The following is a 47,599-nucleotide window of genomic DNA, read 5'->3' on the forward strand; positions in this document are numbered from 1 at the left end:
CACCCACGGCGGCAGCATCGCGTGCAGCACCGTGCTGCCCGCGGTGTACGGGTACACGTCGCACAGCACGTCCACGCCCTCGGCCCGGGCCCGCTCCAGCCGGGGCAGGGTGCGCAGTGTGGCACCCCAGGCGTGCCGGCCCGCGGTCTTGTGGTGGGAGACCTGGAGCGCGGCGCCGGAACGCGCCGCGATCTCCAGCGCCTCCTCCAGAGCCGTTTCCACCTGCGCCATCTCGTCGCGCAGATGGGTGACATAGGGCTTTCCGTGGCGGGCGGCGACCGAGGCCAGGGCGACGATCTCGTCAGTGGCCGCGTAGGTGCCGGGCGGGTAGATCAGACCGGTGGACAGTCCCGCCGCGCCCTGAGTCAGCGCCCGATCGAGCAGCGCGCACATGGCGTCCAGTTCGTCGGGCCGGGGCGCCCGGTCCGCGAAGCCCATCACCCCGGCGCGTAGCGTGCCGTGCCCGACCAGCGAGGCGATGTGGTTGTGCCGCAGCGCCGGGTCCTGTCCGGCGGCGAACGCGTCGAAGTCCTCCGCGGGACGGACGGGACCGATCCCGAACGTCACCCGCAGATGGTCCGCCAGCGCGGGCAGCCGCTTGGGCAGCGACGGGAACAGACTGGTCCCGCAGTTGCCGCAGATCTCCGTGGTGACGCCCTGGAGCAGCGGGGCCAGGAGCAGTTCCGGGGCGGGTCCCGGCCATCGGTCGAGCGGCGCGGCCAGGGCGTCGGAATGGGTGTGCACGTCGATGAAGCCGGGGGCGACGACCCGGCCGGACACGTCCAGGACCTCGGCCGCCGCGGCCGGGACGCCCGGCGCGAGCACGGCGATCCGCCCGTCCGCCACTGCGACATCCGCCTCCCGGGCGGGCGCGCCGGAGCCGTCGACGAGCAGTCCGCCCCGCAGCAGCAGATCCAGGGGGCGGCCCATCACAGCACCGTCGACAGGAAGGCGCGGGTGCGCGCGTGGCGCGGGGCGGTGAACAGGAGGTCCGGGCTGCCGGACTCGACAACGGCACCGCGGTCCATGAACAGAACCCGGTCGGCGACCTCGCGCGCGAAGCCCATCTCGTGCGTGACCACGACCATGGTCATGCCCCGGCGGGCCAGGTCGCGCATGACGCCCAGCACTTCGCCGACGAGTTCGGGGTCGAGGGCGGAGGTCGGCTCGTCGAACAGCATCAGGGCGGGCTCCATGGCCAGCGCACGGGCGATCGCCACCCGCTGCTGCTGGCCACCCGACAACTGGGCCGGATAGTGGTCCGCCCGGTCCGCGAGGCCGACCTCGGTCAGCAGTTCCCGTGCCCGCTTCGCGGCCTGGGCGCGCGGGCGCCTCTGCACGGCGACCGGCGCCTCCATCACGTTCTGCAACGCCGTGCGGTGCGGGAAGAGGTGGAAGCGCTGGAACACCATGCCGATGCGCTCGCGCTGGCGCCGCACGTCGCGCGGGCGCCGCTCGCGCAGGACCCGGCCGGACGGGCCGTGCTGCTCGTAACCGATCAGTTCGCCGTCCATCCACACCCGTCCGGCGTCGATGCCTTCGAGATGGTTGAAGCAGCGCAGCAGTGTCGACTTGCCGGAGCCGGAGGGGCCGATCACGCACAGCACCTCACCGCTGCGGACGTCGAGGTCGATGCCCTTCAGCACCTCGGTGTCACCGAAGCTCTTGCGGACCCCTCGGGCCCGCAGGACCACGTCGCTCATGCTGTCGCTCCCTTCCCGGTGGTGCGTCCGGGCCGCAGATCGGCGAAGATCCTGCGTCGCAGTGACGGGGCGGACCCCGGGCTGTAGCGGCGTTCGACCGCGTGTTGTCCGATGCTGGCGAGCGTGGTGAGCGCCAGGTACCAGAAGGAGGCCACCAGCAGCAGCGCCACCACCTCGAAGTTGGCGAGGTAGAGGTGCTGGGAGACGGTCATCAGGTCGGAGCCCGCGATGACCGACACCAGCGAGGTCGTCTTGAGCATGGAGATGAACTGGTTGCCGAAAGGCGGGACGATGACCCGCATCGCCTGCGGCAGGACGACCCGGAACAGGATCTGGCGGTTCGACATCCCGAGGGAGGCTCCCGCCTCGCGCTGTCCGGGGTCCACGCTCCCGATGCCTGCCCGGACGATCTCGGCCATGTAGGCGCCCTCGTTGATGGAGAGCCCGAGCAGGGCCGCCACGAAACCGGTGATGACCTGGTTCGACTGCCAGCTGATCAGCTTCGGCCCGTCGAACGGCACACCGATGCTGATCACCGGGAACAGCAGGGCCAGGTTGAACCAGAAGATGAGCTGGACCAGCAACGGGGTGCCCCGGAAGAACCAGGTGTACGCACCGGCCGTGAACCGCAGCACCGGGCTGTCGGAGAGCTGCATCACCGCCACGACCACGCCGATGACGACGCCGACGGCCATCGAGACAAGGGTGAGCTGGACCGTCACCCACAGACCGCGGAGGATCACCGCGTCGAACTGGTACTGGGCGACGATGTCCCAGTGCAGATGGGGGTTGACGATGACGGTGTACGCCATCCACACCGCGAACAGCGCGGCGGCCAGCACCGCCAGCCAGCGCCCCGGCCGGGGGCGGCGGCTGAGCCGTAGGGCGAGTTCGTCGTCGGGCGCGGCCGCGTCGTCCACGGGCGCGGCGGATGTCTTCTGGTACGTCATGTCCGGTCTCACTGCCCGTCGTTGACCGTGGCCTCGGTGACGGCGCTGTCGCCGACGTCCCAGGTGTCGAGGATCTTGCGGTACTCACCGCTGTCGATGAGCTCCTGGAGTGCCGTGCGGACCGCGTCGCGCAGTCCGGTCTGGCTCTTGGAGACCGCGATGCCCCACGGAGCGGTGCCGTACTGCTTCGGCAGCACCTCGTACGCTCCGCTCTTCTTCTCGGAGAACATCCTGGCGACGGGGTAGTCGACGATCGTCGCGACGGCGCGTCCGCTGTCCAGTTGCAGCAGCCCGGTCGGGGCGTCCTCGCTCTGCGAGATCCGCATCTTCTCCTCGCACTCGGCATTCTGCTCCTCGCCGATGCGGAGGTTGGAGCTGCCCTTGGCGAGGACGACGTTCTTGCCGCACAGGTCCGCGAGCGAGGCGATGCCCTGCGGATTGCCCTTCTTCGTCATGATGACGCCGCCGGTGCGGAAGTAGTCGACGAAGTCGACCGCCCGCCGCCGCTGGGCGCTGTCCGTCATGGACGACATGACCAGGTCGAAGCGGCCGGACTCGAGTCCGGGTATCAGCCCGTCGAACGCGGCGTTGGTGAGTTCCACCCGGAGTTTCAGCCGGCCCGCGATGGCCTCTGCCAGAGCGGGGTCGACACCGGTGAGCTCGGTGGTTCCCGGCTTGTACATCTCCATCGGCGGGTATCCCACCGCGGTGGCCACCGTGAGCACCCCCTTCTTCCGGTACGGCTCGGGGAGCATCTCGGCGGCCGACCGGGAGTCGGAAGCCCTGGAGGAACTGCTGGACGGGGCATCGCCCCGGCCGGAACGCCCGCAGGCGGTGGCCGCGAGGGCGACCACGGCCAGGGCTGCAAGACAGCGCAAGGAAAGGGGACGCTTCATCTGATTTCTCCCTCAACGGGGTGGCGGTGCGCCGATGCTGGCAGCCGGGCCCCTGGGAATGGAAGATGATGAAGCCATTCATGCCTGACCATCGAAATCCGTACGGGTCCCTGCGGCCTTCGCCCTCGAGAGACGACGTACCCCCGCCCCGAGCCCGTCGGCCACCACCACGCGCGGCCGTGCGCCACCGGCCCGCAGTCGGCTCTCCGCACGTGCACGGCGACCGGTACGCCCTGGTCGATCTGCCCGGCGCGGGCAGGACGGTCGTACTGAGCGCCCTGCGCCCGGTCGTGCTCGAACGGCATCGCCCGCGCGGGTACCTCATGCCGCACGCCGGAGTCGTCTCGCCCCGCGGCTACACCGTCCTCCTCGACACCGACCCTCCCCGCCTCAAGCCCCGAGCCGACGACGGGCCCCTTTCTCGTACAGGGTGAGCCCGGACGATCCCGAGGTCTTCGAGCTGCTCGTCGTCGCCGAACGCTTCTACGTCGCCTGGACGTTGGAGCTCAACTGGATCTGCGAGGACCGACAGGGGACGACGCTGATCGACCTTGCGGGACACCCCTTCCGCACGATGGCCAGGCCGTCCCGCGGCACGGAATGGAGCGTGCGCTGATGCCGCCCACCCGCAGTCCGTCCGGCGCCACCGCACCCGACGACGGCATCCGGTTCGCCACCCGCGTGCTCGGACTGACACACATCAGCGTGCGACTGCTGCCCAGCTCCGAGGTCGGCCCCGAGCCACTGGACATCCCCTGCTCCGGCCACAACGTGTATGTCGATCTGCTGGCCGACGGTACGGTCCCCGTGGTCCCGCGCGCACTGCGCGCCGAGGTCGTCTCCCGCGAGGAGTTCCGGCCCGACGGAGTGGTGGTCGCTCCCCTGCCCGGCCCCTCCCTCTCCTTCGCCGAGGACCTGGCCGACGCCCGACGCCGCGGCCTGGAGAACTACCAGCCGATGCTGATGCCGGACCACGAGATCCTCTCGGACGAGACACCGCCCGTCGTCCGGACTGCCGTCGGCGACACGGGACGCCCGCTCAATCCGAGCTCCGCGCTGCCGCTGACCGTACCCGTGGGCGAGACCCGGCGGGTGGTCGTCGCCCCGCACACGGAGGACCGACGCCTGCTCACCTGGCGCCTCACGGCCGAGGTGACTTACGCCGGCAGCCACGCCGAGCCCGCTTGGACCCTGAAGACCACCGCCGAGACCACTATGCGGGTGTTCGCCCCGAACGATCCCGAGGGGCGCTTCATCCCCGCCCACGACGCCTCCGACCACTGGGCCCCGGTGGACCGGCGAGGCCGCCGAACTCACACCTGTGCCCGCACCCGCGGCCCAGTCGCCACAAGAGCTCACGTTCCGCACTCTCGGGCCAGCTCGCGCGGGTCGCCACCCTGACGCCGCCCGTGGCGGCTGCCTGGCGCTGCCGGTGCCTGCGCACCAGGGGCTGCCACCGCTGCCGCACTGCGTCATCGATCTTCGCGGCGACGGCGGCGCGAGCGTGCTTGCGGGCACCGCGCCGGTGCTTTGCGTGGCGAAGGCCGCTCGCCGAGATTCGTCGGGCAGGATGTCGAACACGTGCCACCGGCTCCGTCCCAGGGGCAACAGCGGCCACCACCGGCCGCACGGCGGAAGATGGAGAAACCAACATGGCGATTCAGCGGATGGACAACGTCGGCATCGTCGTCGAGGACATGGAGGCCGCCATCGCGTTCTTCGTGGAACTCGGTATGGAGCTGGAGGGCAGGACGGAGATCGAGGGGCTCGTCGCCGACCAGTGCACCGGGCTCGACGGCGTCCGTTGTGACATCGCGATGCTCCGGACTCCGGACGGTCACAGCCGGCTTGAGCTGGCGAAGTACCGCAGCCCCGCAGCACTCGGCGCCGGGCCGCGCGACAGGCCGCACAACATTCTGGGCACGCACCGCGTCATGTTCGCCGTCGACGACATCGAGGACACCGTTGCCCGCCTGGGCACTCACGGCGCCGAACTGGTCGGCGAGTTGGCACAGTACGAGGACACCTACCGCCTCTGTTATGTCCGCGGCCCCGAGGGCATCATCGTCGGACTGGCCGAGCAGCTCAACTGAAGGGTGACGGGAACGCGGTGCGCCCACAAGCCCTCCTGCCACCACCCGGGACGACCAAACCGCCGTGTCCCCAACCTCGTTGGCGCACTCTCAAGGTGCGCTGGCACCCCATCCAAAGCGGCCCGTGGAGCCCCGGTGACCGTTTTCAAGGACCTGGCGCCGGCCGCCGCCACGATCATGGGGATCAGTGACGCAGGGAGCCGCCGCCCGGTGGTGAAGCCGGCAGTGCAAAGGCACGAGGTGGCGGGCCGGGTCACACCCGGCCCGCCGCCTCGTCCCACAGGCCAGGCGCAGGGCAGACTGGCGGCCCTGCCTTCACGTGCCAGCGGCCGTTCGCCCGCGCGGTCGGGAAGCCCCCACGCGACACGCCCCTGAGGACGGCGGCTTCGTCGCTCACATGTCGGTGAGCTCTGCTCGCTGCGAGGGTGAGGGCTCTGTCGGGCCCGTCAGCAGTTGTTGGTCCAGCGGTGACTGGCGATGTTGTTGTTCATCGTCTGCCCCTGGCCGGCCTTGCCGTCCCACAGGAAGTAGATGCCCGTGAGGTTGTCGAGGTAGTAGCCGTTGGGCAGGCAGTTCCTGGAACCTCCCCAGGAGGGGCTGTAGAACAGGTCGACGTCCTCGTAGGCGCCGGCGTAGCCGCGGTTCTCGAGAGAGCTCGCCCGGTTTCTCATGCTGATGCCGGAGCAGGTGCCCCAGTCGGCGTCGTCCAGCTGCCAGCGGCACTGGGCTCCGCCACGAGCGAAGCCGTCCCACGCGTACAGGTAGCCGTCGGCAGCAGCGGCCACGGCGCCCTTCGGAGCCGCCGACGACGGCTCGGGCTGTGCGGAGGCGGTGGGTGCGGTCGCGGCCATGGCCGCGAGCGTGAGGGTGGTCAAGGCAATGCTGATCTTCTTCATGGTGTCCTGTTCCCTGGTCGGTTGCCATGCCGGTCCGTCACGAGGTACGGACAGCGGCTCGGGCGTGCGGAAGCGCTTCGTTCTCCAACCTGAGCCTGTGTCGCACCTCATCTGCATACTGGTGGCGCAGCTGCTTGTCGTACTGCGTGTCGAGACGGTGAACGGTGCGGGAGAGACCGGAACTCGCCGCGCAGCGTGCCTCGGTGACCGCTGCGCGTATTTCGCTCTTCCGGCTGATCTGGCGATCCGGGTTCAAGAATGCGCCACGAGCCTCCTGCGGGGTCTTGTAGGGGAGTCCACGAGCGCGCATGCACGCGGACCAGTCCTTGACCGAGCTCGCGAACTCGGCGTTGCCGGTGGTCATGCTGCTACGCAGCGTTCTGAGAGCATCCGTGACGGTCAGCACCCGGAACCATGTCTCGAGGTCCCCGTAGAGCTTCTTCTGGGCATCTGCGGCGCACCCGCCGTCCACACGGCTGACCGTCGTGCCGTTCGGGGATCGGACCGAGACGCGCTTCCCGGTCCTTTCTCCGTGGAGTGCGTCCAGCGCGCGCTGTCGCTCCGCCGGTGTCAGACCGGCGAAGTAGTTCCGGTTCGGGTCGGAGGCGCGCACCTCGGCTCGCCGAGCGAGGATGTCGCTTCCGTATCCATGCCTGGATGCCCACTCCACGTCATCGACGACGTAGGGGAAATCCCGGTCGTCGGGCACTGGCTGCCGGGGCACCACCCAGGTTCTGAAGCCCTTGCCCGCCATGCAGGAACGGGTCAGCGTCTCTTCGGCCTCGTGCAGCAGGTCCTTCTCTTCCTCGCTGAGTGCGTGAGGTCGCTGCGGCAAGGTCTGGGACCGTGTGTGCGTGAGGCCCATCACTCCGACTGTTGTCACGATGACCGCTACTGCGACGGCGGCTTTGTGGCGACGGCGCACTGGGTATCCTCCCCTGCGGTTCACAGCGCAACGAGTCGTACTGGCCGGCGGTTGGCCTATGTGATTGCTCGGCCGTTACAGCCTGCGTCGATCAGGTCCGTCATCGCGAGGTCTCGCGCCACTATTCGAGCAGGTTCGAATCGAACGGCAGCGGGACTGACGACCGGACAGTCGGGCCGGCGCCTGATGCTGCTGCCGGCCGCGCTGACGACCGGTCAACGATCACCGGGGCTGTGGTTCCTGACGACAGCCATGCGTCACCACAACATTTCCCTCCAGCTTCCTCACTTGATTCGGCGGGACCGTTCAGACCGAGACGGGATCCGAGAAGGTTCCCCGGGCCATGGATCAACGCAGCCCTGTTCCTCCTTGGCCAAGGGCGGTAAGGGCGCTCCCCCGCCTCGGCGACAGCACGGCGGCGCTCCGGGGCCCGACTCCCCTATGCCTCGCACACGCATCCTCTCGATGATGCGGTCCCCGCGGCGCTCCGGCATGCGCAGGTAGCCGACGGGCGCGGGCGCATGGCCGCCTGCTCACATGCCGTCGGCCGGAACGGCGGCGTGAGGCCGCGGGGAGGTCACCGGGTGCCCGGGGAGTACGCGCGAAAAGTTTTCGGCGCCCCGTGACATCCTTCCGGCCGGTCCGCTCCGTCGGTGTGGTCAGAGACGAAAGGAGGGCATGTGTTGCGCACCGGGGATCTGGAAGAGTTCCGTGGTTTCGCCGAGGAGCGGTTGCCGCATCTGCGACGCACCGCATACCTGATGTGCGGGGACTGGCACCACGCCGAGGACATCACACAGACGGCGTTGACCAAGCTCTATACCGTGTGGGGACGACGGCGACGGATACAGAACCTGGAGGCGTACGCCCACCGCGTGCTCACCCGGGCCTGCATCGACCATTCACGGCGGCGCTGGCGGCGGGAGTACCCCGCCCGGGATCTTCCCGACCATGCCGTGCCCGCCGCGGACCCGGCGCTCGAACTCCGGGTACGGGCGGCACTGGACGACCTGCCAGCACGCCAGCGTGCCGTGGTGGTCCTGCGCTACTGGGCCGACCTCGACATCGCCGCGACGGCCGCGGCCATGGGCTGCTCCGTCGGCACCGTGAAGAGCCACACGGCTCGGGCACTGGCCCGTCTGCGGGCCCTCCTGGGCGACGACCACCGTCCCGACGCGCTCGGGACGCTCGCCCGGTCCACCCACCACACCCAAGAGAAGGTCACTCTGCCATGAGCAATCAGGATGTCAGGAACCTGCTGCAGGCCGGGATCGGCGAGGAGCCACCCGTACGGACCACCGTGGACTCCGTGGTCGCGGCCGGACGGCGCACCAAGACCCGGCGGCGTCTCGCGCTCACCGGCGCGGGCGTCACCTCCGCGGCGGTGGTCGCCGTACTGGCCCTGGCCGCGCCTGGTGCCGGTCCCGCCGCGAACGTGTCCGCCGCCGACCCGCTCCTCGGCCCGCTGGTGCCGGCCGGTATGGGCACCGACGAGGCTCGCTCGTTGCGGCCCGACAGCTTCGGCCCCGGGGTCGAGCACGCGACACGCTGGAGCAGCAAGCGGCTTGCCGACACCCTCGCCACACTGCTCCCCGAGGGTCGGACGACCACTCATGACGGTGACATCAAGGGCCGGACCTTCCGCGTGACATGGGACAACGGCGGCCAGAAGGTCACGTTCATCGGCAGCGTGGGGTACACGGCCAAGGAGTCCCACGTGCCGTTCTGCGCGAAGATCCCGCTGCCGAAGATCACGCACAGGGACGGGACGACGCCGCAGGACGTCATGCCGAGGGAGCACTGCGAGACGGTCGAACTCGCCGATGGCGCACGGGCGGAGTCGCTGACCATGAGGTTCCCCGCCGACGGCCGTGAGTCCCAGTACGTACGGGTGGAACGCAAGGACGGACGGACCGTGGCCCTTCAGCAGTGGACGGATCGGCCGACGAAGCAGGTGCCGCTGGACACCGACGCGCTGCTGGACATCGTGAACAGCCCGTCCTGGCGGTTCTGACCGCATCGTGACGTGCGCCGCCCGCTGAAACCTGGGGCGGCGCGATCGTTGCAGCACGTCGTCGTTCACGGTCCGGCCGGGGGCCGCGCGGTCGAGGACCTCCACCGACACGCAGTCGGTCACGCCGCGGCCCCCGGCCGGCCTGGACCGCCAGGCAGAAGTTTCCCAGACCTCATCCACCCGTGCCCGAGTTCCCCATCCGAAGGACCACCCACGTGCCACCCACCCACGACGTGCTCCCCGCGGGCCATGACTTCGCCGCGTACGCCCGCACTCACTGGCCCCGGCTGGTCGCGACCGCTCGGCTGCTCACCGACGACCCCGGCGCGGCGGAGGAACTGGTGCGCACCACGCTGGTGCGGATGTGCGCGCGATGGCGCCGCGTCCCACGCGACGACGTGGACTTCCACGTGCTGCGTTGTCTGCTGCGGGGATACCTGCGTCCCTGGCGGCGCGGGCGGCGGACCGCGCGGCGGCGGGCCGTTCTGGTACTGCGCATCCGGGAGGGGCTGGCGGACGCGGAGATCGCCCAGGTGCTGGGCTGCTCGCCGGGCACGGTGCGTGCCCAGGCCCGGCACGGACTGCGGGCGGCCGGCCCGGACTCCGGCACCGCCACCGAGCAACTGCGCGAGGCGTACGCCCGTGCAGTCGGTGAGCTCGTCCCCTCCCCGGCGCCACTGGACGACCTCCAGGCACAGGGCCGCGCCAGTGGGCGACGCCGTATCGCCGTGGCTTCGGCCGCCTGCGCGGCACTGCTCACACCCGTCGCCCTCCTCTGCATCGATCGGCTCGAGGGTGGCGGTACGCGGGCAGGAGCGTCCGATGCCGGAGCCCGTGCCGGTTCGGCGACGAGCCCGGTCCGTGTCGTCGCACTGGGCGAGCGGGTGACCATCGGGCCCGGACTGCAGGTGTGGCTGTCGGCCGACGACGGGCACTGGTCGGCGCCCGTGGCCGCGGCAGGGGGCGGCATCCACCACGCGCTCGACGAACCGGGCGTCTCCATGCGGGTGGACACCGTGAGACAAGGCTTCTTCCTGTCAGGTCTCTTCCGCGGCCTCCATGGCGATCCGAGCCGCGTCGAGGTCAGAACCCGCGGCGGCAGCCTCACCGCGAAGGTGATCGTCCTGGCGGGCAGCCCGGGGTGGGGCCTTTGGTACACGAGCGCACCGCTGCCGGTGAAAGACATGACCCTTTCCATGGGCATGGGCGGGCTGAGCGTCACGGTGTACGACGCCTCGGGCAAGGCCGTGGCAGGCTCGAAGAGCACGCGGGGGCGGACATGAACCGGACGGAGACGCAGAAGTCCCGGCCGCGGGAAACGGCGCCGCAGGCCGGGAAGGTGGCTGGCGATCGTGGGCGCGCTCCGCTACGGACCCGGCTCCGGCGCACCCGGACTCGGCGGCTTCGCCGGCTGTGCTACGCGTTCCTCGCGCTGATCGCCGTGCTGTGCGCGGCGGCCGTCGTGGCGTACCACCTGACGCCCATTCCACAGCCGCACCCCGAGACCGTGGCCCAGAGCACCGTCTTCCTCGACGCGGACGGGGCCTATCTGGGCCGGCGCGGACCGGCCGACCGGCAGGACGTCCCCTTGTCCGCGGTCCCCCGGCATGTGCAGGACGCGGTGATCGCCGCGGAGAACCGCTCCTTCCGCACCGACAGCGGGGTCTCACCGCGGGCCGTCGCACGGGCTGCGCTCGCGACGATGACCGGCGGTGCCCCGCAGGGCGGCTCCACCATCACCCAGCAGTACGTGAAGAACGCGCTGCTGACCCCGGAGCACTCGTTGTCCCGCAAGGCCCGCGAGGCGCTCATCGCGATCAAGCTGGACCGCACCCGCGGCAAGGACGAGATCCTCCAGGGCTACCTCAACACCGTGTACTTCGGGCGGGGCGCCGCCGGCATCCAGTCCGCCGCGCGCAACTACTTCGGCGTGGACGCCAAGAACCTGACCCTCGCGCAGGGCGCCGCACTGGCGTCCATCATCAACATCCCGTCGTACTACGAGAAGGCGGGTTCGGATCCGAAGGTGACCGCGAAGCTCAAGCGCCGCTGGGAGTGGGTGCTCGACGCGATGGCCGCGAGCGGGAGCATCACGAAACGGCTGCGTGCCCAGGCCCGGTTCCCGGCGTTCCGGTTCTATCCGCCGGGCAGGACGGACGGCCAGCGGCAGTACCTGATCGACGTCGCCGCCAAGGAGGCCGCCGACCGGCTCGGCATCACCGAGGACCAGCTCGCGAGCGGCGGCTACAGCGTGAGGACCACCTTCGACCTGGCGCTGCAGGACATCACTGCCCAACTGGTTGAGAACCCCCCTACACGCAAGGGCGTCCGGGTGCACACCGCCGTCGTCGGCATGGTGCCCGGCGACGGAGCGGTACGGCTGCTGTACGGAGGCTCCGACTACGCACGCCGGCCGTTCAACGACGCCGTGAGCGGAGCCGTGGAGGCGGGGACCGCCCTGGAGCCGTTCAGTGGAATGAAGGCGGCGGAGCCGCTGCGCACACTGCTCAAGTCCGCGGCGCCGACTCCGGTGAGCCTGGCGTCCGCCTACGCGACGCTGGCCGCGGACGGCAGATACGCCGCTCCGTACACCGTCGCGCTCATCACCCGAGCAGGCCGCACCGTCTACCAGGCGCGTCCCAGCGCGCGGCGCGTGCTGGACGGGCACGCCGACCCGGCGAACCCACCGACCGGTGACTTCTTCACCGGCGGGGCGGGCGGTGGAACCACACGCCGGACCTTGTGGACCACCGGGTACGACGGCCGGCTCGCCCTGACAGTGGCGCTGTTCGCCGACCGGACAGGCGGCAGGAACGGCACGACGGTGCCCGCCCAACTGCCGAACCAGCCGTCCCCGGCCGACTTCACACGAAGTGTCGCCGATGGAATCCGGGGGGCAGCGACGGAGGACAACATCGAACGTGCCCCGCAGGGCAGCACCGAGCAGACTCCCCTGCCGCCCGCCGCACCACCGGCCGTGCAGTCGAGTCGCCGATGAGGGGAACGGGCGCAGGTGAACCACCGCGCCCGATCGCCTCTCGCGTGCGTCGTCAGAGGGCCAGGACGCGGGCGGCGTTCTCTTTGAGGATCAGGGGGTGGACCTCCGGTTCGATGTCGAGGGTGGCGAAGTCCGCCAGCCAGCGGTCGGGCGTGATGACGGGAAAGTCGGAGCCGAACAGCACCTTGTGCCGGAGGAAGGAACCGGCGGCCTTCACGAGCTGCGGCGGGAAGTACTTCGGCGACCACCCTGACAGGTCGATGTACACATTGGCCTTGTGCGTGGCGACGGAGATCGCTTCGTCCTGCCAGGGCACCGACGGGTGCGCCAAAACGATCGTCAGGCCGGGGAAGTCGGCGGCGACGTCGTCCAGGAGCATCGGGTCGGACCAGCGCAGCTTGATACCGCGCCCACCGGGCAGGCCCGCGCCGATCCCGGTCTGCCCGGTGTGGAACAGGGCGGGGACGCCCAGTTCCTGGATCGCCTCGTAGAGCGGGTAGTGCTGCCGGGCGTTGGGGGCGAACGCCTGGAGGCTCGGGTGGAACTTGAAGCCGCGGACGCCGTGGTCGAGGACGAGCGAGCGGGCCCGGGCGGCGGCGTCCGGCCGGTGCGGGTCGATGGAGCCGAACGGGATGAGGACATCGCGGTGGGCGGCCGCCGCCTCGGCGATCTCCTCGCTGGACAGGGCGGGATGGCCAAGGCCCGTGGTGGCGTCCACCGTGAAGATCACGGCGGCCATGCGGCGCTCACGGTAGTACGCGGCCAGGCGCTCCACAGTCGGCGTGCGGTCCTGGCCGGACTTGAAGTAGGCGGCCGAGGCGTCCATCAGCTCCGCGTCGAGCGCGAGATGGCCGTGGGCGTCCTGCTCCACGTGGACGTGGAAGTCGATGGCGATCGATTCGGCGGGGTTCATCCGTGTACTCACAGGTGGTCGGTCCGGTTCTTGGCGTCGAGGAGGAGGGAGAGGAGGGCATCGCGTTCCGCCACGAGGTCGGCCTTCGCGGTCCCGGCCAGTTCGTCGCTGACGCCTTCGGCGATCGCGCGCGTCAGCTCGGGCGTGAGGCGCGGTGAGCCGAGGTCGGCCCACCACTCCTCCATGGGTGGGCCGAGGTGCTCCAGCACGTGCGCGATGCCGCCCTCACCGCCCGAGAGGTGTTGGTTGAGGAAGGGCCCGAGCAGCGCCCAGCGCAGGCCGGGACCGTGGGAGATGGCCGCGTCGATGTCGGCGACGCTCGCCGCGCCGCGCTCGACGAGGGAGTACGCCTCCCGCCACAGCGCGGCCTGGAGCCGGTTCGCGACATGGCCGGGCAGTTCCCGGCGCAGCCGGATCGGATGGCGGCCCAGGCCGCGGTAGAAGCCCATGGCCGCTTCGACGGCAGCCTCGCCGGTCCGCTCGCCCGGCACGACCTCGACCAGCGGGATGAGGTGGGGCGGGTTGAACGGATGCCCCACGAGGACCCGTTCGGGATGGGCTGCGCAGGCCTGCTGGATCCGCGACGGCAGCAGGCCGGAGGAACTGCTGGCCAGGATCGTCGCCGGCGGGGACGCGGCGTCGAGGACGGCGAAGACGTCGTCCTTCAGCTCGAGACGCTCCGGGCCGTTCTCCTGGACGAAGCCGGCGTCCGCGACGGCCTCGGCGAGGTCCGGGGTGAACGACAGCCGGCCCTGGTCGGCGGTGACGGCCGCCCGGAGCCGCTCCTCCGCGGCGGGTGCGGGATCGGTCGCGACGACCTCGTGCCCGTGGGTCAGGAAGAGCGTGGTCCAGGAAGCCCCGATGACCCCGGTGCCGACGACGGCGACCCTCACGACGCGCTCCCTTGACCGGTGCCGGCGGGCCGCCCTGCGGCGTACGCGACGAAGGGGGCCAGGGAACGGGGATCGGCGAGGACGTCGGTGCTGACGACAGACTCGGGACGCGCGCCGAGGAGGATCCGCTTGACCGGCACCTCCAGCTTCTTGCCGGTGCGGTTGCGCGGGACGGCGGGCACCCGCTCGATGACGTCCGGCACGTGCCGCGGCGACAGCGCCGACCGCAGCGCGCGGACGATCCTCGTACGGACGGCGTCGTCCAGCTGCACGGGGCCCGCGACGAAGAGCAGCAGCTCCCCGTTGCCGCCCTCCGGGTCCTCGATGTGAACGACGAGACTGTCCTCGATCTCGGGCAGGTCCTCGACGACGGCATAGAACTCGGCGGTGCCGAGCCGGACCCCGCCCCGGTTGAGGGTGGCGTCGGAGCGTCCGGCGACGACGCAGTGGCCCTCGGGCGCGAACCGCACCCAGTCGCCGTGCCGCCACACGCCCGGGTACTCCTCGAAGTACGCGGCCCGGTAGCGGGAACCGTCGGCGTCGCCCCAGAAGCCGACGGGCATCGACGGCATGGGCTCGGTGATCACCAGCTCGCCCAGCTCGCCGACGACCCGCCGGCCCTCGCTGTCGTAGGCGTACGCGGCGACCCCGAGGCAGGGGCCGGAGATCTCTCCGGCACGGACGGTCTGGAGCGGGCTGCCCTGGAGGATGCCGGTACAGACGTCGGTACCGCCGCAGCCGACGTTCAGGAGCACCCGGTCCCCGAACTGCTCGGCCACCCAGCGGAAACCGTCGGCGGCGAGCGGGCTGCCCGCCGCGCCGAGCTGCCGCAGCCGCGACAGGTCGAACTCCTCGGCCGGCCGGATCCCGGCTTTGCGACAGGCCATGAGATAGCCGGGGCTCGCGCCCATCAGCGTCGCCCCCGTCTCCTCCGCGATCCGCCACTGCTCCCGCAGGTCGGGGTGGACCGGATTGCCGTCGATCATGACGATTGACGCGCGGACGAGCAGCGCCGAGACCAGGCTGTTCCACAGCATCCAGGCGGTCGTGCTGAACCAGAGCATCCGGTCACCCGGCTTCAGGTCCCAGCTCAGCGCGTGGTTCTTCAGGTGCTCCAGGAGGATCCCGCCGTGCCGGTGGACGATCGCCTTGGGGATGCCGGTGGTGCCGGAGGAGAAGAGCACGAACAGCGGATGGTCGAACGGCACGGGTTCGAAGGCCGGCTCGGCCGGCTCGGACAGCAGCTCCGTCCAGGCCAGCGCGTCGGGGAGTGCGTTCGGTCCGTACGGGACGTGGACGACCCGCTCCACGGTGGACAGCCGGGACACGATCTCCGCCACCTCGGTGCGGCGGTCGATGTCGCGGTCCCCGTAGCGGTAGCCGGCGACGGTCAGCAGCACCTTCGGTTCAAGCTGGGCGAACCGGTCCACCACGCTGCGCGGGCCGAACTCCGGCGCGCAGGCCGCCCAGACCGCGCCGATGCTCGCGGTGGCGAGGAAGGCCACCAGCGTCTCCGGGATGTTCGGCAGGTAGGCGACGACCCGGTCGCCCTTGCGGACGCCGAGGCGTAGCAGCCCGGCACGGGCCCGGGCGACCTGGTCGCGGAGTTCGCCGAAGGTCAGCTCGACCGGCGCCCGGGTCTGGGAGCGGGCGACCAGCGCGACGGCGTCGAGGTCCTCCTCGCGGCCGAGAGCGTGCTCGGCGTAGTTGAGTGTCGCGCCAGGGAACCACTCGGTGTCCGGCATCGACCTGCGGCCCAGGACCGCCGTGGGCGGGGTGTGCGGGCGGACGTCGAAGAAGGCCCAGACCGAGGACCAGAAGCCCTCCAGATCGGTGACGGACCACTGCCACAGGCTGTCGTAGTCCGGGAAGCTCAGCTGTCGCTCCGACTCCAGCCAGCGGAGGTAGCGGCCGATCTCCGACTCGTCCCTGACCGTCGGGCCGGGGGTGCTGAGGATCTCGCTCATCGGTCGCCCTTTCCGTGCGAGTCCTGTCCGGCGGCGATCTTCGCGGCGCGGCCCTCGAGGAACGCGCGCATCCGCTCTTGGGCGTCGCGGCTGCCGGCCGCGACGGCCGACATGAGGGATTCGAGCAGCAGGCCGCCGGCGGGCGAGGCCTCGGCGATCCGTGGGAGTGCCTGGAGGACGGCGAAGTTGGTCAGCGGGGCGTTGGCCGCGATCCGTTCCGCGATTTCCAGGGCCCTGGCGCGCGCCCCGCCCTCCTCGGTCAGGTAATGCGAGAGGCCGACGGCCTGGCCCTCGGCGGCGTCGAGTACGCGGCCGGTGAGCATCATGTCCGCCATCCGGTGTGCGCCGATCAGCCGGGGGATCCGGACCGAGCCGCCACCGCCTACGAAGAGTCCACGCTGTCCTTCGGGCAGCGCGTAGAAGGTGGACGGCTCGGCCACGCGGATGTGCGCGCAGGCCGCCAGCTCCAGACCGCCGCCGATCACGGCGCCCCTGAGCGCGGCCACCACGGGGACGCGCCCGCCCTCGATGGTGTCGAAGACGCGGTGCCACATGAGCGAGTGCTCCAGCGCCTCCTCGGCGCAGCGCTCGGTCAGCTCGCCGAGGTCGAGCCCGGCAGAGAAGTGATCACCCTCGGCGTCCAGGACGACGGCGCGGACGTCCGCGCCCGGCTTGCGGAAGAACTCCTCGACGCCGAGCACGGTGGCGTCGTCGAGGGCGTTGCGCTTGGCCGGGCGACGGAGCGTCAGGACCGCCACTCCGTCCACCCGGTCGATGGAAAGCGAGCTCAAGGGAAGGCTCCTCAACTGTCAGGAATCTGCATTACGTCAATTGCGCTGTCATGCGCTGGGGGGATGAGCGAACGCGTAGTGCCCGAGCCCCGGCGGCGCCGTCGGCGGCCGCCCAAGCAGGGAGTGGTGCTCTCCCACGAACTGATCGTCGACACGGCGCTACGGGGCTGGTCGGGCAGGACGGTGCGGAGGCGACGCTCACCGTCCGCCGGCTCGGCACCGCGCTGGGTGCCGATCCCGGCGCGGTCTACCGCTGCTTCCGCAGCACCGCCGATCCCACCCGCCCATCGCCGCCACCGGGCACCTGCTCGCCGCCGACGGCTTGGGGCGACGGGTGGGATCAGTCGGCGGCGTGGACCAGTTCGCCGCCGACGTACGTCCGCAGCACCCGGGCCGCGGCGATCTCCTCGGGCGGGCCGGTGAGGATGTCGCGGTCGAGGACGACCAGATCGGCCAACTGCCCGGGGGCGAGCACGCCGGCGTCGTCGTGGCCGTTCACGAACGCCGACCCGGCCGTGTAGACGGCGATCGCGGAGGCGAGGTCGAGCCGCTGCTCGGGCAGCAGGACCCGGCCGTCGTCGGCGTCGGGCCGGCGCCGGTTGACGGCCACGTGCAGGCCGGCCAGCGGGTCCGGGCTGCTCACCGGCCAGTCGCTGCCCGCCGCCAGAGTGGCGCCCGCCCGCTGGAGAGCGCCGAACGGGTACTGCCGGGCGGCGCGCTCCGGACCGAGGAACGGGATGGTCAGCTCGTCCATCTGCGGCTCGTGGGCTGCCCACAGCGGCTGGATGTTGGCGACGGCGCCGAGCCGGGCGAAGCGCGGCACGTCGTCCGGGTGGACCACCTGGAGGTGCGCGAGGTGGTGGCGAGTGTCGCGCCATCCGTTGGCGGCGCGAGCGGCCTCGATCGCGTCCAGCGCCTCGCGCACCGCCCGGTCGCCGAGCGCGTGGAAGTGCACTTGGAAGCCCAGCGCGTCGAGTTCGGTGACGTGGCCGCGCAGGGCGAGCGGATCGATGAAGCTGAGGCCGGAGTTGGCGGTGGCGCAGCCGCAGCCATCCAGGTAGGGGCTGGTCATGGCGGCGGTGAAGTTCTCCGCGATGCCGTCCTGCATGATCTTCACCGAGCCGGCCCGGAACCTGCCGTGCGTCAACTCCGCGCGACGTTCGACAAGTTCGGGGACCTGTTCGGCGCCTCGGTCGCGCTCCCACCAGAGCGCGCCGGTCACCCGGGCGGTCAGCGCGCCGGAGCGGGCGGCGGCCAGGTACGCGTGGGAGGGGTCGGGCATGCCGTTGAACTCGCCGAGCAGGGCGTCCTGCCAGCCGGTAATGCCGAGCGAGTGCAGCAGCCGCTGCGCGCGCAGCAGCCCGTCGAGGCGGTCGGCGGCGGTCACGGGCGGGATCAGCCGGGCGACCAGGGCGGTGGCGCCTTCTTGGAGCATGCCGCTGGGGGTGCCGTCCGGCTCCCGTTCGATCCGGCCGTCGGCTGGATCGCGGGTGGCGCGGTCGAGGCCCGCGAGCTCCAGGGCTCGGGTGTTGGCCCACGCGCCGTGGTGGTCGCGGTTGGTGAGAAAGACCGGGCGGTCGGGGACAGCGGTGTCGAGCAGCTGCCGGGTCGGCAGGCCGCCGTCGAAGCTCTCCATCGACCAGCCGCTGCCGGTGATCCACTCCTGGTCGGGGTGGGCCTCGGCGTAGGTGCGAATCCGTGCCATGCAGTCGGCGGCGCCCACGGTGCCGGTGAGGTCGCAGGCGGCCAGCTCGATGCCGCCGCCCACGGCGTGGATGTGCGCATCCTGGAAACCGGGAAGCAGCAGCTTTCCCGCGAGATCGACGACCTCGGTTCCCGGCCCGATCAGTTCGTGCACCTCGTCGTGCCCGACGGCGGTGATCCGCCCTCTGGTCACGGCCAGGGCGCTCGCGCGGGTGCGGGCGGCGTCGCCGGTGTGCACGGGGCCTCGGGTGAAGACCAGATCGGCCTTGGTCATGGGCGGTGCTCCGTTCTCGGGTAGTACTGGGTGATGCGAGGCGTCCGCGACTAGCGGATGTCGCCGAGGAAGTACGGTGAGCGGCGCCCCCAGCGGGCCCAGGCCGCTGCCGGCAGACCGCTGACGATCATCAGGATCACCACGGAGAGTTCGAACCAGCCGTTGCCGGCGGCGAGTTCGAAATGGTCGGCGGAGTCGTAGAAGGTCCAGGCGAGGTAGCCGCCGACGGCGAGCAGCGTCGCGGCGCCGAACAGCGGACCGACCACCGCGCGCAGACCCTCCAGGAGGCTGGTGCGCAGCAGGTGACGGAAGCGGACCGCGGCGGCGACGGCGGTGAGCGCGTAGTACAGCGCGACGATGATGCCGATCGCGTTGACGGCGGCGGAGATGAGGTCGTTGACGGTCGGGATGGCGACCGCGCACAGCGCCAGGGCGACCGCGACGCCGGTGATCAGCAGGGTGCCCGCGGCGGGCGTCCGGTGGCGGGGGTGCAGGCGGGTCCAGACCGGGCCGAGCACGCCGTCGCGGCCCATCGCGTACAGGCCGCGGGCAGTCGGGATCACCGAGGACTGCAGCGAGGCCACCGCGGAGAACATCAGCGCGATCAGCGGCAGCGCGGCCAGGGGCTGCGAGGCCAACCGGTCCCCGAAGTAGGTCAGTCCGTGCGCGCCGTTGTCCGCCAACTCGTCGAGCGGCAGCACCCGTTGGAAGGCGGTGCCGGCGAGCAGGAACAGCAGCAGCATCACCACCAGGGCGACCGTCCCGGCCCGGGAGGCGTCGCGCGGGTGGCGGACCTCCTCGCCGACGCTGAACACCGACTCGAAGCCCCAGTAGCAGAACACCGCGAGCACCATGCCCTGAGCCAGCGCCTCAAGGGACGGGATCGCGAAGGGGTTGTACCACTGGAGCGAGAACGGCTGGTCGCCGGCGAACAGACCGTACCCGCAAAAGCCCAGCAGCACGGCGTACTCGAACACCAGCAGCGCCTTCTGGAGCCGCGCGGCCAGGTCGAGCCCGTGCATCGCGACCAGCGCGGCGCCGACCAGGACGGCCAGACCGATCAGGGTGCACTGGACGGTCGAGTCAGCGTCCAGCCGCAGGCCGGCGACGCTGCGCAGGTGCACCAGGTCGAGGAATTGAACGATCGACGAGCCGGTGACGGTCGTGGTGTACGCCATGAACACCACCGTGCCGACGGTGTTCACCCAGCCGGTGAGAAAGCCGAGCCAGGGGTTGAGCGTGCGGCCCACCCAGCGGTAGCTGCTGCCGGCGTCCGGCTCGGCGGTGTTCAGCCGGCCGTAGCCGCCGGCTACGGCGAGCACCGGCAGGAACGCCAGCAGCATGATGGCGGGCAGGTGCAGCCCGACGACACCGGCCATCAGGCCCAGGCCGATCCCGATGCTGCTGGTCGCGGCGGTACTGGAGGCGGCGATCGCCACGCCGTCGAGGAGGCCGAGGGACCGGTGCATGGAGTGATGGGAGCCGCTCGCGCCGGTTCTCGGACCGCTGCCCGTGGCCTTCTCCGTCGATGCCAAGGGATCACCGCCTTGGGTGTGTGGGTGGGGAAAGTGCGAGCAATGAAACCGGGCGGCCCGAAACACGTCAATGCCGTTGTCATAAGGGCGGGACGGCGACCGCCCGGGAGCCCGGGTCCGCTGGTTCCCCCGGGCGTCTGGTCAGCCCCGCGGCCCGACCGCCCGCATGCCCCTGGCACGGGCGATCCCCGACGCCGCGTCGGATCCGAGGAGATCGACGACCTCACGGGCCCGGTCCGGTCGGGCGGACGACGCCAGGACACCCCCGCCGAGGACCGAGTCGATCGCGGTGCCGCCCGGCAATGGGGCGACGCCGACCCCAGGCAGGCCCGTCGGCTCGCTGCACTGCTGGAAGGCCAGGTCAGCCTTGTCGGCGTTCGATCGGGACCACGCATGCGGCTCGTCCACCGGTTGGGCACGAGCCACCCCGGCAACCGCTTTGATCAAGACTCGTCGCGAGCGACACCGTGCTGCACCGGCAGGTCGCACTCAAGGCCGTACGGTCGGACGCGCAGGCGTCGGACGTCTCGCGCGAGCGCGTTCTGCGCGGGGCACGGGCCCTGGCCCGGCTCAACCACCCCCACGTCGTGACCATCCATCTGCCAGGTGCTCCCCGATGGGCACCATGCTCTCGACCCACACCGCGTGCCGGCGGGGCGCGGCCGGACCTGGATGCGTACCGCTCGGGTTCCAGCGACAGAACCGTGAGGGGCTCCCCTTCGTTGATCGCGCGCCGTCCGGCGCGCCCCGCCGCCCGGCCTGACCGGGTCTCCAGACCGTCGACGGCTCACGCTCGGAGCTTTGGGCTCGTCACCGGCGTCGGGCCCTCCTGCATGTCCTCCAGTGAACGCCCCTTCGTCTCGGTGACGAAGAAGTACACGAGGAGCCACGAGAGCATGGCCATGAACGTGTAGACCGCGTAGCTCCCCGCGAGAGAGAGGCTGCGCAAGGCCGGGAACGAGAAGTTGAGCAGGACCCCCGCGAGCCAGTTGGCGCCGGCGCACACCGACAGGGCGACCCCGCGTATGCGGTTGGGGAACATCTCGCCGAGCAGGACCCAGACAGCCGGCCCCCAGGAGACCGCGAAAGCGACGACGAACACGTTCGCGCCGACGAGAGCGACCGGTCCCCAGACTGCGGACAGAGCGGGTTCGCCGTCCGCGGCAACGGTGGCGGTCGAGAATCCCACCGCAACGGCGACGAGGCTGACGACCATGCCGGCTGATCCGGCGAGCAGCAGCCGGCGACGGCCGACCCTGTCGATGAGGAGCATGGCGACCACCGTCGCGGCCACGTTCACGAGCGAACTCAGTACCGACAGGGCGAACGCCGCCGACTCGTCGAAGCCGACGGACTGCCACATGGAGGTGGAGTAGTAGAAGATGACGTCCACGCCGACGAGGGCCTGAAGGGCCGCCAGCCCGATCCCCACCCAGACGACGGGGAGGAGGACGCGTCGGCGGTCGAGGAGGTCCCGGAAGCGGGCGGGGCGGTCGGCCCGCACGGTCGCGGCCATGCGGTCGGTCAGCGCGGTGGCTTCTTCGTCCGTCAGGTCCTGGAGTTTGCGCAACACGTCGCGGGCCTCGGGGACCCGCCCGTGCGCGACGAGGAACCGCGGCGACTCGGGAACGGTGAACGCGACGGCCAGGTAGACGAGGGCCGGCACGACGCCGACGAGGAACATCCATCGCCACGCGGGCAGGCCGAGGAAGACCTGCGCGTCCGCGCCGCCGAGCGCGAATGCGACCGAGCTGTCGGAGACAAGAGCGGCGAAAATGCCGACGACGATCGCCAGTTGCTGCAGGGACGCGAGTCGGCCGCGCACAGTGGCCGGTGCGATCTCCGAGATGTAGAGCGGACCGATGACCGTCGCGAATCCGACCCCGTAGCCGGTGAGCAGGCGCCAGATTCCCAGGTCCCAGACGTTGTGCGAGAGTCCCGAACCGATCGCGGCGACGAGGAAGACGGCTCCCGCGGCCGCCATGGTGCGCGGGCGCCCGATGCGGTCGGCGAGCCGGCCGGCGCTGAACGAGCCGAGGGCGGCGCCCAGCAGCGTGACGGCGACAACGGCACCAAGCCCCACGGAGTCAAGCCCGAAGTTGGACTCGACAGCGTTCACGGCGCCGTTGATCACGGCGGTGTCGAATCCGAAGAGGAAGCCGCCGACGGCGGCTGCCGCCGCGATCAAGGCCACCCGGCGGGTCAGGTGGCCGCTCTCTCTGGGGCAGGAGGAGGACATCAGAGATCCTTGTCGATTGAAGATTGTCGACCAACTCAGTCACAGGGCAGAGGGGTAGGCGATGGTGGACATCAGGGCGTTCTCCGCCTGCCGGGAGTCGAGGCGGGTGTGCTGGACGACGATCGGCCGGTCGCTCCGGATCACCAGGCAGTAGTCGGTCCCCGCGGGTATCGGCTCAGGGCCGCGCAGGTCGTTGATCCGCTGATGGTGTGCACGGCGTGCGGGAACGGTGAGTTCGTACGGCCCGACCGGCTCCCTGTCGGTGTAGAAGACGTCCACGGCGACGCGTGCGGGGTCGTCGCCGGCATTGAGCATGCAGATGCTGTCGTGACTGGTCATCGCAGGGGCGGGTCCGGTGCTGCCCGGGGGGATGTAGCCGTCCGCGACTACCCACGTCGTGGTGCCGATGGCCTGGGTCGTCATGTGAGTTCTCTTTCCGTGAGGTCTTGCCGGTCAGAAGTCGTTCGCGCTCTTGGCCATGAGGCCGCCGTCGCACACCAAGTGGCTGCCCGTGACGTACGAGGCTTCGTCGGAGAGCAGCCAGAGGGCGGCACGCGCGACCTCGACGGGATCGGCCATCCGCCCGAGCGGGATCTGCCGTGCCGCCGCGTCCCGCAGGCGCGCACGCTCGGTTTCGAGCGCCTCACCGTCGAGGCCGAAGTAGAGCATGGGTGTGTCGGTGGCGCCGGGGACGACCGCGTTGACACGGATGCCGTGGGGGGCCAGATCGATGGCGGCCGCCCTGACGAACGCGGAGACCCCGCCCTTGGACGCCCCGTACGCGCTGTTCGAGCCGCCGGCGAAACCGACGAAGGCAGACGGGGACGACACGCACACGAGGGAGCCCGGCCTCCCGGCGTCCTGCAGGACTCGGGCGGCTGTGCGGACGGTCAGGAAGGTGCCGGTGAGGTTCACGTCGAGAACGCGGCGCCAGGTGTCGAGGGACATCTGCGCCAGGGGCGAGTTGAGCTCGATGCCCGCGCTCGCGGCCACCGCGTCCACGGGGCCCAGCGCCGTGTTCGCCGCCCTGAACGCGTCGACGAGTTCGCGTTCGTTGGTGACGTCCGACGCGGCCGACCAGACCTCGCGGGCGCCGGCGAGCAGAGCTTCGTCCGCCGCCCGCTCGGCGCTCCCGGCGTCACGGTCGAGAATGGCGACGGCCCAGCCGCGGCGTGCCGCTTCGAGCCCGGTGGCGCGTCCGATGCCGCTTCCGCCACCGGTGATCAGTACGGTTTTGGTCATTCCGAGGAGTCCTCAATGGCTCTGAAGTGTGTGTTGATGTGGGCGGCGACGGCACGGTCCAGCGCCTGCACGTCACCCCCGCGAAGCGCGTCGACGAGTTCCTGGTGCTGACTGGCGACCACGGTCGCGTCCGCGTAGTGGTTCGCGTCGCGACGGAAGTAGGCGCGCACGCGGGGCTGGATGGACCGCCAGATCTGCAGGCAGTGCTGTTGCCCCGACAAGGTCACGACCGCCTCGTGGAAGCGGATGTCCTCGTCGGCGAGCAGCGCGGCGTCGGAGGCGGCGGCCGCCGCCTCCATGTTGCGAACGAGTGACTCGAGGTGGGCGTAGTCCGCGTCAGTCAGACGGGGCATCGCCTTGCGGAAGGCGAACCTCTCCAGGGAGACGCGGACTGGCACGAGGACGTTCTCGATCTCCTCCTGAGAGACGCCGAGCACCTCCGTCCCGCGGTAGGGATAGGAGATCACGAGGCCTTCCTGTTCCAACTGGCGCAATGCCTCACGGACCGGCGCCCGGCTGGTCCCCAGTTGCTCGGCGACGCCCGACTCGGTGAGCTTCTGCCCCGCCTGGAGTTGTCCTGAGGTGATGGCCTCGCGCAGGACGTCTGCCACGGTTTCGCGGCGGGAGGCGAGGGAGGCGGAGGGGAGCGCGGGAAGCGACGGAAGTCCAGACATGGCCGGAGCGTAGCAGGATCGTACTTTGTCGACGATCCGTGCCGAGGCCAGCTGTTCGACTCCAGTGAATGTGCCCCCGGGGCCGCATGGCCCGGTGGGGGCGAGGGAGTGGCTTCGTCGTCCATGGATGCTCCGGGGATGGTGCGGCACTCTGAGCCGTTTCGGCGACTGTAGCTCAATGGTCGATTGTCGACAACCTCTCTCGTCGTCGGGTACGGTCCCGAGCACAGCCGCCGCCTCCTCGGCGCCCGCGGCGATGGCACCCGTTACGAGAGGCACTCATGCGTATCACCAGAGTCGAGACCTGCGGCCTTCGAGGGGCGACCCCCGAAGGCGGATGGTCGAACGAGCTGCGCCCGGACGACGTCGTGCACACGCTCGTCGCCGTCCACACCGACGAAGGGGTCACCGGCATCGGGAGCGCCTTCACCACCGAGAACCTCGTCCGCGGAGCAATCGATCTCCTGCGCCCGCACATCGTCGGCCAGGACCCCGTCGAGGTCGAGCGGATCACCGAGACACTGCACCAGACCGCGTTCTGGATGGGGCGGGGCGGCGCGCTCACCCACGCGACGAGCGCCATCGACATCGCCCTGTGGGACATCGCCGGCAAGGCGCTCGGCCAGCCGGTCGGCCGGCTGCTCGGCGGACGCCACCGCACCCGGGTACGCCCCTACGCGTCCGTACTCATGGACGAGGCCGGACCCATGACGGACAACCTCACCCAGCTCGTGGACCAGGGATACACGGCTTTCAAGATCGGCTGGTGGAAGTTCGGCCGGGTGGACGCCGCCACCGACGAACGCACCGTCGCCGCCGCCCGTGCCGCGATCGGCGACCGCCTGCTCGCTGTCGACGCCGGCGGCTCCGAAGCCTTCTTCCCCGGCGACCTGGCATGGGCGAAGCGCACCGCGCGCATGCTCGCCGACTACGGCATCGCCTGGTTCGAGGAGGCCCTCGCGCCGGACGACCTCGAAGGTTTCGCGGAACTGCGCGCAGCCTCACCCGTCCCCATCAGCGGAGGCGAGGTACTCACCCGCAGGCAGAGCTTCGCCCCCTACCTCCACCGCCGCGCCTTCGACATCGTCCAGCCCGACACGACGAAGGGCGGAGGCCTGAGCGAGTCGCGCCGGATCGGGTGGGACGCCCAGGACCTCGGCATCCGCCTGATCCCGCACGGATGGAACACGGCCATCGGGCTCGCCGCCGACCTGCAGCTCTCGTCCGCGCTCGTCTCCACCGACCTCGTCGAATACAAGACCGGGTCGGCCTACGTCGACGAACTGGTCACGGGCGGCTGGCAACTCGACGCCGACGGATACCTCGACATCCCGTCCACCCCCGGACTCGGAGTGTCCCTCGATCCGGACGCGGTCGGGCGATACGGCACGCGGCCCGCGTTCGCCGACCCGGAAGCGTGAACCCACCGCCCATCCAGGCGGGCTCGGTAGGCGCGCCACACCTTCGCGATGGGTACAAATCACCGCGATGAATCTCGGTGATGGCGCGCCTCCGGGCCTGCCAGTCGTGCCCGCCCGGGCCGCGGCTGCCGTCGCACCCGGAACAGCCGTCCTCGCCGTGGAAGTGGCCGGCCATCCAGGCGTTGACCGCCGGCGTCCGAGGTGACCGCGCTCGTGCGGACCTTCCTCGACACGGTCCTCGCCGCACCGGAACACCGGCTCTCCCCCGGCGAGGCCGCGGACGCGGGGTGACCGGCTCGGTGCGGCGTCACCGACGGCGGCGCGGGGGTCGGGCAGGGCTGCCAGAGCGGGGCCCATGGGCGGGAAGAGGGGCAGGTCGGCGGCCGTGCGGTAGTCCACCCACTCGATCACGCCGATCTCGTGGCTGCCGTCGGGCAGTTGGTCCCATTCCTGCTCGGCGAGGCCTGAGCGGACGTCGGGCGTGATGTGGAGGCGGTAGATCAGATGGAGCTTGCGCGGTGGCGGGGTCGGGCCCGGGGCGGGTTCGCTCCTCGCTCCCCCAGCATCAGAGATCGACCGCTTCGGCATCGCTGAGCCGCCGCAAGATGCCTGTCGTCGGACGCCTAGGCCGTGTTCTAGGCAGCGGGTGAGTCTTGGGCGGATAGTTCTTCGGCCAGTTCCATACAGCGCAGGCGGGCTGGGGAGAAGTCGTAGGGCATCTTGCCGGTGGCTTCGAACACGCTCATAGTGTCAGCCTCCCGCCTGCCGGAGCTGAGGTCGGCCTCGTCCTCGCCGTCATCGGCGGTGGCAGGGTGCACAGTGTCCCAGGCGTCGAAGAGGGCATCGTCGTCCTTGCCCAGGCCGGACGCCTCGATGGCGGCCTGCAGGGCGCTTTCGAAGGCGTGCCGCTCGACGGCCACTTGAGTCACCCGTGGATCATCGACGGCGACGCTGTCATCGAGTGCCTCCTCGGCGTCGTCGATGCGGTCGGAATCCTCCCGCAGAGTGGGATGCGTGGCCAGGACGACGAAGCGGGTGGCCTGGACGGCCGCGCCGAGCGGGCCGAAGATCCGCTCAGTGACCAACAGACTGTCCAGGTCCGCCTGACGCAGGGAGCCCTCGGGCAGGCTCTTGAGGCGTTCGGTGACGAAGTCGGAGAGCAGACCCATCCGGCTGCCTTCGGTGCGCATCCGCTGCACGGCGGTCCGTTGCCGCCGCAATTCCGCCTCCTGCTCGGCGAGGGTTTCCTCCAACCGCTCCAGGATGCCCGCGATACCTTCTCCGCTGTCCGCACCGGCGGAAGCCGTGCCGGTGGTAAAGGCGTCACGGATGTCGTCCAGGGCGATTCCGGCGTCGGCCATCTTGCGAATCCACAGCAAGCGGATCATGTCCTCGTACCCGTAGCGGCGGCGGTCATCGCCGCCCCGCTCAGGCTCGGGGAGCAGGCCGATCTCGTGGTAATGGCGAATCGCCCGTGGCGTGCTGCCGACGAAGGCCGCCGCGTCACCGATCTTGACCTTACGGGGTGGCGTGAAAGACGAATGCATGAGCAGGGACCCTTCCTCGAGGCATCGGGACGTCAGTCCACCGGACCACATGCCGCTACGGAAGGTGCAACCCCATACACACCGCTCCGCGCCAACGTCAGCAGCCGGGCCCACACACCCCGACGCTGCCATCTCCGGAACAGTCCATACACCGTCTGCCACGGTCCGTACTCGAACGGCAGGTCCCGCTACGGTATGCGGCCGGGCTGATCTTCTGGGAGGTCAATGTCGACTCCACCATCTGCCGGGCACACCAGCATGCTCCCGGTGCCCGTCGGCGCAGTGCTGGGGCGAGGAAGGGCGCATTTCTGCGGCGCCTGGCGGCCTGGAACGAGGCCGGCGTCTGGGACCACCTGCACGCACTTCTGCTGAAGAAGCTGCGGTCCACACCTTGATCATCACCATGCAGGGCGCGCACAGGAAGCCGAACCCAAAACAGGGCCAGGAGCGAGCTGTGGCGAATCCTGCAGCAGATCGTCAGTCTTCACATGGAGTGCGTTCGCGAGGGAGTCCAGGTCTGGCGTCACATCCTGACGTTGGGCTCACGCCCACGCGCGCAGCTGTGCTCTGGACTCAACCTTCGTGATCGGCCGTCCTGCGCTGGGCGGTGACGTCAATCAGTTGGTCGAACGTACGGTTCAGCACCGACCGTCGCTCCTCCTTGAAGCCCGGCGAAGGCTCCAGATCGTCGATGGTCCGCTCCCAGACGGCCATGAACGTCTTCCTCCACTCCTCAACCACCCCGACCTCGGGCAGATTGCCGTGTGCGTAGCCGGCCTGGGCAAGGACATGCAGCAGCTCCAGGTTGCACGGCACGGCAACACCCCAGTACTCGTCGGGCTCGATGGCAACGAGATCGCCGGCCATTGCCTCGGTGACCTCGCTGACGAGCCGGTCAACGACGATCGACAGATGATCCAATGCAGTGTCGCTCTCGAAGTTCCCGCTGCCCCAAGTACCCACAAGGTCTCCTCTGGAGGGTGGTGCCGTGTCTTTGGGCCATCGAACCAGCCTGGAGTGATACCGCCAGCCAGAAGGATCCGGAACCGTACTGCGGTGACCGGGTCAAGAGGCTACCCGTTGGAATCAATCATCTAGAAGCTGTCCGGCGAGGTCGAACAGAACCAGCGACTTGTCCCTCCCCCAAGGGCAGAGGGCACAGTGGTTCCGTGCAAGAGGAATTGATCACCATCGGCGAACTCGCCACGAGGACCAGGCTCAGCCTCAAGGCCCTGCGGCTCTACGGGGACCGAGGGCTGCTGCCTCCGGCCCGGGTCGATCCGCGGACCGGCTTTCGCCGCTACGGTCCCGCCCAGGTTGAACGGGCTCGCCGTATCGCGCTGCTGCGCGCCACGGGCATGTCGCTGACGCGGATCGCGGAGGTGCTCGATTCGAGCGGTGAGGAGCCGGTGCGGCTGCTCGGCTCGTACTGGCGAGAGCAGGAGTCTGTGCACGTGGCTCGCAGGGCCGCGGTGAGCTATGCCCGCGAGGTTCTGACCGGAAGAAGCCCGACCCTGTACGAGGTTTCCGAGCGAGACGTGCCAGAGCAGAAAGTCCTGTTCATCCAGCGCCACGTGACCGCCGCAGACCTGCCCGGCTTCCTCGTGGACTCGAGCGAGCTGCTCTTCTCGCACCTGCGGCAGGCGGGAGCGGGCTTGTCCGGACCGCTCTTCGCCGTCTACCACGGCCTGGTGAGCGAGGACTCCGACGGCCCGGTCGAGATCTGCGCTCCAACCCAGAGCGCAGATGTCGAACCGGCCGGCCGGATCGGGGTACGCATCGAGCCCGCGCACCGCGAGGCGTACACCGCCTTGACGAAGCGGCACGAGGGCTACTCGGCGATGACTGCCGCCCATGACGCCGTCGGCGTATGGCTCGCCGAGCGCGGATACGCCGTCAGCGCCTCCAATCGAGAGGTGTACTACCCGAACTGGGCGACCGCCGAGCCGGGCGAGCACGTGGCCGACGTCGCCATACCCTTCCGCCCGGGCTCGATTGCCGACCTCGAGAAAGTCCACCGATGACAGGCGTCTACTCCGCAGAATGCCACCGCTGACCGGTAGCTGTTCCGGTTCGCAGACGGGTCAGAGCGTCCCCGTCGAGGCGAGATCCAACGCGCCCCTGAGGGAGGGCGAGCGATACTACCCGGCGGAGTTCGCTCCGAGCGACTTCGTCAACGGACGGGTCGGCCTGGTCGTGTCCCCCGCGGATCTGGACGAGTGGGAGCGCTGCCTCGACGGCCCGGAAGCCGATGAGGGAGCCAACTGGCCGGCCGGTGACCGCCTGCGGATCTACGCATGGCCACGCCTCGAGGTGCGGCCCTGGCACCGGCTTGATCGCCGTCACTGGGTGATCGCCCGCGGCAGCGTCGCCCGCCCGTAGGAGATCTCGATCAGGTGGCGCGGCGCGTCTGGGGAAAGCTGGTGAGGACAAGGCGCCCGGATCGGTCAAGGGCGGGGCATGTACGGGCCTCGCACGCTGTCGTTGCCGCCAGGGGGTGCACGGTGGCGTCGGCCAGGAGGTGTCCTTGAAAGCCCGCCCGCCCGGTCCGGCGCCGCGGACTGCGCGTTTGAGGTCGGTGAGGCGCAAGGAACACGTCCTTGGGTCGGCGTTCGTGTGGCCGTGTGGGTGGGTGTCAGGTGAGCAGTCTCAGAGCCTTGGGGACGCCCGTCGAAGTTGCCTGCGGGCTGGTACGTCACCTGCTGCATGTAGCCCAGGGCGCCGAGGTCTGCAACGCAGCGGTCGACCTGCTGCAGGGCGGCCGGTCTCGACTCGGTGCGCAGGCAGTCGGCGAACGACGACGGCACGTTGGCCGGCTGACCTGTCAGTCCGCCAGCCGTCATGGAGGCCGCCGCACCGAGGACGAGCTTGGTCGCCAGCCAGCATGTGCGGGTGACGCCCTGGTTCCACGCCAGGTAGTGAGTACGGGTCTCCAGTTCTCGAGAGATCGGCGGAGTGCCCCAGAACATCCCGATGACCGCCGGCACAGCGAGCAAGACCAGCAGTCCGGTGTAGATCTGCGGCGGGGCCGCCGTCACCGCGGCCTGATTCCCAGGAAGTTCACCGGGGCGATTCGAGGTGCGTCCCGACCTGTAGGAACGCCTGGACGAGCGGGGCGACCGGCACGTCCGGGGAGATGACCTGCGAGCCGAAGTGGACGGCGACGAGGTCGAGGCCGGGTGAGACGAAGAGCCGCTGGCCGTGGATGCCACTGGCGAGGTAGGAGCCGTACGGGTCGTTCGGGATCCACCACAGGTCGTGGTACGAGAGCGTGGCCGGCGAGTCGGGCGGTGCGGCCGGGAAGCGCACGCGCCGGGGATAGCCGTCGGGGACGCCGCTGGTGATCTTCGTCGCGACTTCCTCGGGTACGACCTGCTGGTCGCCGACCGCACCGCCGCAGCGGAGCATCTCTCCGAGCCGGGCGACGTCGCGTGCCGTGGCGCTGAAGCCGCCGCACGCCGCCTCGACGCCGTCGCCGTCGAGGATGTAGTAGGCGTCCTCCTCGGCGCCGATCTTCGACCAGATCATCTCGCTGAGCAGCGCGGAGGTGGTCAGGCCGGTGACCCTGCGCAGGACCTCGGCCAGCGTCTCGACGTTGCCGTTCTCATAGCGGAACTCGGTGCCGGGTCGGCCGGTGGCGCGGGCGGTCAGGAGGTGTTCGCGGATGGTGGTGGGGCCGTTGTAGCCGTAGGGCCGCAGTTGCGGGGCGATGACGGCGAAGTACCTCTGGGCCTCGATCGCCTTGTCGAAGGGCCGGCCCGCGTAGCTGACCTGGGTGCCCATGTGCAGCAGGTCCTCGATCGTGGCGTCGCCGAACGCCGTACCGGCGAGTTCGGGAGCGATTGCGGATGCCCGGGCCGATCGGTGCAGTTGGCCCTGGTGCGCCAGGGTGGCCGTCATCAGGCCAATGTAGGACTTGGCGGCCGAGGCGTTGAAGTGCGGGGTATGTGCCTCGGTGCCGTGCCGGTAGGTCTCGTGGACGACGGTGCCGCGGTGCATCACGAGGAACGCGTCCGTCTGGGCCGTGGCGAAGAGATCCTCCAGTTTGACGGTGGTGCCGCCGAGCTCGATGTCGAGTGCGTCGAGGTCTGCGGGCCGGGCGGGCAGGGCCCGGGCGGGCTCGGGGCCGCGCCACACGCGTCGGCTGGGGGTGAGTTCGCGGCCCGCGGAGGTGAAGCGGCGGATCCAGGCGGGGTCCGTGTAGCCGCGGGTCCACGAGAGATCACCGAGTCGGGTCAGGTCGGTCATAGGTCACTCCATTACCGCAGAGGTATTGAACATCGACCGCGTTAACGTACAACCTGTTCAGCAGCAGGCGACAGACCTCGACGTCGATCGCCCTCCGCCTGCCATGCGCGTTTTCGCGTGAACCGTCGACCGCCCCACCGGATCGGCCCGTTCGCTCCGCCTCCGCGCCCTTCCCCTCCGAGCCGCAGGAGTTCCCCATGGTCGAACCGTCCCCGCCCGCACCGCCCCGCGAGACCGCCGGAGTGCCACCGCATCCGGGGTTCGACCGGCGGCGGGCCTGGCTGATCGCCGCGCTGATCGTGACCTTCATGCTCGTCAACTACGCGGACAAGGCCGTCCTGGGACTCGCGGCCGTACCGATCATGGACGAGCTGGGCATCAGCAACAGCACGTACGGGTTGATCTCCAGTTCATTCGCGCTGCTGTTCAGCCTGTCCGGGCTGATCGTCGGCTTCGTCTCCGCGAAGGTCTCCAGCAGGGTTCTGCTCTTCTCGATGGCCACCCTGTGGGCGGTGGCCCAGCTGCCGGTGCTGTTCGTGGCATCGGTTCCGGCCCTGATCGCGGGGCGGATGCTGCTCGGGGCCGCCGAAGGACCGGCGGCGTCGATGTCGATGCACGCCCTGTACAAGTGGTTCCCCGAGGACCGGCGCGGCCTGCCGTCCGCCCTGCAGATCAGCGGTGCCGCCCTGGGCATGCTGATCGCGGCACCGGTCCTGACATGGCTGATCACCGGCTTCGGCTGGCGCTCCGCGTTCGCGGCACTCGCGGTGGCCAGCCTTGCCTGGAGCCTGGCGTGGTGGCGGACGGGGCACGACGGCCCGTACGGCGGGGAGCGCGCCCGGGGCGCCCACCCGCCCGCCGGCACCGCCGGCTCTTCCGCCGGACAGCGGCTCCCGTACCGGCGCCTGCTGCTGAACGGCACGGTGCTCGGGAGCATCGCCGGCGCGTTCGGCGCCTCTTGGGCGATGGCGTTGAGTCACGCCTGGCTGCCCGTCTACCTGCGTACGCAACTCGGCATGACGCCCGGTACGGCGGCCACGCTCATCAGCGTCGTCTCCGCGTTCAGCCTCGTCCTGCTGCTCTCGGTTCCCCCGCTCCTCGATCTCCTGCACCGGCGCGGCCTCTCACGCCGGTGGTCGAGCGGCGCCCCGCAGGGCATCGCCGTCACTGTCGCGGCGCTGGCCATGGCCGCCTTCCCGTTCACGGAGGGCGGGATCCGGCTGACGCTGCTCGCCCTCGCCTTCGGCGGGCACGCCATCACGTTCCCCCTGCACTACATGACGGCCTCCGCCGTGGTGCCTCCGCTCCAGCGCGGGGCGGTCTTCGGCATCGTGGCGGCGACAGGCACCCTGCCCGGGCTGATCGCCCCGTACCTGACCGGGCATCTATTGGACTCCGCTTCTTCGCAGAGCGACGGGTACACCCGGTCGTTCCTCCTGTCCGCCGTCGTCATGGCGGCATGCGGGCTCGCAGCGCTGGTCGCCATCCGGCCGGAGCGTGACGCACGGCGACTGCCTCCGACCCCCGCGGCGGACCCCGGACGATGAGGTCGGCACGGCCGCCCGGCGGGCCGCTGCACGCCGCCCGCCGTCCGGCTCAGACCACCGGCTCGAAGCCGCTGGCCCAGCACCGCCCGTGCAGCGCCAGGTCGAGAAGCATGCGTACGACCTCCTCGGCAGGCAGAGACGGGGACCCCTGAAGGTGGCGCGCGCCACGTCCGCCCGCCCGGTGATGTCCTCCACGGTCAGCGCGGTGAAACCGCACTCAAGCACCAGCTCGACCAGGGCGGCCCCCAGGGCACGGCGTGACCGTCTCGTCCGTCTGCCCTCGGCCATCGGACGCCTCCTCGATCGCCGCTCCGCGTGCGGGCCCAGTCCAGAGACCCTTGACACGTCACACGTTACTGAACAAGCTGTCTTTAATTGAGCAGAAAGTTCACTCCTCTGCTGGGCCAGCCGCCATGCTGCCCCAGCGCTCTTTCCCCCTTCCGCTCGGAAGCAGGTCACTTGATGAACCTCGGCATCTACCTGTCGCGCAGCGCCCGCTACTGGCCCCAGGCCCCCGCCCTCGTGTGCGGCGAACGGTCATGGACCTTCTCGCAACTCGACCGCGCAACCGACCGCCTTGCCTCAGCGCTGTTCGCTCGGGGCCTGCGGCCCGGTGACGCCGTGGCGTCGCTCGCGTGGAATCGCGGCGAGCTCGTGGAGGTCGAATTCGCCCTGTACAAGGCCGGCCTGACGCGCGCCCCGATCAACGCCCGCCTCGGGCGCGGCGAGATCGAGCACGTCCTGCGCTACGCCCCCGTACGGGCCCTGGTCTTCGACGCGGCGCACCGCGAGGACGCGCTCGCCTCCATCGCCGCCGCGGGCACCGACTGCCTTCCCGTCCCGCTCAACACCCCGCACGAGTCCGGTCCGGGCGAGGTGTCCTACGACGCGCTGCTCGCCGAGGGCGCCGAGGGACCGTTCCTCGTCGAGGTCGACGAGTCCGAGCCGTGCGTCCTGAACTTCACCTCCGGATCCACCGGAGCCCTGAAGGCCGCGGTCCAGACGGTGGGCAACCGGCTCGCGAACATGCGCAAGCTGCTGATGGCCGACGAGTCCCGGCCCCGCCCCGGGACCCGCTATCTGGCCTGCGGCCCCATCACCCACGCCGCCGGAATGGGCCTGCTGGCCGGCGTGTTCGGCGGCTCGACCACGTACGTCCTGCCCACGTGGAGCCCGCAGAGCTTCCTGGAGACCGTGGAGAAGGAACGCATCACCACCACCTTCCTGGTGCCGGCCATGCTGAACATGGTGCTCGCCCACCCGGAGGCCGAACGGTACGACCTCTCCTCCCTGACGAGTGTGCGGATCGGCGGCGCGCCCATCTCGCCGCAGCGCCTGCGCGACGCCGTCACCTTCTTCGGACCCGTTGTCGCCCAGGGCTACGGCCTCGGCGAGACCACCAGCGTGGTCGCGGGCCTGAGCGGTGAGGAGATTGCCCACGCGGTGAACGACGACGCCGAACTGCTCCAGTCGTGCGGGCGGGCCACGTACGACACCGAGATACGCGTCGTCGACGAGGCGGGCCGCGAACTCCCCCCGCGCGAGATCGGCGAGGTCATCGTGCGCGGCCCCGACTGCGTACGGGAGTACTGGAAGGAGCCGGAGCTGTCGGCCGAGTCCTTCCGCGACGGCTGGGTGTACACCGGTGACCTGGCGTGGATGCGGGAGGACGGCTACCTGTTCCTCGTCGACCGCAAGAAGGACATGATCATCTCGGGCGGCTTCAACATCTACTGCACCGAGGTCGAGGCCGCCCTGTACGAGCATCCGGCCGTCCAGGAGGCGTGTGTCGTCGGCGTGCCCGACGAGCAGTGGGGCGAGGCCGTCAAGGCCGTCGTCGTCCCGCATTCCGGGGCCGCCGTCACTGCGGACGATCTGATCGCCTTCTGCGCGGACCGGCTCGACCGCTTCAAGAAACCACGCTCCGTCGACTTCGTGACCGAGCTCCCCCACAACCGCAACGGCAAGCTCGACCGCAAGGCCGTCCGCGAACCGTACTGGGCGAACACCGACCGCCGCGTCAACTGACCCACCTGCTCCGGAGCACCTGATGACCTTCTCTCTGCATCCCACGTACGACGACCCGCGCACCGCCGAACTGGTCGAGCGCCTGCGCGACTACCTCGACGGCGAACTCGCCGACTACGAACGCGAGCGCGGTATCACCCCGGCCACCCGCCTCAGGCGCGCCGACCTCGAACCGGTCTGGCACCGCAGCCGCGAACTCGGCTTCTACGGGATCCACCTGCCCGAGGAGTACGGCGGCCATGACCTCACCTACACCCAACTCGCCGCCCTGAAGGAAGAGATCGGTGCCAGCGGGCGCGTCCTGGCCCACTGCGTCCTGGGCGACATGGGCGGACCGCTGCGCGCCGGCGACATCCTCAAGCACGCCACCCCCCAGCAGCTGGACACGTACCTGCTGCCGCTGATCCGCGGCGAGCGGGCCTGCTGCTTCTCCCTCACCGAGACCGACGCCGGCTCCGATGTCCGCTCCATGCGAACCGTCGCCGTGCCGGACGGGAACGGCTACCGGCTCACCGGGCACAAGGTGTTCTCCTCGGCCGGCCCCTTCGCCGACTTCGCGATCGTCGTCGCCCGCATGGCCGGCACGGGGGAAGCGGAAGGCGACAAGCCGCTGTTCTCCGCCTTCCTGGTCGACCTCGACAGCCCCGGCTGCCGCGTCGAGGACGGAGCGACCCCGATGTCCGGCGAGCACATCGAGAGCGACATCATCCTGCACGACTGCTACGTCCCCGCCGCCAACCTCCTCGGCGAGGAGGGCGAGGGCTTGCGCATCGCGCTCGGCCGCGTGACCACCAACCGGCTGCTGCACTGCCCCACCGTCCTCGGCGCCACCCGCCGCGCCATCGCCCTGACCCTGGACCGGACCCGCACCCGGAAGGTCGCCGGCGGACAGCCCCTGCTGATGATGCAGGCCATCCAGCACAAGGTCGCCGACATGGCCACCGACTTTTACGCCGCGCGCTCCATGACGTACACCGCGCTGGCGGCGCTGGACGAGAGCCGCGAGGTCCACGCGGAGGCCCTCATGTGCAAGCTGTTCGTCGCCGAGTCCGCCTTCCGCATCCTCGACGAAGCTGTTCAGATCCACGGCAAGGAGGGACTCACGCAGGGCAACGAGATCGAGTACCTCTTCCGCAAGATCCGCATGTTCCGCGTCCTCACCGGCACCTCCGAGATCCAGCGCAACGGCATCGCCAAGCTCCTGGCGTTCAACCACTGATCCGCGCCGTCTCGTCCGGGAGGCGTCCTCCACCATCACCGCCGTCGGGCCGCCTGCAGGTGGCCGTCGCTGCCGCCCGGGACAGTGCGCGCGACTTTCGGTTCGCGTCCGCGCAGATGTTGCCGGGTGGGGTCTCCGCCCTTGTGCGGTTTGTTTCCGCTGCGCTCTTCGAGATGCACGACGAACGGATCTCCTTACTTGCCGCCACCCCCTCCGAGGCGATATGGGTGATATCTGCCGTAAGCTCTCTTTTGACTCCCCCGTGCTACCCAACGCACCGAAACGCAATCGCCAGTTGATCACCAACGCCACGATGAGGGACACTGCCTGGCGGATGCGTGTTCCCGACCGAGCGGCACTCGCTTCACCATCCTCCCGCGCAGGTCGCCTGGGGCCAATTAGCCAAGGATTGCTGGGCAGTTGACCTCAGCGTTTCGTGGTAGCGTCCTCGTTCGGAGGGACAGTGCAACCTGAAAGGGAAATCGTGAACACGGAGAAGATCGCCGCTCGCCGCCTCTCGCTGGAAGAGGTGACGAAGCTCGGTGTGAAGGACAGGATCCTCGTTTCCGCCGACACGGCAGAACTCAAGCTTCCCGACTGCTATGTCCCTGCTTTTCTGACCAAGTCCGGTGAGGAATTCGAGGGCGGCTCGATCACGGCGAGAACCGTATTCCAGGAAGAGGTCACCTGCCTTCCCGACGACGAGAACGAAGCCGGAATCTACTTGGCCGACGAGAACGGCTCGGTGACCATCGAGGTCCTCCAGTCCGCCGGTGTCGTGATGGACCTGGCGCTTTTCGTCCCCGGTGGGGACAAGGGGTCCCTCACGGCCCTTTACGCTGCGGTCCGACAGGCGTTCGGCGCCGACATCGTGCAGATCTGGCGCCAGGGCCTCAAGGAGGTTCCCGACGTGAAGGTCGACATCTTCGAGGAGCAGATTCCCAGGGGGCGCAAGGGGAGCGACAGCCCCAAGCGTGACCGTCGCGCGATCGACACCTACCCCACCCGTGCGGACTTCATCGAATTCTCCGCGGGGTGGAAGCCGGTCATTGAGATTCACAAGCCGATTGTTGACGACACCCCGACCATCTGAGGCGGCGACACCTCTCGGTCTAGGCCTGAGAGAACGCCGAGAACGCATGCGCCGGAACCGGGCCGGCCCCTGAGCGGCCCGGGGAGCCGTCGAACAGCAACTCACGACCGCCGAAGCGCCATTCCACTCGATGTCGTGAGACAGACCGCCTGTCACACCTCAGCGCCTCGCCCACCGGCGCCTGAACACCGCACCGCTCCGCCTCGGCACCGCACCCCTGGCACACAGCGGAGTACCTCGCTCGGCGAGGGTACGTCCCCAGCGAAGACGTCCCGTCGCCGCGGGGCGCCGAGGGCGACCGTCAGCGCAGACGCGTGACGAAGACCTGTCGGTCGCCGGCGGTGGACGACTCCCCCAGCAGGTCGCGCGGTACCGCGTCGTACGCCACCGTGCGGCCGTGCGCGTCCACGGTCGGGTCGGACGCCGGCCTCTGGTTGACGGTGCCGTCGGGCCGGGCGGTGACCATGTCCGTGCGGCCGGTGCGCAGGTCCAGCAGGTAGATCACCTGGAGCGGACCGCGCGGCTCCCTCTCCTCGGCCGCCACGAAGACGATGTGGCGGCCGTCCGCGCTGAGGCGGCCGGTATGCGTGGCGAACTGCGGCTTGGGGCCCAGGACATGACGCAGCGCTCCGCTCCTGAGGTCCTTGAGGAAGACGTCACCGGTGTCGTTGGTGCCTCTGGGCTGCAAGGTGCGGCACTTGAAGCGGAACACGACGTGGCGGCCGTCCCGGCCCATCACCGGGTCACCGACCCCGTACTCGGCCGGATCGTCCTCGCACCCCGGGTCGATCCGTACCCTCTTGTCCGTGCGCCGGTCGAGGGCGTAGACGTGCGTCTTGCTGTCCTCGGGGGCGCCCGTCCCGGGGTCCGAGGCCAGGTAGGCGATATGCCTGCCGTCGTGACTCAGAGACGGCGCCGCGACCCGCTGCTCAGCGCCGGCCGAGGGATCGTCGATCCACTCGCCGGTGCCCCGCGCGAGGTCGCGCAAACGGATGGCAGGGAGTGCTCCCGTGTCCTGCGTCGGCCGGGCCGTGAAGGTCACATACCTGCCGTTGCCGCTGATGGCCGGGGCGTTGGCACTGCTGAACCCGGCATAAGTGCCGTCACTGACCAGTTCGGTACGGCCCGTGCGCACGTCGTACACATGGGCGCCGGCCCTGTCCAGCGTCGGGAAGGCCACCCGCATGCCGTCGGCGCTGATGGACGGGGCGGTGTACGGCGCGCCCTTGTCCATGCCGTCGGCGAGGTCACTGGCCCAGTGCACCTTCCCGGTCCGCAGGTCCTTCACATAGACGTCGCTGACGTCGTCGGTGTCACCCGGCGCCAGGTTCGAGGCGCGCGACCAGAAGGCCACGTAGCGGCCGTTGGCACTGATCGCTGCGTACTGGCTTTGTCCGTTGCCCATCACATCGTCGGACGTGACGTTCGCGTAGTCCGTACCCGGCTTGAGTTCCAACGCCCCTGCGGGCGTCGTCTGCACGGTTGCGCACACCGCTGCCGCAGCGGCAGCCGCTCTCCACCCATGACGCATTCTTTCCCCCCGGCCGGCATGTCTCCCCCGGCCTGCGGCCAGGGACCATGTTCATGCAAACGTCCTGCAGGTGCCCAGTCAATGCGCTCTTTGCCGTACAACCCGGAGGTCTGATCGACTGTCCGCGCCGCACGAGGACCGGCCCCGCTTCACGGGCCAGGACCGCTGCGGCAAGTCCGTCATCGAGGTCAGTCCCTCGTCGGTCGCAGGACGAGGCAGACGAAGCCCAGCACGTCCCGGTAGTTGCGCAGCCACTGGTCGCGGTGGGTGGTGGCTGCCTCGAGTGCCTGGACGCTGTCCGGATCGGTGGGATGGTCCAGGGCCCAGGAGGCCAGCGACCCGGTCCAGGCCCACTCGTAGGCGTCGAGCTCCCGGCGGGTGCTGATATGCCCCTGGACGGGCGTCCACCCGTCGGCGACGACCCGGTCCAGCGTGGTCGGCAGGTCGGTGAGCTCCCCGAGCAGCTCGGCAGCCTCGGGAGAGGGGTCGCGGTCCCAGAATCCGTCACCGACCAGAACGCGCCCCCCAGGCGCCAGGTGCTCACGCGACGCCGCGAGAGTGGGGAGCAGGCCGCCGAAGGCGTGCGTGGCTCCCACGCAGAGGACCAGGTCGAAGGCGTGGGAGGCGACGAAACGGGCAGCGTCCTGATGGTGGAGGACCAGGCGGTCCTCCACGCCGAGCCGCCGCGCGTCCTGACGCGCGTGCGCCAGGGAGCCCTCGGAGATGTCGACGCCCTCGGCGCGCAGCTGCGGATCCATGGTCAGGGCCCGAAGGAGCCACTCTCCGCCGCCGCAGCCGAGGTCGAGTACGCGCTCACCACTGCGTGACAGACCACGTTCCAGCAGTCGACGCACCGAGTCGTCGTCGAGCGGGGCTGCGATCGGATGATCTGCATGAGCATGCCGGGAGATCTGTTCACGGTCCACCGGCGGAGCCTGACACGCCCGGCGATGCGCACGCACCTGATTTCCGGCGGGGCCACCCGGGCCGGAAGCCTGATTCGACCGGTTCCACACAAGAGGCCGGGCACGTCCGCACCTGATCGAACGGCACTGGGAGGACATCGTGCGAGGCATCAGCTCCCTCCACACCGGCGCCGTCCGCGTCCACGACGTGATCCGGATGCTGTCCCGCGGCGGCCGCCGAGTCGTGACGGCTGCGCGGACCCCTTCGAGCGCCTTCCGACGGCCCAGGATTTCCGACTGTGTCGCGCATCACACCCGGCCCATGTCACGTCCAGGCCATCCGCTCCCATCTGGTGGGCGTCAGTGAGCGAGCCGAGGAGGACGAACGATGAGCGCACGGCAGGAGAGCAGCACGGCGACCACGCACCGCGTGGTGATTCTGGGGGCGGGATACGCAGGCATGGCCGCGGCCGTCCAGCTCGCGGCCCGGGGCTACCGGCACGAGGGCGTACAGGTGACCGTGGTGAACGCGCAGGAACGGTTCACCGAGCGCATGCGGCTGCACATGACGGCGACCGGCCGGCAACTCGCCGAGCTGAGCATCCCGGAGATGCTGGAGGGCACGCGCGCCCGGTTCGTGCGCGGCTGGGTCACCGCGGTGGACGCGGACGCCAGGACCGTGCGGATCGACGACGACCGGGTCCTGCACTACGACACGCTGGTGTACGGGCTGGGCGGGGTGGCCGACACGTCCGCGGTGCCGGGAGCCGAGGACCACGCGTACACACTGAGCAGTGCGCAGGACGCCGAGCTGCTGGCCGACCGGCTGGGGCGGCTCGGCATCGGCACCGTGGTGGTCGCCGGCAGCGGGCTGACCGGCATCGAGTCGGCCGCGGAGATCGCCGAGCGGCACCCGGAGCTGAACGTCGTGCTGCTGGGCCGGGCCGAGCCCGGTGCGACCATGAACCCCAAGGCCAAGGCGTACGTGCAGGCCGCGCTCGACCGGCTGGGCGTCCGCGTGCGCGCCGGGGTCGAGGTGGCCAAGGTGCTGCCCGACACGGTCGAACTGGCAGGCGGGGAGAGCATCGCCGCCGATGCGGTCCTGTGGACGAGCGGCACGCGCGTGTCGCCGCTGGCGGCCGCCGCCGGGCTGGCCGTCGACAACCGCGGACGCATCGTCACCGACGCCGCGCTGCGGTCGGTGTCCCACCCCGACGTGTACGCGATCGGCGACGCGGCCGCAATCCGCCAGGGCTACGGCGTCATGCACGGCACCTGCCAGGGTGGCATGCCGACCGGAGTGCACGCCGCACTGTCGATCGACCGAGTGCTCAAGGGCAAGCAGCCCAAGCCGTTCCGCTTCGGCTACTACCACACGCCGGTAAGCCTGGGGCGCGGCGACGCAGTGGTGCAGTTCACCCGACCCGACGACAGCCCGCGCCGGATCTGCCTGACCGGACGCATGGCCGTCCGGTACAAGGAGACGGTGACTGCCTCACCTTGGCCGACCTACGGCCGTATGAAGAAGATGCCCGCCTCAGGCGCGTTCTGGCCCCGCGGGGGCCGCTTCACTCGGGTCCGGGAGGCCCGGTGACCAACGCGACCGCCCACCCCGACCATCAGGTCTTCCACGAGCACCGGCGGCTGCTGTTCTCCGTGGCCTACCGCCTCCTCGGCACCGCGGCCGACGCCGAGGACGTGGTTCAGGACGCCTGGATCAAGTGGTCCGTCGCGGACCGCTCGCAGGTGGCCGACCCCAAGGCGTACCTGACGCGGATCGTGTCGAACCTTGCGCTGGAACGGCTGCGCTCGACCCGGCACAAGCGGGAGACCTACGTGGGGCCGTGGCTGCCGGAGCCCATCCTCACCGGCGGGGACGCCTCCGAGGCCGTGTCGGAGGCCGAGTCGGTGTCGATGGCCATGCTGGTGGTGCTGGAGACGCTGAGCCCGCTGGAGCGCGCGGTGTTCGTGCTGAAGGAGGTCTTCGCCTTCAGCCACGCCGAGATCGCCGAGGCGGTGGAGCGTTCGGAAGCCGCGGTGCGGCAGGCCGCGCACCGAGCCCGCGAGCACGTACGGGCCCGGCGGCCGCGTTTCGCCACAGACCGGGCGCGGCAGCGCGAGGCCACCGAGCGTTTCTTCGCCGCCGCGACCGGCGGGGACGTCAACGCCCTGATGGAGCTGCTCTCCCCGGACGTCACCCTGTGGACCGACGGCGGCGGCAAGGTCCGTCAGGCCCTGCGCCCGGTTGTGGGCGCGGCCACGGTTGCCGCCTGGTTCGCGGCGATCGGAACCGTTACCTACCAGGGCGTCGAGCCCGCCGACATGAAAGCCGAACTCGTTGAGATAAACGGTGGGGCGGGCATGGTGTTCAGCGGGCCGGGAGGTGTGGTCGCCACCGTCACCTTCGACTTCGACGCCGACGGCCGTATCATTGCCATCCATAACGTGGCCAACCCGGACAAACTCCAGGCCGTCGCCGACGGCACCACTTACGATATCGGCACGCAGTGAGCGTCGTCCGGTTTCTTGTTCCGGGACGTCGCCAGTGAGCATCAGCAGCGAGGCGCCCTGCTCGCCGAGGCGGGGCAGGGCGGAGTGGCGGTACTCGTGCAGATCTCAGCCCGTTCCGGGCCCGCGCACCGCGGTGTGCTCGTCCAGCAGGGCACGGGCCTCTCGGAAAGGGGCTGCGCGGGGCCGGGCTCAAGACCCATGGGGCGATCGACCTGGGGACTGCGGCCTTGAAGGCCGTCGGTCTCAAGCTGGATGAGTGTGCGACTCGGGAGCGTGGCGATGGATGAGTTGGTGGTGTGGCTGCGTGACCAGCTCGACAGGGATGAGCAGATCGCCTACGCGGTGGACGACTCACTCGGCGAGGTAGACCTGACCTGGAAGTATGAGCCAGAGGACGAGCTCGGCGGCAAGGTCGTGACGACACGCGGCGCGGACGTCATCTACGACGTGACGACCGGAGTGGGCGAGCACGTAGCGGAGCACTCTCCGCGCCGGGTGCTGTGCGAGATCCAGAATGACCGCGAGATGCTACGCCAGTACGAACGGCTCCTGCGGGCCCAGGCTCGGCATGCGGAGGCTCAGGCTGAGCTGGCTGCCGATTTCGAACGCCACGAGCACACGGGGAGCTGGGAAGGTCCAGGCGATCCGGAGTCTCGGGCAAGGGCGCTGCGCCGCGAGGCCGACTATCTGCCGGCGATGCTGGTGGTCATGGAGGGGTGGGTCAGGCGGAAGGCGGCCGTCTACGCGGACCGGCCCGGCTACAGCGAGGACTGGCGGCCGTAGCCCTCACGGACCGATGCTCCCGCCTCTGTGGGCCGAGGCGGGAGCATCGTCCTGTCGTCGTCGTACGACCGGAAGACGCGGTCCACGCCTTGGAAGAAATCGTGGGGATGCAGCGCGCGGCCGACCAGGCGCACGCCCAGGTGGAGCTGCTCCGCGACCAGTACGGGCCGCCTACCGCCGCGGCGTGGGGTGAGCAGCAGTCCGCTGCGCGAGCGGGCGGGCCTTCTGCTTCGGCGGGCGCGTCACCTTCGCGGCGATCCGGTGACACTTCGAAGTCAGGACTGATCACGCTCCCGGAGAGGACATGCGCAACCTCCCTCGGAGCTGCGAGGCTTCTTGGAGGCGGATCCGCTGGGACGGTCCAAGGTGACCGACCGCTCGCTCCACCAGGTACAGCCCGTGCCCACCAACACCCCGACGGCAGGGCCGGGTTGGAAAGGGTTTATCTTCTCGGGCATGGATCATCAGGGAGAGTTTCGTCGGGCAGCGGTTGCGTTGGGCGTCTCGAGCGACGAGATCAGCAGATTCAGCCAGCACCTTCGTTTGTCGATCGGATTGTCCGTGGGCGGTGGTTCTCCGGTCGGGCAGTTCGGTGGGTTGCCCCGACTGCCGGTGGGCATGACGTGGCCGTCCGCCGGGGACGTTCCGTTACCGTTGCTCCTTTCCGTCGATTGCGGGGCTCTGCCGAGAGTCGACGGCTTCGCCCTGCCGGCGGACGGGACGCTGCTCTTCTTCGTGAACCAGGAGTTGGACTGTGCGGACAGTTCCGGGAGGTACGCGCGAGTCGTGTATGTACCGGACGGCACCGAAACCGCGGTCGCGGAAGCCCCCAGTTCCATGCGTGTCCGCGAGCAGCTCGACGTCAGCGCAGAGCTCGGAGCCGAACTGCCCCTTTGGCTCCAGGAGGGCGACGAGGACGAGGACTGGCACGAGTTCTGGGAGGATCTCGACTGGGAGGACATGTCGCCCTTCCAGCAGCAGTTGGCCCGGTACATGGAGCGTGACCTGCCGCACCTGGACGAGCTCCGTGCTCTGGCCCACGACCTCTGGCCGTCTGGTGCCGGCGTTGCCATCGGCGGGTACGCCGACGACGAGGTGATCAACAGCATTGCGGAGCAGACCCTCGCGGGACGCGAGAAGGCAGGCGAGATCTCAGCCATCCCGACAGCGAAATGGTATTCCCACGTGGAGAAGGAGAAGCACCGACTGACGAGCGAATGGATATCGCTCGTCAGTGAAGCCCGGGTATACGAGGAGTACTGCACGAGTTTCGTGATCCGTCACGACGACTTGGCCGCCGCCCGTGTGGACAAGGCGCTGGCCGTGACCAATTTCGAGGCCCCGTGACCAGACTGAACAGCCGATCCGCCGGCACCGTCCCATCGACCACGCGCTGAAGCACCGGTGAGTCGTCGCTCCCGACGGGCCGAACGAAGCGGGACTGCAGCTGCTGCCAAGCGCAGCCCGACGTCGCCACGACCCCCATCGCGCCCGGAACTTCCCGGTCACCACGCCGAGGCCGACCGCCGTCTTGAGGACGGAGGTGTGGGCCAGGCTGCACCGTCTGGTCCTTGACGAGCTCGGTTCTCGCGGGAGCTGGACTGGACCGCTGCGCGAGCGACCGGTATGCCCCGCACGACGCGCTGTCGGTACCTTGGCTCGCCGCGGGGCGGGCCTCACCACGAACTCCGGCCGCGGCGCGAAACGTCAGGCCGGTGAGAAGACGTGGTCGCTGATCAACCGGGCGGCACCGACGACGCCGGCGACCTGCCCGAGTTCGCCGAGCACGATCGGCAGGTTGCCGGTCGCCAACGGCAGCGACTGGCGGTAGACCTGGGTGCGGATGCTCGCCAGAAGATTGTGGCCCAGTCCGGTGAGCCCTCCTCCGACGACCACCAGGCCGGGGTTGAAGAAGCTGACCAGGCCGGCGATGACCTGACCGGTACGTTGCCCTCCGCAGCGGATCAGGTCCAGGGCCGCGGCGTCTCCGGCGGCCGCTGCGGCCGACACGTCCTCGGCGGTCAGCCTCCCCGCCGATTCGAGACGTCCGGCCAGTTCCGCCGAGCGGCCGGACTGGGCGAAGGCGGTCGCGTCGCGTACCAGGGCGTTGCCGCCGAAGTACGCCTCCAGGCAACCGTCGTTGCCGCAGGAGCACCGTGGCCCCTCCGGGTCCACCTGGATGTGGCCGATGTCGCCGGCACTGCCCGTGACGCCGCGGTGGACCTCGCCCCCGACGACGATGCCGCAACCGATGCCGGTCCCGAGCTTCAGGCACAAGAAGTCTCGTACGGACCGGGCGACGCCGGCTTGCTGCTCGCCCAGGGCCATCAGGTTCACGTCGTTGTCGACGAGGACGGGGCAGCCGAGCTCCTGACTCATGGCCTCGCGGACGGGGAAGCCGTTCCACCCGGGCATGATCGGCGGCGCGACGGGGACGCCTTCGGGGAACCGGACGGGTCCTGGCACGCCGATCCCGGCGCCGTCGAAGTGTTCCGCCGGCACCGTCTCGCGCAGCTTGCCGACCAACGCCAGCACCCGCTCGAAGACCGCGACCGGACCCTCGCGCACGTCCAACGGCTCGGCGAGATGGCCAAGGACGTCCAGCTCGGCGTTGGTGACCGCGACGTCCACGGAGGTGGCTCCGATGTCCACGCCGAGGAACCGCAGCGACGGGGCGATCCGGACGGTGTGCGAGCGGCGTCCGCCGCGGGAGGCGGCGAGGCCGTCCGGCACGACCAGGCCGGTTTCCAGCAGCCGGTCGACCTCGAACGCGAGCTTGGAGCGCGACAGCTCGACCTGGCCCCCCAGGGCGACCCGGGACTGCGGACCGAGGTCGCGCAGGAGGCGGAGCAGCCTGGCCTGATGGACATTGGCAGGTCGAGCCGTCGTACTCCTCACGCCGCCCCCGTCGTGGTCAGTGTCGTTCGCACGCCCGGCACTTGGGGGCACGCCTCCCACCAGGACCGTAGCATCGCGCCGTCGAAGGTAAAAGAAACTTGTGCATCGATTAACAGTACTTTCATCTACTGATGGACAAAGCCGCTTCGAGGCAGCACGGCGTCGTTGCCGCCTCCGCTGTTGCGGAGGCGGCCGGCCCGATGGGGTGGAGCCAGTCGGCCTCCGCCCCATCGGGCCGCCCTGGTGTGCGCTGTACGAGCCACGTGGCTCAGGGGGCGTCACCGCCCCCGGCCGTGACTCAGCGACCGGCGGAGTCGCGGCTCGGCCTGCCGACGTCGGACTGACCGGCAGCCTTCTTGATCGCGGCGGCCTCCCTCTGGTCGAGGACTCCCTCCTTCCGCAGCGTCGTGACGATCTCCTCGACGTGCGAGACGAACGCGCCGTGGTTCTTCCAGGTCCGGTGATCCTGGATCAGCTCGTTGATCGTGCAGCCGTTGGTCGTGACGCGGTTCGGGACACCGGTGTTGATCGTGCCGGTGAACACGGTTGAGCGGTTGTCCGCTTCAGGACAGTCGCTCGGCGGCGTGCTGTCGACGACGGTGAGGGACAGCGACTGCGGCGTGGACGTGTTGCCTGCCTTGTCGCCGGCCCGGTAGAGCATGGTGTGGCTCCCCGCCCTGTCGATCACCACCGGGGCGGAGTACTGCAGGTAGGGACCACCGTCGAGGGAGTACTCGATCCTCGCCACACCCGACTCCGTGTCCGAAGCCGTCACCGTCACCGTCGCACTGCCGACGTACTCACCGGCGTCGTTCTTCGTACCGGAGACGGAGGCCGACACCTGCGGCGGCGTCCTGTCCTGCGGCGGAGCCGCCACGACGGTGAACTTCACCGACTGCGCCGGTGAGGTGTTGCCGGCCTTGTCGGTGGCTCGGTAGGTGAGAGTGTGCTGGCCGACGGTGTCGATGTTCACGGGTGCGGTGTAGCTCCGGTACGCCCCACCGTCGAGCGAGTACTCGATAGTGCCGACGCCCGACTCGGCGTCCGAAGCGGACACGGTGACGGTGGCACTGGAGACGTAATTCCCGGCACTGTCCTTCGTTCCGGTCACAGTCGCCGACGTATCCGGAGCAGTAGTGTCCTTCGGCGGTTCAGCCGCCA

The 47,599-nt window shown here is 70.1% G+C and carries 42 protein-coding genes and 6 pseudogenes (1 of these 48 only partly in view); 22 read left to right on the forward strand and 26 right to left on the reverse strand.

Translation table 11 applies throughout. The features are described from left to right. The 4 genes in view from ACH499_RS13690 to ACH499_RS13705 are tightly spaced (at most 8 nt apart) and all read right to left on the reverse strand, a layout consistent with a single transcriptional unit that may run on beyond the window. Positions 1 to 930, reverse strand: the 5' portion of a protein-coding gene (locus tag ACH499_RS13690) for an amidohydrolase family protein (RefSeq protein WP_399015603.1). 684 nt of this gene lie to the left of the window's left edge; only the first 930 of its 1,614 coding nucleotides appear in the window; it begins with the start codon at positions 928 to 930; its stop codon lies off the left edge, out of view. After that, positions 930 to 1,703, reverse strand: a complete 774-nt coding sequence (locus ACH499_RS13695; RefSeq protein WP_356205212.1) for an amino acid ABC transporter ATP-binding protein — start codon at positions 1,701 to 1,703, stop codon at positions 930 to 932. Before ACH499_RS13695 ends, ACH499_RS13690 begins: the two co-directional genes overlap by 1 nt. Then, positions 1,700 to 2,653, reverse strand: a complete 954-nt coding sequence (locus tag ACH499_RS13700) for an amino acid ABC transporter permease (RefSeq protein ID WP_356205211.1) — start codon at positions 2,651 to 2,653, stop codon at positions 1,700 to 1,702. The genes ACH499_RS13695 and ACH499_RS13700 overlap by 4 nt, the downstream gene beginning before the upstream one ends. An 8-nt stretch (positions 2,654 to 2,661) precedes the next feature. Next, complete coding sequence (locus tag ACH499_RS13705; RefSeq protein ID WP_399015605.1) at positions 2,662 to 3,549, reverse strand: ABC transporter substrate-binding protein; 888 nt, start codon at positions 3,547 to 3,549, stop codon at positions 2,662 to 2,664. Between the two features lie 212 nt (positions 3,550 to 3,761). On the opposite strand from ACH499_RS13705, the gene ACH499_RS13710 reads away from it, so the two are divergent. The 4 genes from ACH499_RS13710 to ACH499_RS13725 all read left to right on the forward strand — a co-directional run bounded on the left by ACH499_RS13710 (position 3,762) and on the right by ACH499_RS13725 (position 5,642). Continuing rightward, positions 3,762 to 3,983, forward strand: a complete 222-nt coding sequence (locus tag ACH499_RS13710; RefSeq protein WP_399015608.1) for a hypothetical protein — start codon at positions 3,762 to 3,764, stop codon at positions 3,981 to 3,983. After that, the gene (locus tag ACH499_RS13715) at positions 3,980 to 4,165 is read left to right on the forward strand and encodes a hypothetical protein (protein ID WP_399015610.1); all 186 of its coding nucleotides are present in this window, start codon (positions 3,980 to 3,982) and stop codon (positions 4,163 to 4,165) included. Before ACH499_RS13710 ends, ACH499_RS13715 begins: the two co-directional genes overlap by 4 nt. Beyond that, positions 4,165 to 4,950, forward strand: a complete 786-nt coding sequence (locus ACH499_RS13720; RefSeq protein WP_399015612.1) for a hypothetical protein — start codon at positions 4,165 to 4,167, stop codon at positions 4,948 to 4,950. Before ACH499_RS13715 ends, ACH499_RS13720 begins: the two co-directional genes overlap by 1 nt. A gap of 251 nt (positions 4,951 to 5,201) precedes the next feature. Then, on the forward strand, positions 5,202 to 5,642 hold the full coding sequence (locus ACH499_RS13725) for a VOC family protein (RefSeq protein ID WP_399015614.1): 441 nt from the start codon (positions 5,202 to 5,204) through the stop codon (positions 5,640 to 5,642). A 446-nt stretch (positions 5,643 to 6,088) separates the two neighbouring features. Here the strand turns inward: ACH499_RS13725 and ACH499_RS13730 are convergent, their stop codons facing one another. Together ACH499_RS13730 and ACH499_RS13735 are read right to left on the reverse strand one after the other, a co-directional pair. Then, complete coding sequence (locus ACH499_RS13730) at positions 6,089 to 6,538, reverse strand: hypothetical protein (RefSeq protein WP_399015617.1); 450 nt, start codon at positions 6,536 to 6,538, stop codon at positions 6,089 to 6,091. A 37-nt stretch (positions 6,539 to 6,575) separates the two neighbouring features. Beyond that, the gene (locus ACH499_RS13735) at positions 6,576 to 7,403 is read right to left on the reverse strand and encodes a hypothetical protein (protein WP_399015619.1); all 828 of its coding nucleotides are present in this window, start codon (positions 7,401 to 7,403) and stop codon (positions 6,576 to 6,578) included. A gap of 743 nt (positions 7,404 to 8,146) precedes the next feature. Between ACH499_RS13735 and ACH499_RS13740 the strand changes: the two genes are divergently transcribed. The 4 genes from ACH499_RS13740 (at position 8,147) to ACH499_RS13755 (ending at position 12,475) form a co-directional block, all read left to right on the forward strand. Continuing rightward, complete coding sequence (locus ACH499_RS13740; protein WP_399015621.1) at positions 8,147 to 8,698, forward strand: SigE family RNA polymerase sigma factor; 552 nt, start codon at positions 8,147 to 8,149, stop codon at positions 8,696 to 8,698. Next, positions 8,695 to 9,477, forward strand: coding sequence for a hypothetical protein (locus ACH499_RS13745; RefSeq protein WP_399015624.1), 783 nt, complete (start codon positions 8,695 to 8,697; stop codon positions 9,475 to 9,477). The genes ACH499_RS13740 and ACH499_RS13745 overlap by 4 nt, the downstream gene beginning before the upstream one ends. A gap of 215 nt (positions 9,478 to 9,692) precedes the next feature. Then, positions 9,693 to 10,760 carry a sigma factor-like helix-turn-helix DNA-binding protein gene (locus ACH499_RS13750; RefSeq protein WP_399015626.1) on the forward strand — a complete coding sequence of 356 codons (1,068 nt, stop codon included), beginning with the start codon at positions 9,693 to 9,695 and terminating at the stop codon, positions 10,758 to 10,760. Between the two features lie 56 nt (positions 10,761 to 10,816). Further along, the gene (locus ACH499_RS13755) at positions 10,817 to 12,475 is read left to right on the forward strand and encodes a transglycosylase domain-containing protein (RefSeq protein WP_399015629.1); all 1,659 of its coding nucleotides are present in this window, start codon (positions 10,817 to 10,819) and stop codon (positions 12,473 to 12,475) included. A gap of 52 nt (positions 12,476 to 12,527) precedes the next feature. Here the strand turns inward: ACH499_RS13755 and ACH499_RS13760 are convergent, their stop codons facing one another. The 4 genes from ACH499_RS13760 to ACH499_RS13775 are packed head-to-tail and all read right to left on the reverse strand — an operon-like array spanning position 12,528 to position 17,039. Then, the gene (locus ACH499_RS13760) at positions 12,528 to 13,388 is read right to left on the reverse strand and encodes an amidohydrolase family protein (RefSeq protein WP_399015631.1); all 861 of its coding nucleotides are present in this window, start codon (positions 13,386 to 13,388) and stop codon (positions 12,528 to 12,530) included. An 8-nt stretch (positions 13,389 to 13,396) separates the two neighbouring features. Next, positions 13,397 to 14,281 (reverse strand): 3-hydroxyacyl-CoA dehydrogenase NAD-binding domain-containing protein, encoded by an 885-nt coding sequence (locus ACH499_RS13765; RefSeq protein ID WP_356205198.1) that lies wholly within the window; start codon positions 14,279 to 14,281, stop codon positions 13,397 to 13,399. After that, positions 14,278 to 16,248, reverse strand: a complete 1,971-nt coding sequence (locus ACH499_RS13770; protein ID WP_399015633.1) for an acetoacetate--CoA ligase — start codon at positions 16,246 to 16,248, stop codon at positions 14,278 to 14,280. The genes ACH499_RS13765 and ACH499_RS13770 overlap by 4 nt, the downstream gene beginning before the upstream one ends. Continuing rightward, positions 16,245 to 17,039, reverse strand: coding sequence for a crotonase/enoyl-CoA hydratase family protein (locus ACH499_RS13775; protein ID WP_399015635.1), 795 nt, complete (start codon positions 17,037 to 17,039; stop codon positions 16,245 to 16,247). Before ACH499_RS13775 ends, ACH499_RS13770 begins: the two co-directional genes overlap by 4 nt. A gap of 63 nt (positions 17,040 to 17,102) precedes the next feature. Between ACH499_RS13775 and ACH499_RS13780 the strand changes: the two are divergent. Beyond that, positions 17,103 to 17,314 (forward strand): annotated as a pseudogene (locus tag ACH499_RS13780) (TetR family transcriptional regulator); the annotation flags it as partial. 65 nt (positions 17,315 to 17,379) lie between these two features. Here the strand turns inward: ACH499_RS13780 and ACH499_RS13785 are convergent. From ACH499_RS13785 to ACH499_RS13795, 3 genes are all read right to left on the reverse strand, one after another. Beyond that, positions 17,380 to 19,017, reverse strand: a complete 1,638-nt coding sequence (locus ACH499_RS13785) for an amidohydrolase (protein ID WP_399015638.1) — start codon at positions 19,015 to 19,017, stop codon at positions 17,380 to 17,382. Between the two features lie 50 nt (positions 19,018 to 19,067). Further along, complete coding sequence (locus ACH499_RS13790) at positions 19,068 to 20,486, reverse strand: APC family permease (RefSeq protein WP_356205227.1); 1,419 nt, start codon at positions 20,484 to 20,486, stop codon at positions 19,068 to 19,070. Positions 20,487 to 20,693: 207 nt separating this feature from the next. Beyond that, positions 20,694 to 21,041, reverse strand: coding sequence for a substrate-binding domain-containing protein (locus ACH499_RS13795; RefSeq protein WP_399015640.1), 348 nt, complete (start codon positions 21,039 to 21,041; stop codon positions 20,694 to 20,696). Between ACH499_RS13795 and ACH499_RS13800 the strand changes: the two are divergent. Then, positions 21,008 to 21,151 (forward strand): annotated as a pseudogene (locus ACH499_RS13800) (serine/threonine protein kinase); the annotation flags it as partial. The gene ACH499_RS13795 and the pseudogene ACH499_RS13800 overlap by 34 nt on opposite strands. Positions 21,152 to 21,339: 188 nt before the next feature. Here the strand turns inward: ACH499_RS13800 and ACH499_RS13805 are convergent. From ACH499_RS13805 to ACH499_RS13820, 4 genes are read right to left on the reverse strand one after another with little or no spacing between them, the layout of a single operon-like run. Beyond that, on the reverse strand, positions 21,340 to 22,791 hold the full coding sequence (locus ACH499_RS13805; RefSeq protein ID WP_399015642.1) for a sugar porter family MFS transporter: 1,452 nt from the start codon (positions 22,789 to 22,791) through the stop codon (positions 21,340 to 21,342). A 39-nt stretch (positions 22,792 to 22,830) separates the two neighbouring features. Next, on the reverse strand, positions 22,831 to 23,214 hold the full coding sequence (locus tag ACH499_RS13810; RefSeq protein WP_356205193.1) for a sensory rhodopsin transducer: 384 nt from the start codon (positions 23,212 to 23,214) through the stop codon (positions 22,831 to 22,833). Positions 23,215 to 23,244: 30 nt separating this feature from the next. Continuing rightward, complete coding sequence (locus ACH499_RS13815; RefSeq protein ID WP_399015645.1) at positions 23,245 to 24,033, reverse strand: SDR family NAD(P)-dependent oxidoreductase; 789 nt, start codon at positions 24,031 to 24,033, stop codon at positions 23,245 to 23,247. Next, a complete protein-coding gene (locus tag ACH499_RS13820) occupies positions 24,030 to 24,707 on the reverse strand; it encodes a GntR family transcriptional regulator (protein ID WP_356205191.1) in 678 nt (225 codons plus the stop codon). Before ACH499_RS13820 ends, ACH499_RS13815 begins: the two co-directional genes overlap by 4 nt. 281 nt (positions 24,708 to 24,988) lie before the next feature. On the opposite strand from ACH499_RS13820, the gene ACH499_RS13825 reads away from it, so the two are divergent. Continuing rightward, complete coding sequence (locus ACH499_RS13825; protein WP_356205190.1) at positions 24,989 to 26,128, forward strand: mandelate racemase/muconate lactonizing enzyme family protein; 1,140 nt, start codon at positions 24,989 to 24,991, stop codon at positions 26,126 to 26,128. A 635-nt stretch (positions 26,129 to 26,763) separates the two neighbouring features. On the opposite strand, the gene ACH499_RS13830 is transcribed toward ACH499_RS13825, so the two are convergent. From ACH499_RS13830 to ACH499_RS13840, 3 genes and pseudogenes are all read right to left on the reverse strand, one after another. After that, positions 26,764 to 27,675 carry a MerR family transcriptional regulator gene (locus ACH499_RS13830; protein ID WP_399015647.1) on the reverse strand — a complete coding sequence of 304 codons (912 nt, stop codon included), beginning with the start codon at positions 27,673 to 27,675 and terminating at the stop codon, positions 26,764 to 26,766. Between the two features lie 86 nt (positions 27,676 to 27,761). After that, positions 27,762 to 27,863: pseudogene (locus tag ACH499_RS13835) on the reverse strand (transposase); the annotation flags it as partial. Between the two features lie 385 nt (positions 27,864 to 28,248). Next, positions 28,249 to 28,638 (reverse strand): DUF4259 domain-containing protein, encoded by a 390-nt coding sequence (locus ACH499_RS13840; protein ID WP_356205188.1) that lies wholly within the window; start codon positions 28,636 to 28,638, stop codon positions 28,249 to 28,251. Positions 28,639 to 28,844: 206 nt separating this feature from the next. Here ACH499_RS13840 and ACH499_RS13845 point away from each other — a divergent pair, with 206 nt between their 5' ends. Further along, a complete protein-coding gene (locus ACH499_RS13845) occupies positions 28,845 to 29,699 on the forward strand; it encodes a MerR family transcriptional regulator (protein WP_399015650.1) in 855 nt (284 codons plus the stop codon). Between the two features lie 19 nt (positions 29,700 to 29,718). Continuing rightward, a pseudogene (locus ACH499_RS13850) lies at positions 29,719 to 30,054 on the forward strand (DUF5959 family protein); the annotation flags it as partial. 681 nt (positions 30,055 to 30,735) lie between these two features. Here ACH499_RS13850 and ACH499_RS13855 read toward each other — a convergent pair. Next, positions 30,736 to 31,923, reverse strand: a complete 1,188-nt coding sequence (locus ACH499_RS13855; RefSeq protein ID WP_399015652.1) for a serine hydrolase domain-containing protein — start codon at positions 31,921 to 31,923, stop codon at positions 30,736 to 30,738. Between the two features lie 197 nt (positions 31,924 to 32,120). Between ACH499_RS13855 and ACH499_RS13860 the strand changes: the two genes are divergently transcribed. From ACH499_RS13860 to ACH499_RS13875, 4 genes are all read left to right on the forward strand, one after another. Then, positions 32,121 to 33,470 carry an MFS transporter gene (locus tag ACH499_RS13860; RefSeq protein ID WP_399015655.1) on the forward strand — a complete coding sequence of 450 codons (1,350 nt, stop codon included), beginning with the start codon at positions 32,121 to 32,123 and terminating at the stop codon, positions 33,468 to 33,470. A gap of 462 nt (positions 33,471 to 33,932) precedes the next feature. Beyond that, on the forward strand, positions 33,933 to 35,498 hold the full coding sequence (locus tag ACH499_RS13865) for a class I adenylate-forming enzyme family protein (protein WP_399015657.1): 1,566 nt from the start codon (positions 33,933 to 33,935) through the stop codon (positions 35,496 to 35,498). A 22-nt stretch (positions 35,499 to 35,520) separates the two neighbouring features. Then, positions 35,521 to 36,717: an acyl-CoA dehydrogenase family protein gene (locus ACH499_RS13870; RefSeq protein WP_399015659.1), complete on the forward strand. Its 1,197-nt coding sequence runs from the start codon at positions 35,521 to 35,523 to the stop codon at positions 36,715 to 36,717. Between the two features lie 484 nt (positions 36,718 to 37,201). Continuing rightward, complete coding sequence (locus tag ACH499_RS13875; RefSeq protein WP_356205180.1) at positions 37,202 to 37,810, forward strand: hypothetical protein; 609 nt, start codon at positions 37,202 to 37,204, stop codon at positions 37,808 to 37,810. 301 nt (positions 37,811 to 38,111) lie between these two features. Here the strand turns inward: ACH499_RS13875 and ACH499_RS13880 are convergent, their stop codons facing one another. Both ACH499_RS13880 and ACH499_RS13885 read right to left on the reverse strand, forming a co-directional pair. Next, positions 38,112 to 39,290, reverse strand: a complete 1,179-nt coding sequence (locus ACH499_RS13880; RefSeq protein WP_399015661.1) for a TolB family protein — start codon at positions 39,288 to 39,290, stop codon at positions 38,112 to 38,114. A gap of 239 nt (positions 39,291 to 39,529) precedes the next feature. After that, a complete protein-coding gene (locus ACH499_RS13885; RefSeq protein ID WP_399015663.1) occupies positions 39,530 to 40,267 on the reverse strand; it encodes an SAM-dependent methyltransferase in 738 nt (245 codons plus the stop codon). Positions 40,268 to 40,373: 106 nt separating this feature from the next. On the opposite strand from ACH499_RS13885, the pseudogene ACH499_RS13890 reads away from it, so the two are divergent. The 3 genes and pseudogenes from ACH499_RS13890 to ACH499_RS13900 form a co-directional block, all read left to right on the forward strand. Further along, a pseudogene (locus tag ACH499_RS13890) lies at positions 40,374 to 40,613 on the forward strand (Tn3 family transposase); the annotation flags it as partial. Between the two features lie 21 nt (positions 40,614 to 40,634). Continuing rightward, positions 40,635 to 41,840, forward strand: a complete 1,206-nt coding sequence (locus tag ACH499_RS13895) for an NAD(P)/FAD-dependent oxidoreductase (RefSeq protein ID WP_399015665.1) — start codon at positions 40,635 to 40,637, stop codon at positions 41,838 to 41,840. Continuing rightward, entirely contained in the window at positions 41,837 to 42,757 is a 921-nt protein-coding gene (locus tag ACH499_RS13900) for an RNA polymerase sigma-70 factor (protein ID WP_399015667.1), read from the forward strand. Before ACH499_RS13895 ends, ACH499_RS13900 begins: the two co-directional genes overlap by 4 nt. Positions 42,758 to 42,759: 2 nt before the next feature. Here ACH499_RS13900 and ACH499_RS13905 read toward each other — a convergent pair. Continuing rightward, positions 42,760 to 42,925, reverse strand: a pseudogene (locus ACH499_RS13905) (site-specific integrase); the annotation flags it as partial. A 111-nt stretch (positions 42,926 to 43,036) separates the two neighbouring features. On the opposite strand from ACH499_RS13905, the gene ACH499_RS13910 reads away from it, so the two are divergent. After that, positions 43,037 to 43,540, forward strand: a complete 504-nt coding sequence (locus tag ACH499_RS13910) for a DUF6221 family protein (protein WP_399015669.1) — start codon at positions 43,037 to 43,039, stop codon at positions 43,538 to 43,540. Between the two features lie 399 nt (positions 43,541 to 43,939). Continuing rightward, the gene (locus ACH499_RS13915; protein WP_399015671.1) at positions 43,940 to 44,887 is read left to right on the forward strand and encodes a DUF1963 domain-containing protein; all 948 of its coding nucleotides are present in this window, start codon (positions 43,940 to 43,942) and stop codon (positions 44,885 to 44,887) included. A gap of 360 nt (positions 44,888 to 45,247) precedes the next feature. Here the strand turns inward: ACH499_RS13915 and ACH499_RS13920 are convergent, their stop codons facing one another. Both ACH499_RS13920 and ACH499_RS13925 read right to left on the reverse strand, forming a co-directional pair. Next, positions 45,248 to 46,438 carry an ROK family protein gene (locus ACH499_RS13920; protein WP_399015673.1) on the reverse strand — a complete coding sequence of 397 codons (1,191 nt, stop codon included), beginning with the start codon at positions 46,436 to 46,438 and terminating at the stop codon, positions 45,248 to 45,250. A gap of 298 nt (positions 46,439 to 46,736) precedes the next feature. Further along, positions 46,737 to 47,549: an OmpL47-type beta-barrel domain-containing protein gene (locus tag ACH499_RS13925; protein ID WP_399015675.1), complete on the reverse strand. Its 813-nt coding sequence runs from the start codon at positions 47,547 to 47,549 to the stop codon at positions 46,737 to 46,739. Positions 47,550 to 47,599: the final 50 nt, after the last annotated feature.

It is taken from the genome of Streptomyces sp. NPDC018947, assembly GCF_044390505.1.
Taxonomy (GTDB): domain Bacteria; phylum Actinomycetota; class Actinomycetes; order Streptomycetales; family Streptomycetaceae; genus Streptomyces.

Coding starts and splice junctions, on each gene's coding strand:
- ACH499_RS13785 (WP_399015638.1), bottom strand. CDS start 19,017: ATGACCAAGGCCGATCTGGTCTTCACCCGAGGCCCCGTGCACACCGGC.
- ACH499_RS13825 (WP_356205190.1), top strand. CDS start 24,989: ATGCGTATCACCAGAGTCGAGACCTGCGGCCTTCGAGGGGCGACCCCC.
- ACH499_RS13895 (WP_399015665.1), top strand. CDS start 40,635: ATGAGCGCACGGCAGGAGAGCAGCACGGCGACCACGCACCGCGTGGTG.
- ACH499_RS13760 (WP_399015631.1), bottom strand. CDS start 13,388: ATGAACCCCGCCGAATCGATCGCCATCGACTTCCACGTCCACGTGGAG.
- ACH499_RS13770 (WP_399015633.1), bottom strand. CDS start 16,248: ATGAGCGAGATCCTCAGCACCCCCGGCCCGACGGTCAGGGACGAGTCG.
- ACH499_RS13910 (WP_399015669.1), top strand. CDS start 43,037: ATGGATGAGTTGGTGGTGTGGCTGCGTGACCAGCTCGACAGGGATGAG.
- ACH499_RS13820 (WP_356205191.1), bottom strand. CDS start 24,707: ATGTCTGGACTTCCGTCGCTTCCCGCGCTCCCCTCCGCCTCCCTCGCC.
- ACH499_RS13720 (WP_399015612.1), top strand. CDS start 4,165: ATGCCGCCCACCCGCAGTCCGTCCGGCGCCACCGCACCCGACGACGGC.
- ACH499_RS13695 (WP_356205212.1), bottom strand. CDS start 1,703: ATGAGCGACGTGGTCCTGCGGGCCCGAGGGGTCCGCAAGAGCTTCGGT.
- ACH499_RS13730 (WP_399015617.1), bottom strand. CDS start 6,538: ATGAAGAAGATCAGCATTGCCTTGACCACCCTCACGCTCGCGGCCATG.
- ACH499_RS13790 (WP_356205227.1), bottom strand. CDS start 20,486: ATGCACCGGTCCCTCGGCCTCCTCGACGGCGTGGCGATCGCCGCCTCC.
- ACH499_RS13700 (WP_356205211.1), bottom strand. CDS start 2,653: ATGACGTACCAGAAGACATCCGCCGCGCCCGTGGACGACGCGGCCGCG.
- ACH499_RS13860 (WP_399015655.1), top strand. CDS start 32,121: ATGGTCGAACCGTCCCCGCCCGCACCGCCCCGCGAGACCGCCGGAGTG.
- ACH499_RS13805 (WP_399015642.1), bottom strand. CDS start 22,791: ATGTCCTCCTCCTGCCCCAGAGAGAGCGGCCACCTGACCCGCCGGGTG.
- ACH499_RS13855 (WP_399015652.1), bottom strand. CDS start 31,923: ATGACCGACCTGACCCGACTCGGTGATCTCTCGTGGACCCGCGGCTAC.
- ACH499_RS13865 (WP_399015657.1), top strand. CDS start 33,933: ATGAACCTCGGCATCTACCTGTCGCGCAGCGCCCGCTACTGGCCCCAG.
- ACH499_RS13725 (WP_399015614.1), top strand. CDS start 5,202: ATGGCGATTCAGCGGATGGACAACGTCGGCATCGTCGTCGAGGACATG.
- ACH499_RS13815 (WP_399015645.1), bottom strand. CDS start 24,033: ATGACCAAAACCGTACTGATCACCGGTGGCGGAAGCGGCATCGGACGC.
- ACH499_RS13870 (WP_399015659.1), top strand. CDS start 35,521: ATGACCTTCTCTCTGCATCCCACGTACGACGACCCGCGCACCGCCGAA.
- ACH499_RS13810 (WP_356205193.1), bottom strand. CDS start 23,214: ATGACGACCCAGGCCATCGGCACCACGACGTGGGTAGTCGCGGACGGC.
- ACH499_RS13735 (WP_399015619.1), bottom strand. CDS start 7,403: ATGGGCCTCACGCACACACGGTCCCAGACCTTGCCGCAGCGACCTCAC.
- ACH499_RS13705 (WP_399015605.1), bottom strand. CDS start 3,549: ATGAAGCGTCCCCTTTCCTTGCGCTGTCTTGCAGCCCTGGCCGTGGTC.
- ACH499_RS13745 (WP_399015624.1), top strand. CDS start 8,695: ATGAGCAATCAGGATGTCAGGAACCTGCTGCAGGCCGGGATCGGCGAG.
- ACH499_RS13830 (WP_399015647.1), bottom strand. CDS start 27,675: ATGCATTCGTCTTTCACGCCACCCCGTAAGGTCAAGATCGGTGACGCG.